This is a genomic window from Bdellovibrio sp. BCCA, assembly GCF_037996825.1.
GTDB lineage: Bacteria > Bdellovibrionota > Bdellovibrionia > Bdellovibrionales > Bdellovibrionaceae > Bdellovibrio.
The window spans coordinates 971,708-1,028,468 of the sequence record NZ_JBBNAC010000001.1 but is presented as its reverse complement, the minus strand read 5'-3'; the positions used below and the strand labels follow the sequence as shown (position 1 = coordinate 1,028,468).

Here is a 56,761-nt window from a genome sequence, read left to right as displayed (position 1 = left end):
GGCAGGACGCTGGTCTCTTTCCGAGTGGCTTGAAATGAAAAACAGAAACCGCATGATGGATATGTGGCTTTCTATGAACTCGCCCTCACCTTTTGAGTTCTCACTCGGCGGAACTTACAACTCCTATAAAACCGAAGTGAAAAATCCCGACAGCAGCAGCTCGCACACTTCTTTTGCCGGAGAACTTTCTGCCTACGCACAGTTTGTAGGCGTGACAGCGGAGTATGAAAACAACACGGATGAGCATTTCAACGACCTTGCAGGAATGCTGAACATTCGTCTTTTAGGAAATTCGATTCAGAATACGTCGTTCACCATTCACTATGGCCAACGCACACGGGATGCTGCGACTGGAAAGCTGACACAGCAGTTCGGTCAGGCGTCCCTGCAAGTGTATTTAACAAAGTATTTCGGTCTTGAAGGTAAATACCGTTATTTCCTTCCCACCTCCACGGATGAATTAGGAGATGTGTCGGGAAATATCACCGAGGCGGGGCTTTTTATAGACTTTAAAGCCATTCGCATTTTCGGTAACTGGTACAAGGAGAGCCAGAAAAATAAGATCCCTGCTGCGACGGATGACACAGTCACCGATCGCGCAGGGATTAGGTCAGGAATCAAAATATTCTTCTAAGATTCCTAAAGCGCAGACTAATCCAACTGGATTAGCTTGTTTTCGCCGCTTACGAAGTAAGACTCAGTAGATTGCTCATGAGACATTGGAGAAGTGACTTTCCACTCCATGTTCATTTGCATTCCCGCTACAGGATCACGTTTTGAACCTGTGTTGAATACAGAAGGGATCACAGCAGTTGCATCCAATTGGAAGCCCCAGCCTACAGATACGTTCGCAGGTTGGAAAGTTGCGTTTGTGATGTATTTACCAACGCCGTCAGCAGAACCACCGGCAGTGTAAGTTACACGGTAAGAGTAATCTACAACTGTCATACCGAAACCGTTTTCGTATTGAACGTTGTAAACTTTAGATTGAGGCATGCTCCAACCAGAAAGATCAGACCAGCAAGTCAAACCTTTTGGAAGTGCGTTTGCAGTGTCAATTTTGATGTTAACAACAGGGCGACCTGCGTTGATTACGTTGAAGATCTTTTTACCGATGTTGATGATTTGATCTACGATCAACTCAACAGCATCAAGTGGATTTACAGAACCCAAAGTTTTGTCGCCAGTGAATTTTGGCGCCAAAGGCATTTGAGAAGAGTTGCAATCCGCGTTCAAACCGTTGATTGGTTTCGCGAAAAGTTCAGATTGAGCGTATTGCTCAGTCACGTCAGTTACTTTTACTTTTTTGATTTCGAAGTATGCTTTATCGATTGCGAATGCAGAAGAAGCCATTCCCAAAGTCAAAGCCATAGCTACTAGAGAACGAATCATGAGGACCCCCTTGTTTATTGCCCGTGGGTTCTATCAAGGGGTCTAAGGGGTTTCAAACAAAAAACAGAGGATTTTTAGTCTTTTTTGCGGCGCTTTGTGTCACCACTCTTTAGATACCGATAACATCGGGAATATCCAAGACTTGGAATTAGAGGCGTTCGACTCGACATTAGAAACAGTCTTCTTTGTATAACTTGCAAGAAAGTAGTTCAGAGAAGCCCCAATACGCAGGCCTGGCCTTACTTCTGGAGAGACGCCGAACTGAAACCACATACTGGTTCCCTGCCAAGTTTCTGTGGATGTTCCGTCAGAAAACGTGGCCCGGCTTAAAATATTGTACGCGGCACTCAAGTTATATAATTCGTTTTTTCCAAACTGCCACTTCACATAAGGACCAGTGTCCGTTGAAGAAAATGTTTCTGTTGTCGTATCTTTATCTGTGTGTGAAATGCCAGAGTAATTCCATCCACCCCAAAAATTTTTATTGAGACTGAAGGCCACGCCGACATTATAAAAATATTTCGAAGAGGTTTTTGTCGCCGACGTTGAAAGAGTGTCAGAGAGATAAGTTCCGCCGACCTCCAAAAGAAGACCGGCACGAGCATGTGATGTCATAAGAATAATAATAAGTACGGCAAATAAATTCTTCACAGGATCTTTATCGGCGCACTCACGAAAATGTCTCAGTCCGGGAAGGTCTAGTTTCGCTTTAAAAGAGCGGCATAAAAACCGTCGAAGCCTTCTTTGTCTGGACGAAGGTGAATCTGTTTTACCAGAGTCCAACGCTCCCCGTGTTCCGCCAAGAATCTTTCGATCTGTTTTTCATTTTCACTCGGAAGAAGGCTGCAAGTGGCGTAAACCAACTGCCCGCCTTTTTTCGTGATATCGCAATAGCTCGTTAAAATTTCGTACTGCAAGTCATGAAGACGCGCAATTTCGTCATTAGAAAGTTTCCACTTTGAATCCGGATTGCGACGAAGAACACCCATTCCTGAACAAGGAACATCAAGCAATACACGATCTGCGGTATCGTACAAACGCTTGATCACTTTGCTGGAATCAATCACACGCGTTTCAATCACGTCCACACCGTCGCGGCGTGCGCGAACTTTCAATTCTTGCAATTTCCACTCGTGAATATCCAAGGAAATAATCTTTCCCTTGTTCTTCATGAGTGAAGCCATGTGCAAACTCTTGCCACCTGCGCCGGCACACGCATCGACTACGCGATGGCCTGGCTGCACATCCAACAATGGAACCACCATTTGCGAAGCCGCATCTTGAACTTCAAAAAGACCTTTCTTGAAAGGCTCTGTGATGAATACGTTTTTGCGTTCAGTGAGTTTCAAAGCATGAGGCAAATCCGGAGACACTTTCACAGCAGAAATTCCTGCTTCAGCGAGAGTCTTTAACAATTCATCCGGAGTTGTTTTTAAAATATTCGTACGAAGAAAAACTTCCGCAGGCTGATTCAAAGCGCGAACCACGTCTTTGTAATCAGGACCCAACTCTTGCGCTAAACGCTGCTCCATCCAATCAGGAATAGACTGCGCAATCGCGAAGGACGGAATGTCTTTCATGCGAGTTTGCACGTCTTTCGCGGAAAGGCCGTCAAGCTCTTCCCAGTCAGGAAGCTCGTGACCTTGGCGAACCCAATAAGCTCCCCAGATTTTCCAGAAGTCGTTGTCATCAGCAAGATAACTGAGAAGACGTTCCCAACGGACGATCTCGTAGACGGACTCTGCAAAAAATCTTCTGTCGCGAGAGCCCCATTGTTTTTGCGCTTTGAGATTGCGCTGAATAACTTTGTCTGCGTACTGCCCCTGTTCAAAAACTTCGTCAAGGGCGCCAATAATAGTTTCTACGAGATGCTTATGAATCTTCAAAATGTAAATACCAATCCACCTGATAAGAAGGTGCCGTTAAATTGCCCGGAAGAGAGCAGATGAATGTGGTTTTTTAAACCAGCTTCAATGAAGAATCCAGTGTTTTCAAAAATATCAAAGAACCGTGCACCTAATACCAACTGGTAGTCGAGCGACAGAGCGGATTTGCTGTTGGTTTGTTTGAAAAAAACTCCCAGTCCGACACCTGCGCCAAAATATAACGGAAAGCGCGAGCCCGCATCGGGAAATGTGAGGAGAGGCATGAAAGAAAGTTTCGAAGGATTTTCTCCCGGCAAATCAAATTCCGCATAGTCGATGCGCAAATTGAGATCCATCGAGTTTTGCCATTCACCCACACGGTAAGTGACTCCAAAAGTGTTTCCACCGACATCGTCTTGCTGACCGTTTTTACCCCAGTCGTAAGATTGTGAGGACATGTAACGACCAAAATGCAGAGCTAAAAAGTGATCCGTGGGCCCGGGATTTCCCGCCTGGTAACTTTGCGCGGGATCGCGTTTTTGAAAGTAACGAGCGGCAGCGTCACGGCCGACCACAGGTTGTGACTCTTGTGCTAAAGCAGCGGAGCCCATCAGCAAGGGCAAAATCAATGATAGAAAAGTCTTCACACGCACCTCATTTTCTGCTCCCTATTCTATCCAGTTTTTAGCCCGCTATGTAAGTCTAATGACGCGTATGGTTATTAGACCTGGACACGTTGACTCCCAAGGGCCGCATCCCTAATCTCCAGGCAGCTTTTAGGACGGGACCAAAGACTATGAAATGCCCCTTTTGTGGACATGCAGACGACAGAGTTTTAGATACTCGAGTGCAGAAAGATGGCAGCATCCGCCGCCGTCGTGAATGTCTTGAGTGCAAAGCTCGTTTTTCGACAGTCGAGACGATCATGCTCGCCTTCCCGTTCATCATTAAAAAAGACGGACGCCGCGAACCTTTTAGCAAAGAGAAAATCTTAAAGGGTCTTCAAGCTGCCTGCCAAAAACGTCCTGTGAGCTTGGCACAGATTGATGCCGTGGTTGAAAGAATCTCTTCCTGGGTTGTGAACCGTGGTGAGAGTGAAATTTCATCTCGTCTTATCGGCAAAAAAGTGATGGCGGAATTAAAACAACTCGACGACGTGGCTTACATCCGCTTTGCGAGCGTGTACCGCACCTTCAAAGACGTCCAAGAGTTTGTGGAGACACTGGAAGACGCTGAACTGCTTGATTTTGTCGATGCAAATAATCCACAATTAAGTCTCACAGCGATGAACTTTGTAGAAAACGAAAAGAAACCAAATGAAACTGACAGCAAGACGACAAGCCCGCGAACTCGCACTCCAAATCCTCTTTCAAACTGAGTTCGCACCTCAGATCAGCTACCAAACATTCCTCGATGTTTTTGAGCAAAGTGTTGATCCAGAAGTGATCGACTACGCCGATCTTTTGGTCACAGGCGTGCAATCCAATAAAGCCGCTGTAGATTCTAAAATCCAAGCGTCGAGTGCTCACTGGAAAGTGGAGCGTATGGCGACGATCGATCGCAATATCTTGCGCATCGCTGTTTACGAAATGAAATTCGCCAAAGATCCTATTAAAGAAAACATCGCGATCAACGAAGCCGTTGAGATCGCGAAAAAATACGGAACGACAGAGTCTGCAAGTTTCGTAAATGGTCTTCTTGATCAAGTGAGCAAGGTGCACTAATGGCCATAAGCGTGCTTTCCCAAGCCAGCGCTCTGAATCCCGGTTCTGACCTATGGATCGTGCCTGACTTGGAAAAGTCGCAGTGGACTGCCAAGCTTGATTGGTATTTGAATTTCCAAATCTGCAAATCGTCCCGTCATCGCACGCACGCTCTCCCCTCTTATCTCAAAGAAGTTTTGGCAGAGACCGAGCTTGAAAAAAAATCTTTAAGAACCAAAGACACAGCTCCTTTGATGATCGCTTCTTCGGAGTTGCTTCCCAATAAGTGGGTTGTGATTTTGCCATGGCAAGGTGACTTGTCTGCGTGGACATCTCAGGCTTTCGAGATTTGGCAAAAGTTGAAAGAGCCAACAATGCGTGTTTTTCTTCCGCCTGGACAAAGTACAGGAAACTTACAACTGGCGTGGAAAACCCATCACGAAGTGCAAGACTTCACCGTAGTTCTTGATTAGTAGCATTTAAATCCTCCGCTGTATTTTATCATCCAGTCCCAATGGTCGCGTTTACTTGCTCTTCCCGGGTTTTTAAAATCTTGTTAAGAGCATAACGCTCGACACGTGAAAAAATCGGGAGGGACTATGAAAACTCTATCTCTACTTTTTGCTTCCTTTGTCTTTTGTCTGATCACAAACAGCGCCCAGGCCCAGGGTGAACAGTCGACCGAAGGAGGACAGGGCTCACTGCCGAACGTTTTCTCTGACGAAACGATGACGTTGCCGGATTTTGCAGAAAGACTTTTGACTCCGAATCCTGACTCACAACCAGGCACTCAAACTTACACGTGCCGAGCTTGGACAACATGTCCCGGTGGTTATCGCATCTCTTGTTGGTCACGTGGTTATCGCTGTTATTCAGAAGTCACTCCGGGATATCGCGTTTACTGTAGTGCGACTTCCAAATCCGGATACACCAAATACTGGGTTTACTATTGCTACTAAAATTTTCTAATCACGGCGGCCTGGAATTTCGTCTAGGTCGTCAATAGCTCACTGTCTTGCTTGATTAAACCGCCACTTCTCCTCAGAATAAAACTTAAGGGGAACGTGCATGGAAAAATTATCTCAATCTTTAGTTTCAAAATTCACAAAATTGCAAAGACGTTTTGAGTCTTTCTTGGACAACGATTTTGAAAATAAAGTGGAAGAGACAGAACGCAATCAAGCCAGCTTTGAAGCCTCTCGTGATGTCTCTTTGGTTCGTGGTTTGTCTCAAGGTTTACCAGAAGATCATATCGATCGCGCGATTGTTGTGTTTTCTCGCTTGGCGATGATGTTTGATGCGGGAGTTTTATTGGAAAATCACGACAGCCAATGGAGAGCACAAGCTTATTTCCATAAAGGTGTGAGCCAGCTTTTAAAGAACAACGGTAAAACTGTTGTGAAACTTCCCGACATGACTTTGATGTCAGTACTAAAAACGGATTCACGCTCGATGCTTGAAAAACTGCAGTTGCAACACCTTGATCCGGATCACAAAACGACATGCCTTGTGATTAAAGCAAGCCCCGACTTTGCGTTTATTTTATTTTCCGGCATGGCAGACTTGTGGCTCAAGGAACATATCGAAAACGTGCGCCGTTCCCTTATCAATGGATTTGCTGACTAATGAGCGAGAACGAAAACAAAACCTACACGATTTATATTCTTTCTGACAGTACAGGCGAAACAGCTGCGACGATGATTCGTGCCGCCTTGGTTCAGTATTCTACTAAAGACATCAATATGATTCGCTGTAAGAACGTGCGCACAGAGACTCAAGCCGAAGCTGTGATTGAAGAATGTTTTGAGCGCCGTGGAATGCTTGCTTATACGGTAGCCAGCCAGCAGCTTCGCAATAAGATTCGCGAAATGGCATCTGGAAAAGGCATTCCTTATTTTGATTTGCTGGGTCCTCTTTTGAGTACATTGGATGTGTTCTTTGGCGAGCACTCTGAATCTCATGTCGGTGCTCTTCGTGCAGTTGATGAAAGATATTTCAAACGCATTGAAGCGATTGAATACACCGTGAAACACGATGACGGAAAAACTTTCGCCGAACTGGATAAAGCTGACATCGTGTTAGTGGGCATTTCCCGCACAAGTAAAACTCCTTTGTCGATTTTCTTAAGCCACAAAGGCTGGAAGGTCGCCAACGTTCCTTTGGTTTTGGATACACCCCTGCCAGAAGAATTATTTAAGATCGATCAGCGTCGCATTGTCGGTTTGATTATCGATATGGATTCCTTGCAAAGAATTCGCAAAAGCCGTCTTGAAAAATTTGGTCAAGACCCTGGAGGCGAATACGCTTCCATGGCTCATATCGCCAAAGAAATTGAATATGCGGAAAAAATCTTCAAGCAGAATCGCCGCTGGCCCGTATTCAACGTCACCGAGCGTGCGCTAGAAGAAAATGCGAGCGAGATTGTTCGTATTATCGCCGCTCGCCTGGGATTGCCTGACAGCGTGATCTTTTAGTTCTTTTCCCCGCCCCGTTTATTGGCGAAGAAATAAACTTTCCCGTCAGAAACTTGCATCACAAAACGATCTGCCATAGAGCTTTCAAAAACCATTTCAAAATTGGGAGCTTGTGGCAGTTTTAAGTCTTCCGCCGTCACGACGACTTCAACATTTTTATGACCAATCGTCACGTGAGCTGAAGGTAGAAATCTAAATGTACAACCTGAACCTTCTTCGCCGACGCCACAATCCATTTTGATACTTCCGTCCGGAGATATCAAAGTCGCTTTGCCGCCGAGGCCCAAAACTTCCATCATCTCTACCAAGCGCATCGAGCGATTGTGATTTTCATTGATAAGAACATTTACTTTTTCCGGACGATAGAAAACGCCGACAGAGTCCGAAGCTGCGAAAGCCGAAGAAGTCGCCAGCATTGAAACAAGAATCATCAAACACGTTTTCATAAGTCCTCTCTTTGAAAGTTCATGACATGGTTTTAAAACTGATTACCACTGCCTTTCGGATACTTGCAATGACCTTCTTGTTTTGTCGCAGGGATTCCCAAAAGAAATGGAAAACCCTCCTTGCCCTTTCTAATCTCCAAAAAAAAAGGAGACCTTATGAAGAAATTAGCTTTGATGATTCTCATGACACTTTCAATTAGCTCGGCATTTGCCATGGACACGGTGTCTTCCGTGGATCAGCTTCCAGCCAATGCTGTGATTGAGCCTCTTATCACAACGACAAGCTTTGAACGCCCGCAGTGCCCGCGCGGTTATGTGGTCGCAAAAAAATATTGCTGGAGCAAAGAGGATTTTTGTTTTCATCACTGCGGTTACATTTGCAGTAAAATTCCACCTTCAAACGACCGCGATAGCCGTCACTAGATTTCCAAGGTAAAGCGGTAATAAAAAAGGCTTGTGCAAAATCAAATCTGCACAAGCCTTTAAGAAAAGATTTATTTAATAACTTAAGCCGCTTTGCGATCCGCGTGTTCTACCTCACGAGTCGGAAACGGAACCGTTTCACCGTGTGGGTCTTGAGCAGAGTCGCCGTACACCACAAGGTTCAACTCATCCACAACTGTTTTCATGATTTGCGCCTGAGTATTGATCTCATCCGCTGTGCCTGCGATTTCTTCCGAAGATGCCGCATTAGATTGAACGGATTGATCCAATTGGTTCATCGCTTTACCGATTTGTGCAATACCTGTGGATTGCTCTTCACTGGCCACGGCAATTTCATTGTTCAAGTCAGAAACTTTTTTCACCGACTGAACGATATTTTTTAGCATGTCGCCGGATTTCGCTGACTTCATAGTGCCGCGTTCGATTTTTTCTACGGATTCTTTGATAAGGCCCGTGATATCTTTTGCTGCCGATGCGGATCTCTGCGCCAAAGAACGAACGGCTTCCGCAACAACGGCGAAACCTTTACCGTGCTCGCCGGCACGAGCGGCTTCAACGGAAGCGTTCAATGCCAGAAGATTTGTTTGGAAAGCGATATCGTCAATCACGTTGATAATCTCTTCGATCTTTTTAGAAGAATCCGAGATTTCATTCATTGAAGACAAAAGCTCCTGCATTTCTTTTTCACCTTGAACGGCAACGTCAGAAGACGCTGACGACAAAGAGGCTGCTTGTTTCGCGTTATCAGAATTCATTTTCACCATGGATGTCATCTCTTCAAGAGCCGCCACAGTTTCCTCTAAAGACGCCGCAGACTCACTGGAAGATTGAGACAACGATTGACCAGCAATCGACAGCTGTTGAATTGCCGAAGACACTTGATCACCGGAACTTTGTAATTTCTTAGACAAGGCACTGACCGATTTCGAAATATAACGAGCAATCAGGATCACGGCCGCAAGAAGGAAAAGGATTCCCGTCAATGCGATCACCACTTGCGTCCACACCATTGAATTTGCTTCCGCCAAAACGGTTTTTGTTGGTGTGCGCACAATCAAGGCCCACGGCTCCTCAGTGTTTCCAACAGCCAACGGAGTTACAACATAAAGATATTCATTGTTGTCTTTTGGATCAATACCTGTGATTTGGATCTCTTCACCTTTTTTAACGGCTTCTTTAAATTTATCCGCCTCAAATGGATACTGAGCTTCTTTTGTGATCAGTTTTTCATCTGGATGAGAAACGTAGTTTCCCTTTGCTGTAACAAGGAAAGCTTCAGATGTCTCAAATGGTTTAATCGAAGCCGCCTTCTTTTGGATTTCTTTCAAAGGAAGATCGACGCCGGCCACACCATAGAATTTTCCTTCAATCACAATAGGAACTACAGCAGATGTCATCAACACTTGCACGCCATCAATGGGATAAAGATAGGGCTCAACCATGGTTTCTTTTTGACGGCTTTTGGGAACTAAATAGTAATCGCCTTCACCGGGATTCGTATAACCAATCAACGGAGTCAAAGAGGCTTTGCCACCTTCCCAGTTCATGTAAGGAACAAAACGCCCTGAAGCATCGTTGCCTTTGGTGTTTGCGTATTGCGCGTCTTTGCCATCCCACGCATTCGGCTCCCACCCCGTCCATGTGCCAATAAGAAATTTATTTTTAACTAAAATCTCGTGAAGAGCTTCGTTGATGTTTTCACGACCCGTGTAGCCCACTTTTTTGTAAGCTTCCAGAATGTGCGCCATGTTGCGGGCGATGTCCAAGCCGTGCTCCACTTCCAAACGCATTTCAGTCGCATAAGCACGCGCCGTTGCCACTGTTTTGTCTGTCGCCCCTTTTTTGGCCGTCTCGTGACCGTTACGAGCCATCAAGAACGTCATTGTTCCCAACACCAATAAAGCGATGAGAATAATGGGAACAGCGAGCTTCACTTGAATTGAATAGTACTTTTTCATTAACATTCCTTCTTCACATTAAGACAAGATCTACTCGTGTCTTTTCGGAAGAAGGAGTGATTAAGTTAGGTCCAGACAGATGAAAACTAACCTTTCTCCTGTTGAGCCATGGTTTGATAAAAAATCTCGACCAAAGCTTTATTGTCGGAGTTCTTTTTATAATAGAACATCAGATCGATTTCATAGTGAAGGTCCTTCACGTAGACGCGGTTCAAACGTCCGGAGCGCACTTGTTTTTTGATTGAGTGCGCTGGCAAAAATCCCCAACCTAAGCCCGCTTCGATCACGCGCTTTAATGTTCCTACATTGGCTGATTCAAAAATCGAGGCGACTTGTAAACCCAGAGCCTGCAATTTGCTGTTCACAAGACCACTGAATCCTGGAAACTCATCCGTGAAATTCACCAATGGGAAGGCACTGATATCTTTCATCGTGATCTGCTGAGGCATTTTTTCATCTTTGCTTGAACCCACCAGCCACATCTCTTCCTTTACCAGGAATTTCTGTTCGCAGTTTTCCAGCTCTGCAGAAAACTCCACCTTCGCGTCCGGAAGAATCAAGATGTCATACTGACCTTTTTTAAAACCTTTGATCAATTCGTCACCGCGTTCGTAATCGATCTTCAACATCAGATCCGGATTGTGGCGCATAAGTCGACCCACAATCGGACTCATTAAGTGAAGACCGAGTGAGTTCAATGTCCCAATTCGAAGCTGCCCCTTCATTTGATTGCCGATGGATTTGATCGCGATTTCCGCTTGTTGTGTCAGATTGATAATTTTTTTGGCGTACTCGTAGAGGACTTCGCCTTGAGGAGTCGCTTTAATTTGGCGTACACCGCGCACCAAGAGCTCCACACCTAGATCTTCCTCCAGATTGCGAATTTGCTGGGAAACTGCGGGCTGAGTCAGATAAAGCTTATCAGCTGCAGCCGTCATGCTGCCCTCACTGATGACTGTTACAAAGGTGGTCAGCTGATAGAGGTTCTTCACCGGAAATTTCTCCTTTTGCTCTTTGATCCGAAGGAACTTTGTTATTATACTTAATAAACAAACCCAGCAAGAGGTCCGCATGAAGTATAGTTTGTTCGCGTTACTCGCCGTTATTCTACTCAGTTTTAGCGCCCATGCAAAAGTCTTTCGTAATGCTTACATCGCATTCGAGATGCCAGAGACTTGGAAGTGCAACTTGGAGCAAACCGAATGGGTCTGCCGAAGTGAACAAACGAAGGAATCCAAAGAAGCCATCATCATTCTTACAGCGAAAGAAGTGGGTCCGACAGACACCTTCGCTCTTTATGAATCTCACTTAAACTCTCCGATCTCCGTAAACCTTCGCGGTGGCGGCACGACAGAGTCTAAAATCGTTTATAAAGCGAAAAGTGTGCAAATCAATGACCAGACATGGGTGGATTCTTTGCACTTAGGATCGGAAGTTCCTAACTACTTCACTCGTTATCTTGCAACGATCAAAGATAAAATCGCGATCCTTGTGACATTCAGTGCGCACAAGCAGTACTACACGAAATACAGCCAAGATTTCTTTAAAGCCGTGATGAGTTTGCGTGTGATCGCTTCAAAAAATCTTTTGGCGAAACCAGACCTTGGTCCAATCCGTCCTGGTTCTGAAACCTTGGGCGCTCCGATCAGCTCGGCAATGCCTGCCGATATGATTCAAGGAGACGGCACGGAAAGCAAAGGGAGCAATAAGGCTATGCTTCTAGGCGGAGCCCTTCTGCTTGCAGCCTTGGGTGCGATCATCTTCCTCCGCGCACGTAAGAAAAGAAAATAAGAACCGTTTCAAACTGAGACACTGTTCTTAAGAAAACGAGGGGCTTCTCCGAAAAGTCTGTATGACTTCCCTCAGGAGAACCACCCTCGTTTTGTTTTTTATGGGCTGTTGCTTGCTCTTTCAAAACTGCAGCAACTCGAGTTCTGATTCCGCTACAAGTTTTCCTTTTTCCAGTCCGAATCTTTATTTTAAATCTACGCAAAAAGTCGTCGTTGAAGTCTACTATGAACCGGGAGCGGAGCCCTATGAGGGAACGACTTTGTCGGGCATGAACTACTGGCAGATTTTAGAAGATAATTTAAATTCGATTTTTCAATACCGCAGCAGTCCTCCGGTTCTTGTGGTGCCCAGAGCTTTGAATCAAATGACCGCCATCCCCTCTCAAAACCGTACAAGCTGGTTTGGCACTGATATTTTGAATTTAAGCAAACAGTATCGACAAACTGAATCCACCTCCAACGAAGCCCACTTCTACCTTTATTTCTTAAAAGGTAATTACAATCCCGGCTCTGGAGCGACAGCCAGCGTGATCGGTGTGAGCCTTGGCGGCACACCTATTATTGCGATCTTTAAGGATGTGATTCAAAACTCAGGTAACAATCCCAATGGTCCCGTTCCCAAATATGTCGAGCAAAGTACGATGGTGCATGAGATCGGTCATGCGTTGGGATTTGTTAATAACGGTGTACCGATGGTGACTCCTCACCAAGACACGGCTCATGGTGCACACACCACAAATACAAACTGTGTGATGTACTGGCAAAACGAAGGCGCCAGCGATCTTTCTTCATTCGTTCAGCATTATATTACGACGGGGTCCACGGTGATGTGGGGACCTGAAGTTCTGCAAGACGCGCAGAACTTCAGTCAGTGATTCTTTATTTCGCTTTTACGATTTCTGGTTTGTATTTTTCAAATTGCGGAATGATGTTTTCATTTCCGTAAACCAGCACTTTGAATTTATTAGGATCAACGGCCTTTTTGAAAGCCGCGTTGGAATCTTTCAGTCGAAGATTTGCGACGTTCTTATTAAAGTCCGTCAAATAGTCCACCGGAATTCCGTAAAAATCCAAAGCCAAAAGATTGTAAGCCAAGCGGTCCGCAGTCTCAATCGCACGCGGGAACTGACCAATCAGCTGATTGCGTGAGGCCGTGATTTCAGACTCTTGCGCTCCGTTGTTCAAATAATCTGTCACAACTTTCAAAGCCTCATCCAAGGTCTTTCCAGCCGTTTCATTCTTCGTAAATGTCGAAATGTCAAAACTTCCACGCTCTTTTCTTACGTCAAAGAAAGAATAAATCGAGTACGTCAAACCCAGATCGTCGCGAACTTTTTGATTCAAGCGGCTGGCAAAGCTTCCGCCCAACACTTCATTACCTAAACGCAGTGCCAAGTAATCAGGATCGTTGCGTGAAATTCCCAATTCAGAGATACGGATTTGCGTTTGCTGCAAACCTTTTTTCACGATCAATTTCACCTTTAAAGAATCCGACGCCGGAGGAGTTGCCACATTCACAACCGGAATTGTTCTTTTCGTCCACTTAGCAAAAACATCCTGGATTCTTTTTTCATAAGCTTCATCAAAGCTTCCGACAACAGCCAAAGACGCATTGTTGGGACGGTAGAATGTCAGGTAGTGTTTGATGATATCTTGCTTGCTGGTGCCGCGAAGAGATTCAATCGTTCCATTCACGTCACGTCCATAAGGATGATCACCAAATACAAACTTATCCGACTCATCATCCGCGTACGATGAAGGATTGTCGATTTTCTTTTGTAAGCCCGCGATCATTTGCGCGCGAATACGGGAAATTTCAGTGCCTTTAAATGCCGGATTCATCGCGACGTCTGCAAATAACTCCAAAAGTGTCTCTGAACCCGTCGTGAGAGAATCGGCGTACACAGTCGTTACATCCGCACCAGGAGAGATATCTAAAGAAGAGCCCAATTGGCCGAAGTCGTCAGCAATTTTCATCGCATCTTTAGATTGTGTTCCCTGCTCCAGAAGATACGCTGTCAACGCATTCAAACCCGGATGTTGAGCCGGCTCTTGCATGGAGCCTGTTTTCATCATCAGTGTCAGACTCACACGCGGCAATGAAGCATCGTGAACGTAGAATACTTTGAGGCCATTTTCTAAAGTGATTTCTTTATAAGGCTGCAATTTAAAAGAGCCATTGCCTTTTGTCACATATCCCGAAGAAGGAGTTTTATCCCCTTTTTTTGAAGAACTTGAGCACGCGACAAACGAAGCACAAATCAAAGGAAGGGTTAGGGCTACTGTTATCTTCTTCATAACTATTCCTTTTTCGCCTTAGGCTCTAGGGTGATGATCGAACGCTGAGTTTGCTGCGTATATTTATCCGCCGCTTTTTTGATCTCATCTGCCGTGACAGCTTGGTATTTCTCAAGATCCGTGAAAAGGCTTTCATAAGTTCCTGTCACGATTTCATTCACCGCCAAAGCGCGGGCTTTTCCGTCCATTGTTTTAAGACTGTCCACGAGGTCTTTCATGACTTGTGTTTTAGCTTTTTCCAATTCCTTGTCAGTGACTTTTTGATTACGCAACTTCCAGATTTCGTTATAAACAATGTCCAAAGCTTCTTGAGTGCCCACTCCTGGTTTCATATTCACGCCCACACCTAAAACGCCAGCGTCTTTCATTGCGTAGTTATAAGCGTAAGCTGATGTAGCAATTTGTTTTTGGTAAACCAGGCGCTTATGCAGACGGCTGGATGTACCATAGCCCAGGATATTGGCAGCTAAATCTAGAGCGTACATATCCGGTTCCCCTTGACGAGGACTTTGGAAAGCCACAACAAAGGAATTGTTTTGCACGTCTTTTTTAAGAGTCGCGTTCTGCTGAACTTTTTGTGGCGGCTCGGCAGGGTGTTTTACTTCCGGCAATGGTTTGGAAGGCAATTTGCCGTAGTATTTTTCAATCAGACTTTTTACTGTTGAAGTTTTAAAGTCACCGACGATAACCAACACGGCATTGTTCGGCACATAGAACGTGTTATAGAAAAAACGCAATTTTTCAGAGTCATAGTTTTCAATATCTTTCATGTAACCGATCACAGGCCATCTGTAAGAGTTCACTTTGAACATCGTGCCCATCATCAATTCGCGCAAAAGACCCATTGGGTTGTTATCCACGCGCCAACGACGTTCTTCTTTCACGACTTCTTTTTCACTCTTAAGATCTTCAGGACTGATCAACAAAGAACTCATGCGGTCGACTTCCATGTCCATCACTAATTCAAGTTTTGAACTTGGAAGATTCTCATAGAAACCAGTGTAGTCATTTGTCGTGAAAGCATTATTTGTGATTCCGTTTTCGTGGAAGATGCGATCAAACGCTTTGCCGTCATATTTTTTTGCGCCCTTAAACATCATATGTTCAAGCATATGTGCCGCACCTGTGACACCAGGGTATTCATCACGGGAACCTACGCGATACCACGTGTGATAACTCACCATCGGAACGGCATGGTCTTCAAGCAGAAGAACCGTGAGTCCGTTATCCAAAACAAACTTTGTGACCGGCAAAGAGATTTTAAGATCACTTTGTTGAGCCCATCCCTTGATGGCTCCGATCACTTCACTTTTTTCGGGTTTATTAGGGAGTGTCGGTGTGGGTTCGACGGCTAGGACGGTCGCGGAAAAGCAAAGTCCTAAAAGCAAAAGCGAAAAACGTTTCTTCATAGCTGCTTCTTTCGTTGAATATGCGATAAACCTTAGTTTGAAACCCCAAGGCTATGAATTCAACGAATAGAGGACATTTAAGACTTTTGTTCGGCGAAGACTGCTTTACTGCACAACGAAGTCAGAGAAAAAGACATCCTTCACAACGCCGCGATGAAGAATGCCATTCACTTCGCCAGCGATTTTGTCTTTTAAAAAGAGTTTGCCTTGAATGCTGTCTAGGTCCGCGAAGGACTTATCATTTAACAAGCGTACAATGCGGTCACGAGCTTTTGCGCGGTTTTCAGGTTCCATCACTTCTTCGAAACCCTCTTTACCAAGCATTTGCAGATTCACTTCCAAACGGATTGTGCGCTTGGGTTCGCCACCCAAATTCACAGTGAACTTATCCATTGTGTACACAAGCGGAGAAAGGTCGGCTTCATCGGAAGTAGACGCCAATTCGCGCTCAGCATCTTCTTCTGTGATTTTGGGATTTTCCCAACCCATCGTCGAGGCGTAAACCATGTAACCCCCTGCTCCCATCACGGCGATATTCAGAACCGCAAAAGCGATTTGCAGAATCATTCCTAGGTTGCGCTTGGGAGCTGGAGCTTTTTCTTGTGTTTCAGCCATGTCTAACTACCTCTTCATTGAAAGATATCGGTGAAACAGGCCTAGGTCTTAAGATCTAAGACCCTATTTCTTCACATTTATTAAGGAAAAATCTTAGACAAAACGTCCAAGCTTTAGACATACGAGGACAGGTACTTGACAAGAATAAGACACTTCCGACCATAATAGAGATATGAGACGTTTCCTCACGGGCTGTGCTTTATCTTTGCTAAGTCTGCCAACACTGGCGGGCCCTGCTGTCACGTCTAATTCTCAGCTTGAAACGGAACTTCTTCCAGCTCCCCTTTTACAAATCTCAGAGACTGAAGCGTTTTCTCGCTACGTTTTTCTTGTCGATAAAGAACAACGTAAGCTCACCGTCTTTGAGCGCAATGGCGAGAAAATCAAAAAAGTGGAAGAGTACCCTGCTGACATCGGTAAAGCCGGTGGCAATAAAACAAAACGCGACGATCACAAAACTCCGGAAGGTATTTACTTCTTAGAGCAGCGTTTATCTCAACCAAAAATCCCTTTCAATCTTTATGGAGCTTTGGCCTTCACGACAAACTATCCAAATCTATTTGACCAAAGAGAAAAGAAAACAGGTTCCGGCATCTGGCTGCACGCCATTCCCGACACTGTGCCTTTGACTCGCGGTTCAAGAGGCTGTGTCGTGGTTCGCAATGAGGTGATTAAAAAGCTTGCCGACTATATCAAGCTTCGCGAAACACCGATCTTGATCTTTGATCACGTGAATTATCTTTCGAAAGAAGATCACGAAAAACGCCGCCTGGAACTGAACACTTTTGTTGAAGGCTGGCGCCAAGCCTGGGAAAACCAAGATATCGAAAAGTACATGAGCTTTTACGATAGAGACTTTAAAGCCCCGGGTTTTAACTTCGATTCTTGGAAAAACCATAAAGCCAACTTGAAATCCAAATACGAATTCATCAAGGTTCATCTTTCTCAACCCTACATTGTTCAACACAACGACCAGTTGTTAGTGAAGACACTGCAAAGATACGAGTCGGATAAACATGTCGACTACGGTGTTAAAACGATCTACGCATTAAAGTCCGGCAACACTTATAAAATCATCCGCGAAGAGTGGACGCCATTTAATCAAAAAGAAGTCACAGCTGCTATTGCTCGTGACAACTCACTCACAGCTCAAGCCAACCAAAGCCAACAGTAATTTAAGGCAACATTCGTCAAAGTATTTTCATTTGGGTGCCCTGCTTTGTCTTAAAACGGGAGACGTCTCATCCTGAGACACTGAATTCAAATATATCTCGTTTTAAAAGGCATATCCCTTGCTCTCTTTTTTAAAAAATCAAAAGGAGAGACCTATGTCGTCTAAAATTCTATCGCTCACTCTTGCTGGCGTGATGGGCCTGCAAAGTGTCGCTTTTGCGCAAACGGATCGCACGGCCGGCATCGGTGCTGAACAAATCCGTACAGCTAAAGAAAACATTCGCTCCGTCAAAGTAGAGCTGTTGGCTTTAGATCAAGCGTTGATCGCGGCTAAAGAAAACATCGAAAAACGTGATCGCACAACATCGCCATTTAATTCAACGACGATTGCTGGTGCCGCTATCGGTTTAGGACTCTCTGTCTACGCCACATTTTCCCTACGTTCTCGTGGCGGAGAAATGGGTGCCATTCTAGGAAGCTTGGCTGCTATGACGGGCCTTGTGATGTCTGGCGTGTCTGCTGGTTCAAGTGCTTTGGATCAAGCGACAAGACAAAAGGTGGACGTCAAAGACATTAACGACAAACTGACTAAAGCCGAAAATGAAGTGCAAGCAGCTCTTGCTTCAACAACCGATAAATCTTCAACTGCCCTCTTAAAACAGCTCGAAGGAAATCTTCAATCCATCCGCACAACACTTGCGGGCTATGAAGAAAAAGATTCCTCTATTGGTAAAAACAAATTGATTTCACAAATCGCTCAAGCCACCGGAGCGGCTATCACAGTATATGGAATGGCTCGCAGTGAATCCCGTGCTCTCGTGATCGGCCCTTTGGTCATGAGCGCCGGAAATCTCGGACAGATCGTAGGAAACTTTTCTGATTCCGAAGCCGAGCAAGTTATCAAAGAAATCGAAAGCACTCGCCGTGCTCTGATTTCTGCAGCCGTCACTCTTGAATAATTAATAAAAAACAAATGATTTAAAAGGAGAAAAACCCATGTCATCGAAAATTTTATGTCTGACTCTTGCTGGTATGATCAGCATGCAAAGTGGAGCCTTCGCTCAAGACCGCACAGCCGGTATTGGTGAAGAGCAAATCAAAACTGCTAAAGAAAATGTTCAGTCTTTGAAGGCAGAACTTCTTTCTTTGGATCAAGCTCTTGTGGCGACAAAGACAGCTATTGAAAAACGTGATTCTAAAGGAAGCATCTTAAGTGGTTCCGCTGTCGCAGGTGCGGCTGTGGGCTTGGGACTTTCTGTCTATGCCACATTCAAATTCCGCGCACGTGGCGGCAGTGGTGATGGAATTTTAGGACTTCTTGCTGGTGCGGCAAGTGTTCTTATGTCTGCAGGCTCTGTAGGTTTAAGTGTTGCCGGACAAGCTGTGAAACCGGAAGCTGATGTGACTAAATTAAACGAACAGTTGACGAAGGCCGAGCAAGAAGTGAAAGAGGCTTTAAGCCAGACGACAGACAAATCTTCTGCCGCTCTTCTTAAAAATCTTGAAGTATCTTTGCAAGGCGCTCGCAAAACTTTGAATGAGTACTCTGAAAACGAAAGTTCTACTTCAAAAAATAAATTGATTGCACAAATCGCTCAAGCAGCGGGCGCCGCGATCACAGTTTACGGCGTGACTCAAAAAGAATCGAGAGCAACATTGATCGGTCCTTTGGTGATGAGCGCTGGTAACATCGGACAAATCATCAGCGGTCTTTCTGACTCTGAAGCAGAGTTGGTTGTGAAAGAAATCGAAAACACTCGTCAAGCTCTGCGCTCTTCGGCGATGGCTCTTGAGTAAGAATTCATGAAACTGATGATTCGTTTACTTGGCATTTTAATTCTTTTTTCCCTGAGCGGTCCTCTGGCCGCTCAGGCTCGTGCGCCACGTTGCGAATCTGTATTCCTTCCCACCGTTCTTGAAGTCATCCAACAACTGGATGCTAAAAACAATGACTTCATCCTTCAAGGACACTCTATTGAAGACATCGGCAAAGACTTTTCATGGTTGCGCCGACGTAAACTTCGTAAATTAATCAACGACACGGACTTACAAACTTTCGTTTCAGACAAAGCCGTTGAGCGCTACGCCATTGAATTGGGTACTGTTTTATTCGGTAAAAAAGAAGCCGTGGATCGCTGGATTCGCCAAGACAAAGAGACGCGTCTTGAAGATTCCACTGTGATGTTAATTAAAGAAAAACTTTTGCAAGACGGTCTTATTAGAACCTGGGGTGAAATTAATGATCCTAGGGATGCTGGGATTTTCCGCAGAAGCCTGGATAAAATTTGGGCTATTCAACATAGTCGCATTTTAGAATGGATGCGCATCCCAATGGTTTTACCTGGAGTTAAAAACCAAGAAGTGCCGCCGGACTTGATGTTCAAAATTATCCGTGACGGATTCAAAGAACACGCAGAAGAAGCGCGAATTGCATTGAAATCTCAATCTAAAATTGAAGCCTACAACACATTTAGAAGAGTCTATAGCGCGACCTTCTTGGGAATCGTTTTGGTTTTTAACGCGCACACGGGCTATCACAAACTTCAGGATTATCACAAACAACAAGTCACTGAGGTCGTCACACAACTTCAAGAGACCCGCAAAAACGTAGAGTCCGCCATTCCAAAAATCAAACAAGAACAATTCGAAGAAGCCTATCGTGGAGCCGAAGCGGACTTCATTAAAAAATGGGGCGAGCCTCCTACTGAGGCGGAAAGCCAAATCATCAAAGCCAGAATCGCTGAAGCTTTAAATATAAAATAAAAAGCCCCTTCGTTTTGCGAAGAGGCTTTCGAAATTCTAAATTTCAAAAAAATACTAATGAGATTCTTCAGTCGAAGAAGAATTCTTACCGTCGATAGTGAATTTCTCTACGTTGTGAGAAAGATCTGGAAGAGACTCAAGGTGCTTTTGCAATTCTTCTTTAGACATTTCACCTACGTTGACGTTTCTTTCAGTCATACGCTTATCGAACTTCAAATTTTTATTAGCTTGTGCCAAAGACATTATAAACTCCCTGTTTCTATCGAGACCCTTTTATAGCGTAGATTGAAGGCAGAGTCCAGCCCCCTAAAAAAAGGTACCAGGTACCTTTTTCCACTAGTTCCAGTATTTTGGTGGTTTGTCGCTCTTTTCGTTATCAACGACGAGGCGCAGGTTGCGGCCCTTGTTTTTGGACTTTTTCTTCCATTCGTTACGGTCAAACCAGCCCTTGAATTTAAGGCAGATATAGCCGGAAACAAGGCCCCCAAGATGGGCTAAGTAAGCAACCTCTCCTCCACTGACACTTGAAGTCATCATAGAGGCCAATTGCACCAAACCCATCAAAGCCACGAAATAGCGAGTCTTCATCGGGAAGAGCATAAAAAAGTAAACAATACGTTCACCAAAAAGAATCCCTTGAGCCAGCAAAAGCCCAAAGATAGCGCCTGACGCCCCGATGACCGGAACAATCAAACCTGTTTGCGAACTCGTCGCCAAAGCATAAGCCCACACGCCCAGGCAGTACAAAATCGCTGCACCAATGCCAGAAACAAAATAGTAAATGAGGAAGAATTTCGTGCCCCAACGCTGCTCAAGCTCTGCTCCAAAGAACCACAGCATCAGCATATTGAAAAGAATATGCGTCACCTGCAACGAGTGCAGGAACATGTACGTGAAGAGCTGCCAAATCTGGAAATCAAAAAGAACTTTGCCAGGATAAAGGCCAAAGATCGAAGAAAAAGGAACACGTAAAAAACCTTCCATGATTACTTGGAAGATAAACCAGATCGCCACATTGATAATCAGCAACCACTTCACTGCGGGAGTCAGCGGTGCTGTTTGAAAGGTCATGCCTCTGTTCATTTTTTTAAAATACTCCAAAGCTTCTCATAGGTCTGCTCCAGACTTTCAACCAAGACTTTGGTCTCAGCAATGAGAGGGAAGAAATTAAGATCCCCGGCCCAACGTGGAATCAAATGATAGTGCAAGTGTTCTGGGATCCCCGCACCTGCAACCGCACCGTGGTTCAAACCCACATTGATTCCGCCGGGCTCATAAACTTCGTTCAAAGATTTCATCGTCAAGCGGATGGTGTCCTGCAAGTCGCGGAATTCTTCCTCAGAAAGTTTTAGAAGATCTCCGCAATGACGTTGTGGCAAAACCAAAACGTGCCCGCTGTTGTACGGAAACTTATTAAGCACCACCATTGAGTGCTTCGACTTATACACGCAAAGAGTTTCAAAAGAGACTTCTGCCTGCGCTGCCCGACAAAAAACACAGCCTTCAGGTTTGATCAGCTTACGCACGTACTTCATGCGGTCCGGGCGGAAAAGCACGTCGCGCTCTAACGGCCAAATGTCTTTTCCGATTTGCAGTTTTCCCGACGCAAAAGGCGCCTTTTTAGACGCCTTTCGTTTCGCAGCAGATTTTTTTGTTTTCTTTGCGACTTTTTTTGCCATGAATCAGGTTACTCCCAAGTTCCTGGCAAAATCATCATCGGTTGGTTCAAGAATTTGGATCTCAAAACAAACTTCATCGCACCCTCCACATCCGGTCCGAAAGCTTTGCCTTTTAGAACATCAGCGTATTCAGCCATGCTGTTCACGTCGTCTTCACGGTCACTGTCACCCAGATCAAAAATGCTCACACGTTTTTTAGGAATTTCAAACACGTCATAGTTGTCGCCCAGTTTCGCCGTTTCCGCTGCCAACTTCACAGCGTCTTCATAGAAACCTTCTTTATCCGCAAAACCCAGCTTCACCGCTGTTGCACCCGTGAACACACGACCGTCAGCATATTCAGAAACTAATTCCTCTTTCAAATTACGTTCTTTTGCTACCGTGCCTTTGAACTGCGCATACACTTCGTCGATCATGTTTTGGAAAAGAGCTCTTTCATCTTCGCGCATCGCTCTGTACTCAGCGCCGGAATCTTTAAACTTTCCAGAGGTGATCGAGTACCGAGAGATCTTCGCCCAATCATAAAGCTTTTCGATATTCGCAAACTCCATGATCACACCAATAGAGCCCACAAGCGAGCCTGGTGCAACGACGATTTTGTCACAGGCAACTGCTGAGTAATAAGCGCCACTCGCCATCACTCCAGTAGAAACACAGATCACCGGTTTTTTAAGTTCTTCACGAACGCGTTTGATTTCTGTGTAAATTTCTTGAGAAGGACCCACCGCTCCGCCTGGAGAGTTGATCGTGATAAGGATCGCTTTCACCTTATCTTCATCTTTGTATTTTTTGAGATTTTTAAGGAACTTCTTCCCGTTGAGGATCACACCGTTCATATCCAAATGAAGGATGGTGTTTTTCGCTGTGACTTTCTTTTCTGATTCACCGAAGAAATCTCCGCTCATTTTGAGCAAAGCCCCGATACCGACAAAAACGAGAAAAATGATAACAAGTTTTTTAAAGAAACTGCCTTGCATACGCGTGCTCCTGCAAATAAAAAAGGGACCCCACTAGGGTCCCTCTTTAAGACTTTACAGTCAACGGCACGAAGTCCAGTTCAGGTGCTTTGCGGCGACCTGAATCTGACTTAATTACTGCTTACCGTCTGTCTTTACGTTCTTCAATTGATCTGCGAACAAGTCACCGAAAGTGGACTTAGAAGTTGCAGTCGCTTTTTTAACGTAATCGTCAACATCAGCTTTTGCTTCACGAAGTTTAACAAGTTTAGAAGACAAGCCGATCTTACGAGCGTCTTTGTCGATAGAGATCACTTCAGCTTTGATCGTTTGACCTGGCTTAATGAAATCTTCTACAGAGTTGATTTTCTCAGTTGTTAGCTCAGAAATATGGATCAAACCTTCGATATCAGACTCAAGCTCAACGAAAGCACCAAAATCAGCTGTTTTAGTTACTTTAACGTCGTGTTGTGTACCGATAGCGTATTTAGATTCGATGTTTGCCCAAGGATCAGATTCAAGTTGTTTGATACCCAAAGAGAATCTTTCGTTCTCGATATCAACACCTAGAACAACCGCGCGTACTTTTTGACCTTTAGTGAACATTTCACTTGGGTGATTTACGCGTTTAGTCCAAGAGAAGTCAGAAATGTGAACTAGACCGTCAATACCTTCTTCGATGCCGATGAAGATACCGAAGTCAGTAACAGACTTCACTTCGCCTTCAATGATTGTTCCTGGAGGATAAGATTCTTTCATCTCAACCCAAGGATTTGCTTGAAGCTGTTTCATACCCAAGCTGATGCGGCGGTTTTCAGTGTCTACTTCAAGAACTACCACTTCAACTTCATCGCCTACGTTAACGATTTGAGAAGGGTGCTTCACACGTTTTGTCCAAGACATTTCAGAAACGTGGATCAAACCTTCGATACCTTCGCCAAGTTCAACGAATGCACCGTATTCAGCCAAAGATACAACCTTACCTTTAAGCTTAGTGCCTGGAGGGTAAGAAGCCTTCACAGATTCCCAAGGATCTGCATGAAGCTGTTTCATACCCAAAGATACGCGTTCTTTTTCTTTATCATACTTAAGAACTTTAACTTGGATTTCGTCGCCAACATTCAACATTTCTGAAGGATGTTTTACGCGGCCCCAAGACATATCTGTGATGTGCAACAATCCGTCCATGCCACCAAGATCGATGAACGCACCGTAGTCAGTGATGTTTTTAACAACACCAGTAACAACTGAACCTTCAGCCATAGTGTCAAGAGTTTGTGAACGGAGACTGTCACGTTCTTCTTCAAGAAGAGCGCGGCGAGAAAGAACGATGTTGCCACGTTTCTTATTGAACTTAATAACTTTGAATTTAAATTTCTTACCAAGGTAAACGTCCATGTTGCGAACAGGGCGTAGATCGATTTGAGATCCAGGCAAGAATGCTTTAACGCCGATATCAACGCTCAAGCCGCCTTTAACTTTAGCAACAACAGTACCTTCGATAACTTCTTCGTTCTCAGCTGCTTTAGAGATATCAGTCCATGCACGAAGCATGTCAGCTTTGTCTTTAGAAAGAACGATCATACCGTTTTCGTTTTCGATACGGTCGATAAGAACTTCTACTTTGTCTCCAGCTTTCACTTCACGAACGCCGTCAACAATACGGAATTCATTGATCGCGATCAAACCTTCAGACTTGTAGTTGATGTCTACTAGAACATAGTCAGATTGAACTTCTACTACAGTACCAGTAACAACGTCGCCGACTTTGAAGTCTTGCTCTTTCATTGACGCTTCAAAAAGGTTTTCGAAATCACCTTTTTCAGATTTTGATGTCAATAGACCTGGATTTGCTGGAACCTTTGCGTCTTCCGCATCCAAGAAAGCTAGAACTTTCTGTTTCTCCAACTCGGCTTTGTTTAATTGTTTCGTCATATAGTTTTTTTAAAACCTCCCACGTAGTAAGTCCTCACTGGAACCTACCCGTTACCTTTCTTCACCTCTTTGGGCGAAACACTGGTTTAGCGACCTAAGGGGGCGGAAGTCAAAGGTTTTACGCGCTCCACCAAGGTTTTCGTGGTCCTGCATTATGTACTCTTGCAGAGCAGGAATGTTGGGCCTGACAAGCGTCTGTCATCTCGAACATATTTGAGCTGAGCACAAGGAGGACGTATGCGGGGGGCGTGGAGTTTTCTTGGGATCCTTTTCGGAGGACTGCTTTGGTTTACTCCAAAGACAGCATCGGCGCTGCCGACACCCCGGTATGATCGGGAAATTCGTTCGGCCCTCTCATTTATCGAACATTATCAAGTCGGTTTAGACGAAGGTTACGAACCGGGGCAATGGCGTGCGCGCGTGACTTCGTATGTGCCAAGCGCGATCGGAGTTGGAAAATTTGGCGTGCCCTTCGAAGAACCTTCAGCCTTTGTCGCTAGCTCCATCGCAAATATCTTAGCAGAAATTTATTCGCACGATTCCCGCTATTCACAAATTCCCGTGATGCTCGAAGAAACACAAAGAGGTCTTGAGAAATATCGTTGGGGAAATTTATTTAACTTTTATCCTCCTTACACATTTCGTGGAATGAAAGTGCGCGGACCTCGTTACATGTATCTCGCAAGACAATGGAAAGGTTTTGCGAATATTCCACCGGATGCCGACACGACTTCGGTCACTTACACTTTCCTGCACTACATGCAAAGTTTTCGGCGGGGTCTTTTGCCGACAGAATGGAAGAGTGTTTTACCTTCACAAGTGATCGATGCGATTTCTACCTATCGTGATTTTGATCGAAAGCCGCATGTCTATAACGCGGCTCAAGGACATATTCGTACGGGAGCCTTTATGACGTGGCTTTTTGATGAACACGATCCGGATATGCCACGAAATTATTTTGCAGCTCCTGATAAAGGAACGCGCATCCCGTTTAATGTGAATGACGTCGACTGTGTCGTGAACGCAAATATTTTAAGGATGTTGACCTACGCTGGAAAAACATCGGGTCCCGGTTATCAAGCGAGCTGCGCGCACATCAATCGCGTTGTGCGCAATAAGCAGTTTTATTTTTGCGGGATGTACTATCCCAGTTATTACGCTCTTCCCTACACCATTGCTTCGAATGTTGAAGCCGGAACCACGTGCCTAGATCCTGCGCGCGAGCGGACTTTGAATTTTATTATCGCCAAACAACATCGTGATGGTTCGTGGCGAAATAGTTTTTTAGCACGTCCCGACTATGTTCAATCCACCGCTTGGGCGCTTAATGCTTTGTTGATTTTAGGTGATCCTAAAAATGAACTTCACCGCGAGCGCGTACGCCGAGGTTTGGATTTTCTTTTATCCCAAGCGCAAAGAGATTCCGACGGTCGCCTTTTCTGGTCAGGACAAGTTTTCTATGCTGCGACTTTTATTGCACGCTTCCCCGTGGTTTGGAGATCCACTGCCTACACGACAGCTCTTGCGATCAAAGCACTGCTGCTTGCGGATCGGTGGTACGCCGTACCTTATTGAATTGCACCGTACAAAGGAAAGGATTGTTATGGAACTCGAAAAACTACGTGAACTGCAACGCCCTCTGAAAACTCGCTATCAAGCCGACAAGGAGGCAAGCCTCGTGAGTTTTCATACGTCAGGAACCCTGGGCGAAGATATCTCTTGTCGCATCGACACCGGCATTGCGCAGGTCACTGCAGGTTTACATCCTGCTGCGGGAGGAGACGGGACTCTGGCCTGTTCTGGAGACATGCTGATGGAAGCCTTAGTCGCTTGCGCAGGAGTGACACTAAATGCGGTGGCTACGAATATGGGAATTCAGCTTCAATACACGAAAATTTTTGCAGAAGGTGATATGGATTTTCGCGGTACTTTGGGAGTTGATAAGAATGTGCCCGTCGGAATTACGAAAATCCGACTGCGCTTTGATATCCAAGACGATATTCCGGAAGAGAAAAAGTTGAGATTGATTGAGCTAACGGAGCGGTATTGTGTGATCTATCAGACTCTGGTTCATCCACCGCAAATCGAGACATCCGGTATCTCTTAGAGCTGTCTTTGTAGAATAAAACACTTCTTTGTTAACATTTATTGCATTTTGGTTTGTTTCCAAAAAGCCGTTTGCAAAACGCAGTAGCTCCTTATTTAATAATTGTTCAATGGCAGTTGTTTTATTTTTATTTTTGCTGATTCCCCTCTTTGCAACGGCGCAAACTCTGCAGGTGGGACTTTCCGATGTCGGGCCCTTTGCTTATGAAGAAAAGGGACAGCTTAAAGGTATCAACTACGATATTTTGTCTCAGCTCGCGAAAGAGGCCGGGTTGATCTTCGAATACAATCTTTATCCGCATGCCCGCCTGGTAAACGCCATGGAGACTTCAAATCCGGATCTGGCGATCTTTTTCTCAGTCTCATGCATGAAGTATGAAAAGCACTACGAGATCCAAGACAAACTCTATGAAGCCTCACCTCGTATTTACCTTAAGGCCTCTGTGGATTTGAAACAAAAGAATGTGCGAATTGGTCGACTGCGCGGAACATGCACGGAGCTGATCGATCAATATGTGAAGCCAGATAGACTCACGGAAGTCACCAGCATGGATCAAGCCATTGAGATGTTAAAATCAAATCGTCTTCAGGGAGTTTGTGCCTTGCCGTCAGTTTTTAATTTTGCCAAAGACAAAGCCCACTACGAAGAAAAGCTCGTGACCTCTTTAAAAAATGAAAAACCACTCGAAGCGGTCCTCTGTCGCAAAAAAAGTTTGCCAGAAGAGACAAAAAGAAAATTAGAAGCCGCCGCGAAGAAGCTTAAAAAAATACACCTGGAAGATTAAAAAACTATTTCTTCTTCTTACGTTTTTTAGCTTGAATCAGCTTCTCTTCACTTTCAATCAACTCTTGAAGACTCATGCCTTCTTCTGGTTGTGATGAGATGATTTCGTAGTCGACTTTGCTGACTTTGATCACTTCGATTTTTTTAGTCAAAAGTTCTTCAATGCCCTGCAAAAGAGGTTTTTCTTCTTGGCTGCAGAAAGAAACCGCAATGCCCTTGTTAAAACCACGGCCTGTGCGACCAATACGGTGGACATAGTTTTCTGGCTTTTCAGGAAGATCGTAATTAATCACGTGAGTCACGTCGGGAATATCAATACCGCGAGCACTTAAGTCAGTGGCGATCAAAACTTTGCATTCGCCTGTGCGGAAAGCTTTCATCACTTCGGCGCGATTGGTTTGATCTTTTTCACCATGAATCGTGAGCGTTGGAATTTCTGCACGCTCCATCGCTTTTGCCACACGCTCAGCACGCACACGAGTGCGCACAAACACGATAAACTTTCCGTCAGGATTTTGACGTAAGTATTCAGCTAAGAAGAAACGTTTGTCGTCCATTTCAATAAACATCACAAAATGCGATACGTTTTTTGAAACCGGATCTTCCGGAGAAATTTGAATACGGATGGCATTGCTACGAACTTGCGAGAACGCGAGTTTTTTGATTTGCGGATTGATCGTGGCCGAAAAGAACAACGTCTGATGACGACGAGTCAGTTTGCGTTTGATGGATTCAATATCTTCAATAAAGCCCAAGTCCAACATGTGATCGGCTTCATCAAGAACCAGCGTCTCGATGTGATTGATGTTGATGTGCCCCTGGCTGATCAAATCAAACATACGTCCCGGAGTCGCAATCAAAATATCAATACCGTCTTGAAGCTTTTTAATTTGCGCGTCTTGCTCTACCCCACCATACAGAGCAAAAGGTTTTGCCTTCGTGTGCTTAGAGAGTTTGTTAAAGACTTCGCCAATCTGTTGCGCGAGCTCACGTGTTGGCACCATCACAAGACATTTAATACCGACAGCGCGCTTGCTGCTTTTATTGCTGTGAATTAGATTGATGATAGGAATCGCGAAAGCCGCCGTTTTACCTGTGCCCGTTTGAGCAATGGCTAAAACATCCTCGCCTTTGAGAATTGAAGGGATCGCTTTGTACTGAATGTCTGTCGTGCGAAAGAAACCATTGTCATTGAGATTGCGCAATAGGTCTTCCGACAAGTGAAACTTCTCAAACTTCAAGGAAAACCTCTTACGTTAGATGAAACTAAATTTTGCCTTTAACGTAGTCGACAACTTTATCAACCACTTGGTCTAAATTCAGCTCCGTTGTATCGACGATCAAAGCGTCGTCAGGCACTGCCATCGGAGCCACTTTGCGAGTAGAATCTTGCAAATCGCGCTGTTGTTGCGCTTTCACCATATCACCTTGATCAAGGCCCAACTCCGCAGCACGACGAGCGGCGCGGTGTTCAGAGTTTGCCGTGAGATAAACTTTCGCTTCCGCTTTCGGAAAAACAACAGTTCCGCAGTCGCGGCCTTCAGCAACCAAGCCTTGCGGACCGTTGCTGCAGTTTCTTTGCGCATCCAAAAGAGCTTTACGAACTTCAGGATAATGGCTCACTTTGCTGGCGAAATTTCCCACGTCTTCGTGAGCGATCAAATCTGTGACATCTTGGTTTTGAAAATAAACCGTTGTGCGAGCATCTTGCATGCTCACCTTCCAAACTGGATTGTGAGTCAATTCAGACAATGCTTTCACGTCATCAAGGTCAATACCCAATTGAATAGCAGCGAATGCCAAACCACGATAGAAGGCACCTGTAGAAACCCAGTTCCAGCCCAAACGACGAGCTAGCTCTCTACTCACAGAAGATTTCCCAGAGGCCGCAGGGCCATCAATCGTAATAACCATTCCCATAATTCTCCAATAACTCAGTCCAGTCTCCGCGCCTCTGGCGCTCCGACATCCTCGGCATCCGCCGATTAAGATACCACAGGTATCTCTTTGAGCACGTCAGCCAAGGCTTTCATCGCGGCTTGATTTTCATGCTCGAGCCCTACACTCAAACGCAAATGCGTTTTGAAACCGTAGTTTAACAAAGGTCTCATAATAATCCCGCGGCGTAACAAGGCTTCATTCACCTTGGCGGCGTCACGGAGGGTGTCAAACATGACAAAATTCCCTTGAGATGGAATGTAAGGCAGGCCTAATTCTTCTAACTTCTTATAGAAGTAATCAAGCCCTTTCCAACAGGTCTGCTGCGAACGCTCAATAAATTCTTTATCTTGCAGAGCCGCATTTGCAGCGACTTGCGCTAAATCGTTGACATTAAAAGGTTTGCGCACCCGGTTAAACACTTCAACAACCTCAGGAGGCGCAATCATAGCGCCCAAGCGGAAACCCGCAAGGCCATAGATTTTAGAGAAAGTGCGAAGAACGATCAGATTTTTATATTTCGTGATGTATTTTTGTGCAGAAGCGTAAGCCGGATCGCGCACGAATTCATTGTAAGCTTCATCAAAAATCACCATCACATCGTCGCGATTTCCCAATTTTTCAAGGAAGGCTTCGACCTCCGCTTTAGGAGCAAAAGTTCCCGTGGGATTGTTCGGATTAGATACGAAGACCAGACGAATTTTCTTTTCCGGATGAGCCAAGAAATAATCCGCAATCGCAGGCAAATCAAAACGATAGCCTTCTTTCATCGGAATTTTATGGATCACGGCGCGGTTCGCAGGAGCACTCACTTCATAGGCGTTGAAAGCCGCCACAGACGTCAAAACGCCGTCGCCAGGCTCGCAATAAATGCGTGTCAACAAATCAATCAACTCATCACTGCCGTTACCAATAGCAAGTTGTTTTGTCGGGAAGCCCCATTCCTTCGACAGAGTTTGTAAGAGTTCATAGTGCGAAGGATCTGGATATAGATGCTGATGATCCAAAGCTTGCTTCACCGCCGCCATCGCTTTCGGGCTAGGACCTAAAGGATTTTCATTACTTGCGAGTTTGTAGACGGTCGTTAATCCGTACTCGCGCTGAGTTTCAGAAATCGGTTTGCCAGGTTTGTAGGGAACCAGGTTCAGAATTTCGGGAGAAATCTTCACTTTAGAATCCTTTTCTTAGAGAGATTATTTTGTTATACCTGTTCGTCTAGCTTTAACATATTCCAGAGCAATTTCAATATAGAGAGCGTTTAAAAATGCAAAAGAGCTTCTTGTTGGGTGTGAGTGTCGGAGAATCTTTCGCCGAATACGCACTCGTGTCGGACTCCAAACCTGTTGCCCAAAAGAGAGTTTATCTCTCTCGCGAAAACCTTAAGCAGTCGCTTCAACAATTCGTGACAGAGAATGCGGATAACAAACCACAATCTGTCTTTGTCAGCCTGCGCTTGCCAAAAAAGCTCTTAGACTACAACCTCAGTGGAGCTGTGGCCCATATCACAACAGACGGTTTCGAACACTGGCTTGATGTCTGCGAAAAATCTGAAACGCTGACTAACAAAGACCTTCTTTTTTCAGTTCACGAGCGCGTGCTTGCCGACGGCAAAGTGGATGTGCCGTTGAAACTTGAAGATTTGGAAGCCATCGCTGCGAAATTACAGATGATGGATTGTAAAAAAGTTTGTTTGCATTTTTTGCACTCTTCCACAAATCCGGTTCATTTAAAACAAGCGCAAGAGTTTTTGAGCAACAAAGGCCTTGAAGTTTTTGTTCCTGAAAAAACCGACAATCCTCATGAGGTCACTCGTTGGAATAAGAACGCTTTAAACGCCACGATCTCCGGTGTTTTTTCTGAACGCAAAGAAGAGATTCTAAAAGCTCTTGAAGGTGTTGTTGCAGAAAAAGACATCCACTTCCTGACTTCTTCTGGAAAACTTTTTTCAGAAGATAAAAATCAACATATCGGAAGCTTGTTTTCCGCTTCGACAGCTTTAGGCCTTGAACTTGGCGCTAAAGACGGTGCTGATATTCTTTATTTGGGCCTTGAGAGTTTTCATTTAATTTCTGCGAACACTTGGAGTTCTTCATGGCAAAGTGCTTGGGGAACCGTGGAAGTTCCGCATTTGCAAAGTAAAGAGTTGGGAATCCAACCGACGTTGGGAATTGCACTAAACAGTTTCGGTCGTTTTGATTTTGCCTCTCACCAAGAAGGTTGGGAGCCGGGTCCTATGTTCTTAGGCCGAGGTCAAAAACCCAGTCTTTTGGATTTATGGGCTGAAAACGCGAAACTCGCGAAATTGCAAGGCCTTGAAGATCGTTTTTCAGCGCAAGGAATTCAGCGTTTTAAAAATTCTCTTTTTGCACTTTCTAAAATCAGCCAAACTCGTGACAGCGATTTAGGTCATTTGACGAAAGAGATGCAAAGCCTTTCTTTGCAAAGACTCGCAATGGAAGCTTATCTGCAACGCCAGACAAAAAAACTGATTGTCGCAGGTCCTTTGGCTTCGGTTTTTGCCAATGCTTTCAAAAAAGATCCTCACACCACAGTGCACGCTGAAGACTTTAGTGAGTCTCAAGCTGTTGCCTTGTGCGGCTTTAAAGCTTTGCAGGAGACTTTATGAGCTATCAAATTGAACTCTTTCATTCGCTTTTAAATGACTTCCTTCAAGGCGAATCTGCTTTGATGACGATTGAAGGTGACGTGCTTGCCGTACGTGGCGTACAAGCTGTGAGCTACGGCACACTGACCATGGCGGCAACAACAGCGACGAAGTACCTAAAACTTCAAGAGGGTGACATTGCTCTTTTGAATGATCCTTATAGTGGTGGCAGCCTTCTTAGTGACATGACTTTTGTGATGGCCGTTTCTGAAGATTTGATTTGGGTGAGTCGTCGCTCTTTGGATAAATCCGTCAAACTTGCAAAATCTGTCGAGGAAGAAGGTCTTCGTATTCCTCCGACACCTCTTCGTCAGAAAAATCAGCTCAATGAAATGATTTTATCAGCAATGCAAGCTCACCCCGCTTGCCCTGCTAATTTTGTGACCTGGTTGAAACACCAATGTGAAGATATGACTGTGAAAGCGAAAACGCTTCACGAGGCCATTGAATACACCGGCTTCACAATCACCGGCGAACTCATTGAGGAATACATTGATCTTTGCCGCAAATCTTCCGTGCAAAAAATCAGCGAGCGCGCTTCCGGTGAAACACGTGTCGACGTTGTTTTAGATAGCGGAGAACTTCTGCGTCTGAATATGGAAATCCACGATGGTAAAGTCTCTTTAGACTTTAGTGGAACAAGTGCCGCAAAAACTGTGTCTCTGACAGAGTCTGCAACTTATGGCGTGTGTTTTTATACTTTGAGCCGTTACTACGGGTTTGAACAATTGGCGAATTCAGGATCTTTTTCTGTTTTGCAAATCACGAAACCTGCAGGCTGCTGGCTGATTGGAAAATATCCAGCTCCTACTTACAAAGGCATGACTTGCGGAGCCGCAGCTTTGCAAACGGCGATGGAGTTGGCTCTTTCGCAAATTCATCAAAAAAGCGAAAAGGCCCTTTCGAGCAACTGTCCTTTGAATTTTGATTTGCTTCATCAAGATAAGCACATGCTTTTAACTTTGCCGGGAGGCGTGGGGGCTTCCGCTTCTCACGATGGCGAGTGCGCGCACTTGCAGTCTTTCTCAATCGAACAATTGGAAAGAGATTTCCCCGTAAAAGTTCAACGCGTGGATCTTCGTCACTCAACGGGCGGCAAAGGCAAACACAACGGCGGACGTGGTGTGATTTTGAAAATCGAAGCCCGTGAAGATATTCAGGCGGCTTGGGTGACGGATCTTACATTGCATCGTCCCCGTATTTCGAAAAACTGCTCTCACGGAGACCCTTGCGAAGTTTCTATTGAACACGAAGGAACTCACAAAGTTCTTCCCGTTTTAGGACAACAGAAGTTTTCTAAAGGGGACGTTGTAACTTTGTGCTCTGGCAGTGGCGGCGGGTACGGAAAAGAAGTCTAGAAAACTTTTCCGTCTCTTCTAAATAGTGCTATCATTGTTTTATGAAATACTTTTCGTTTCTAGTGACGATTTTAGTGGGCTTAGGATTCTTTGCTGACGCAAAAACGGCAAAGAAAGGAGACTCTGTGGAATCAACAGAAATAGCTTATTTAGCTGGTGGTTGTTTTTGGGGAATGGAAGATCTTTTGCGCAAGATCCCTGGAGTCGTTGCTGTGGAAGTGGGCTACATGGGCGGCACCACTAAAAACGCCACGTACAATATCGTTAAAACCGGAACTACGAATCACGCTGAAACTGTGAAAGTGGTTTTTGATCCGAAGAAATTAAAATACGAAGACCTGCTTCTTCACTTTTTTAAGATTCACGATCCCACAACGGCGAACCGCCAAGGCAATGACGTTGGCACTCAATATCGCAGTGCTATCTTCTACACTTCTCAAACTCAAAAAGAGGACGCAGAACGCGTTAAGACGCGCGTTGATAAATCTGGAGCGTGGAAAGCTCCTGTGGTCACACAGATCGTCCCCGCTGGAGAATTCTGGAAAGCTGAAGAGTTTCATCAGGATTACCTCCAAAAAAATCCTGGCGGTTACACCTGCCATTTTGAACGCAACATTCAGTTTTAGTAATATAGGTTACATCTCCGAAACGCCGCCCTTTTCCGCGTGCAACTTGTCGTAGAGCAAAGTATTGCATAAAGGTAAGTAAGGAGAGGGGCCCTTATGAAACGCATCTTGTTCGCATGGATTTTGACGTCCACAGTTCTGGGATTTTCAACTCAAACATGGGCTAACACGATTTCTTTTCGCTCGGATTATTCATGTCCTTACGTCTGCAATCCAGACTCTGCCCGTCCCGGCTATATGGTCGAAATCGTTCGCCAGGTTTTTGAAAAACAAGGTTACAAAGTAGAGGTAAAAATCAGCACTTGGGTTCGTGCTCTTAAAGACACTCGCAACAATAAAGCCCAAGCACTGTTGGGTAGTAACCAGAATGATGCCCCCGACTTTATTTTCTCGAACAAGTCATTGGGCCTCTTGAAAAATGCCCGTCCAAATCTGAAAGACTCAGAACCGTTTTTATATGTGGGATTTTCACCGAACAATCCGAAATCCAAGATCTACGCGAAAATTTTAAATCAGGGCATTGACGATCTTCGCCGCAGCGGAGAGCTGCGACGGATTTTAGAAAAATACAATCTGGAAGACTGGGAAAAACCGTCTTCGATCTCTTTAAGTGCTTTGAATGATTTTCGCCCCAGTTTCTTCAAGGGCACGTTTGATCTTTTCAACATGTTCAATGCTGGAAGTCTCTAAAACAAAATCGATACGCGTTTCACGCAACGACAATCCTTTAGAAACACGGTCGTGATGAACTTCTAAAATATTGGCCTTCTGACCCGCGATTGCCTGCGTGAGCTTGCTTAGGTTTCCTGGCAAGTCGTCCACGATCACGGAAAGTTCACAAAGACGTCCGCGCAAGATCTGACCACGGTCGATGATTTTAGAAACGATATTTAAATCGATATTGCCGCCGCTGATAATCACGCAGCATTTATTGCCCAGACTGAGCGAACCTGACATCGCCGCGGCCATTGCCGCAGCTCCCGAACCTTCGACAACCGCTTTCGCTCTTTCCATCAAGAACACAATCGCTTCTGCGATTTCGTCATCACTCACCGTCACGACTTCGTCGACGTATTTGGAAATGAAATTATCGTACATCACTTGCGAAGGATTTTTGATCGCAATACCATCCGCAATCGTCGCGGCTCTTTTGATATGACTTAGTGGTTCTTTTTTAAAGAGATGCGCCATTCCCGGAGAACGATCGCTTTGCACTCCGATCACGCGCACTTTCGGATTGATGGATTTCACAGCCAGAGCGATTCCGCTGATCAAACCTCCGCCACCAATTGGTACGATCACGGTATCAAGATCCGGAACTTTCTCCAGAATTTCAATACCGATGGTTCCTTGTCCTGCGATCACGTAAGGATCTTGGTAAGGATGCACGAAAGTGTAGCCATTTTCTTTTTCTAATTTTTGTGCGTATTCGTAAGCTTCATCGTAGATCTCGCCTTTTAACACCACATTCGCACCGTAAGCGCGAGTGGCTGAAGCTTTGCTGATTGAAGCGTTCTCTGGCATCACGATCGTGGCTTTAACGCCTGCCAGACTCGCAGAGAGGGCCACGCCCTGGGCGTGATTTCCGGCAGAGCTTGCCACCACACCGCGAGCTTTTTCTTCCGGAGTCAGATTGGAAATCTTATTGTAAGCGCCACGGAATTTAAAACTTCCCGTGCGCTGTGTATTTTCAAATTTGAAATAGATTTCACTGTTAACCAGTTTACTTGCGCTGAGCGAGTGGCTCATCTCCGTAGGACAAATAACATCTTTAATAAGCTCCCGAGCCTTTTGAATATCTGCGAAAGTAACTTTCATGGTGAACTACGACTCCCAATACGCCGTTAACCCCCAAACAGGGGGATACTCCTTGTGCGGAAGCAGCGTTTCGGTTGCCTCCTTCACACTGGAGTAAAGATTCGAGTGGTTTATACCCATGGCCCTACTCTCGTCGAAAAAATAAAACGGCGCAAGATGCTTTCCACAACATTCACAAGTCGTCACCAGCTCATCCTCAGCTGAATTGACACTTCCGCAGCGATGGCAGAGGCGAAAATGGGTTTTGGACGACATACGTACTCCTTTACGAGATTCCTCAATTTTAGGCTCGTGAAGTCTTCACAGCAAGACGCCGTCTCAATTTAACCTGTTGATTTTACGTAAAAATCTGACTAATGACTTTTCGCGTTATCCGCAAATTGTGAGAGTCTATTTTCGAAGCAGATTAGACAAGTGCGCGAAAGAACGCTATTTTATTTGCCAGCGAAAGGGCATTCAATTCATGGAAACGACATTGGTTAAATCTCTGTTTAGAGATACTGAAAAATATCTGGATAAAGAAGTGAAACTCTCGGGTTGGGTTCGTAAGATCCGCGATCAAAAAAATTTCGGTTTCATTGAACTTAATGACGGAACTTTCTTTAAAGGTGTGCAGGTCGTTTTTGATACAAATTTGCCGAACTTCGAAGACGTGGCAAAACTTTCCATCACAAGCTCAATCTATGTCACAGGTAAAGTGATCAAGTCGCAAGGGGCTGGACAAAACTTTGAAGTGATGGCTTCAAAAATTGAAATCTATCAAAAAGCGGATGCGGAGTATCCTCTGCAAAACAAAAGACACAGCTTTGAGTTTTTGCGTGAGATCGCGCATCTTCGTCCGCGCACAAATACGTTCTCTGCAGTTTTCCGCGTGCGTTCCGTTTTGGCTTACGCGATTCACAAGTTCTTCCAAGATCAAGGTTTTGTATACGTGCAAACTCCGATCATCACGGGCTCGGATGCGGAAGGTGCTGGAGAAATGTTCCGTGTAACGACTTTGAAACTGGATAAACCGCCACGCAAAGAAGACGGCACGATCGACAACTCTCAAGACTTCTTCGGCAAAGAGACAAATTTGACAGTGAGTGGTCAGTTGAACGGTGAAACTTTCTGTGCGGCTTTCCGTAACATCTACACGTTTGGTCCTACATTCCGTGCGGAAAATTCAAACACCTCTCGCCACGCGGCTGAGTTCTGGATGATTGAGCCTGAGATCGCTTTCGCCGACTTGTCTGCGAATATGGAATTGGGCGAAGCGATGATCAAGTACATCATCCGCTACGTGATGGAACAATGCCCAGAGGAAATGGAATTCTTCAACCAATTCGTTGAAAAAGGCTTGTTTGATAAATTGAACAACGTCCTTAACAGCGAATTCGGTCGTGTCACTTACACAGAGGCAATTGAGATCCTAGAAAAATCCGGTAAAAAATTCGAGTACCCAGTGAAGTGGGGCATCGACATGCAATCGGAACACGAACGCTTCTTAGCCGAAGAACATTTCAAACGCCCGGTGTACGTGACGGACTATCCGAAAGAGATCAAAGCTTTCTATATGAAGTTGAACGAAGACCAAAAAACTGTGCGTGCGATGGATTTGCTGGCTCCTGGAATTGGCGAAATCATCGGTGGTTCTCAACGTGAAGACAACCTCGAGCTTCTTGAAAAACGCATGAGTGAAGTCGGTCTTCATCCAGCGGATTATTCGTTCTATATGGATTTGCGTCGTTACGGCAGCTTCCCTCACTCCGGTTTCGGTTTGGGCTTTGAGCGCATGATGATGTACATCACCGGAATGACAAATATTCGAGATGTGATCCCGTTCCCAAGAACGCCTAAGAACGCTTTGTTCTAGACCTTTGTCCAAATATTCCCTCCTAGCCTCTTACTTTGGATGAGAACTCCGAAGAGAGGCTCAGGAGTATCAATTTGAATTTGTTGAATCGTTTTTCTCGCATACTAGTTGCTCTTCTGATCACCGCGACTTCGGCTGTTGCCCAAGGTCCCGATGATTTGCAAGAACTCATTTTGACGGGAGATCTCAACGGTCGCTCTTCACTTGATTTCCGTAAAAACGCCCGCAACATCAAGTATCTGATTCCTGAAGGTTCCGAAGGGACGGTGCTTGAGACGCGCAAACTTAGCCGCACAGGTTCTTATGGAATCAAAGTTCGCATCACGAAAGTGGCTGAAGGTCACAATAACAAAGGAACTCTTCCTAAAGTGGGCGACGAAACCTGGGTTTACTTTTCTCAAAAAGACCCATGGCTGACATTTAAGGATAAAGAGGGATCCGAAGTTCAAGATCCCGAAATCGCTCTCACCTCTCGTGCAAAGCGCGAAGGTGGGGGTATTCCATCTGAAGGCACCGAGGACGCTCACCTTCCTACAAAAGAAGAAGTTCTTCGTGAACAAAAACCCGTCAAATCTACGGACCCGAATCTCGCAAAAGTCGACGATCCTAAAAAGACAGAAGGCGATTTCTGTGCGACGTGCTCCACATCTCAACCTGGTGTCGCCGATAAAAATCGTTCCGATATTCGCGATGTTAAAACCGAAGTTGAAAAAGCGGCCAATCCTAAAATTCCAGATCCAAAATGGGCGAAATTCCCAGGTGTTGCTCGTTACTCTTTAAGTGAAGAGGCCGAGGCATCTATCAAATACGGAATGCGCAATAAAGAGCGTCGTTCAAAAAAACTTTGTTATCGTTACGTGAAGCGCGCCCTTCTGGGTGGTGACTTGGTGGATGATTATCTTCCAGGATCAAAAGCGCGTTATGGCGTCGGTGATCTAAAACGTCGCGGTTTCATCAACATGCTTGAAGATCCACGCTACAAAGGTTTGATCAAAAGTCCAAAGGATGCTCCGAAAGGTGCCGTTCTTATCTATCGCAACACGCGTGACAGAAATCACGCGGGCCATGCAGAGATTAAAACGGATTGGGGTACAAAAGGCGGCTACGTCAGTGACTTCTTCCGTACGGACAAACAACCGATTCCAAATCGCGAGTTGATCGGCGTGATGATTAAGGAGAGACCATGAGAAAACTTTTTTTCTCCGCCTTAGCCCTCACCGTGTTTTTAGCTTTTTCTGCGCATGCAACGACAGCTCAGCAGTCTCTGGAAAAACTGCAAGCCTATTCTGCTAAAGACGTTGAAGTTTCAGCGACAAAAACAGAAGACGCTGTGAGCGCGAAGAACCAAGAGATGATTAAAACGATTGAAGATACTGTGGACTTGATTGTTTCTGGCAAAGAAAAATCAAATCCAAAGTTATTAAAAGAACTTGTTCGTGTCGCTGTTTTAACTTTTGAAAATGATCCTTCAGAGTCTGCTTCTGAAATGCTTTTACCTCTTTATAAAAAAGAGAAAAAGGCTGTCGATGAGGCGATTAAATCTTTACCAAAGAAAGATGCTAAGGAACTTCGCGAGTCGCTTAAAAATACCGCTCGCGAAGAAACTGAAGGCAACGGTTAATTAAACCGCTGCGATTTCGCTAAAGGACTTCACTTCCAGTGAAGCTCCGCCAACTAAGAATCCATTTACGTGAGGTTGTTTGATAAGGCCGGCAGCATTGTCTGGCTTCACACTGCCTCCGTATAAAATCGGACTTTGTGCAAAACCCAATTTAGATAGGATATTGAAAACATCTGTGTGTGTTTCAGCCACTTGCTCTGGAGTCGCCACTTTTCCCGTTCCAATCGCCCAAACAGGTTCATAGGCGATCACCACAGGTTTTGTTTTATCGGCTTTCGCTAATCCCAAATGAAGTTGAGTTTCAAGAACACGGAAAGTGTGAGAGGCTTCACGCTCTTCCAAAGTTTCCCCAATACAAAGCATAGGTGTTAATCCCAAACCTTGCGTGAAGGCTACTTTTTCAGCGATCAACGCGTCTGTCTCACCAAAGATTTTACGGCGTTCACTGTGGCCGATAAGAATATAGCTACCACCAAGTTCTTTTACGACTTGAGCTGAGTTTTCGCCCGTGAAAGCACCAGAAGCTTGGAAGTAACAATTCTGTGCGCCCCATTTGATTGTGGTCCCCGTGAGAGATGTGCTTGCTGCTTCTAAAGAGATTGCCGAAGGAAAAAAGACCAATTCGCCTGTAGCTTTGTTTGCGACTTCCTTGAATTGCGCAAAAAACTCGCGGGTTTCTTTTGGAGTTTTGAAGAGTTTCCAGTTGGCAGCGAAGATCTTTTTCATTTGTTCGTTTCCTTGAGTTTGATTTGGGGAACGTCTCTTGTTCAGCTGTTCTCGGTAGATTGAAAATCTGTCCGTCCTAAGAGGCCTTCCTGACGAGCATCGTGCTCGTCAGGGGATGAAGTTTTGGTTTATCGCTTTGAACGTAGGATTTCTAGGCCTGGGAGTTTGTCGCCTTGGAGGTATTCTAGGGATGCTCCGCCACCTGTCGAGATGTGGGTCATCTTTGAAGCAAAGCCTGAGGCTTCTGCTGCCGCAGCTGAGTCACCACCACCGACGATCTTCACAGCGTTGCTTTCAGCAATCGCTTGCGCCACACCGAAAGTTCCTTTTGCGAAAGCCGGATTTTCAAAAATACCCATCGGGCCATTCCAGAAAATGGTTCCTGCTTCACGAAGTGCTGTAGAGAAATTTTGAATGGATTTAGGACCGATATCCACGCCCAATTCGTCTTCAGCAATCACCACGTCTTTTGTGACGTGAGCATTTGCTGTGTCCGTGATGCCTTTAGTCGCCACGTGATCCACAGGAAGAAGAATTGTTTTATTGCGGGCTTCGATACGCTCGATCATTTCTTTCGCGTATTTCAACTTATCATTTTCCACCAAAGATTTTCCAACTGGAAGACCTTGAGCTTTTTGGAAAGTGTAAGCCATTGCGCCACCCACGATAAATCCGTCAACAACGTCCATCAATCTTTCGATGACGGCGATCTTGTCAGAAACTTTTGCTCCACCCATCACCGCCAAGTAAGGACGTTTGGGATTTTGCAAAAGAGAATCTAACATCGTGATTTCTTTTTCGATCAAGAAACCAATGCCTTTGTCTTTCATCACAGAAGGCAAAGCGTGGATTGTCGCGTGCGCACGGTGAGAAGCACCGAAGGCATCGTTGATGTAGATATCGCAGTAGTTTGCGATTTTTTGCGCGAACTCGACGGAGTCTTTCGTTTCCCCTTCTTCAAAACGCACGTTCTCAAGAAGGATCAACTGATTCTTTTTCAAAGACTGAAGCAAGTGTTTTGGCGCATCTGAATCCGGGTCTTCGACTAAGATCACTTCGGCGTTCAAAAGTTCTTGCAGACGTTTTGCCACAGGCTCCAAAGAAAATTCTTTGTCGTCTTTCGATTTAGGACGCCCCAAGTGAGACGCCATTACAATCTTCGCACCTTTTTCGATGCAGTACTGGATCGTTGGCAAAGATGCCGTGATGCGGTTTTCATCTGTGATCTTTCCGTTCTCCATCGGAACGTTCAAATCAAGACGCAAGAAAACCACTTTGCCTTCAAGTTCAAAATCACGAACTGTCTTAATGCCCTTTAGACCGTTAGCCATGGATTAAAGACCCTTCTTCGCCATGTGAAGTGCGACGTCAACCATGCGGTTAGAGAAACCAGTCTCATTGTCGTACCAAGAAAGAACTTTCACCATGCGAGGACCCACAACCATTGTTGAAGCCAAATCCACGATTGAAGAGTAAGGGCTGCCGTTGAAGTCCACACTCACTAGTTCATTTTTCTCTACAGCCAAAATACCTTTCAAAGCGCCTTGAGAAGCCGCGATCAAAGCTTCGTTCACAGCTTCCTTCGTCACGTCTTTTTTTGCTTGGAAAGTGAAATCCACCAAAGACACGTTTGGAGTTGGAACGCGAACCGAGATACCGTCGATCTTGCCTTTCAACTCAGGCAACACCAAACCCACGTTTTTCGCGGCACCTGTTGTTGTTGGGATCATGCTCACAGCCGCTGCACGTGCGCGGCGCAAATCTTTGTGAGGAGCATCCAAGATTTTTTGATCGTTCGTGTAAGAGTGAACAGTCATCATTGTTCCGCTCTCAACACCGAATGTCTCGTTCAATACTTTTGCTAGAGGAGCCAAGCAGTTCGTTGTGCAAGACGCATTGGAAACAACTTGGTGCTTTGCTGGATCGTATGATTCGTGGTTGATACCGTACACCATTGTGATGTCAGCACCTTTTTCAGCAGGGCCAGAAACCAAAACACGTTTTGCGCCAGCGTTGATGTGTTGCATGAACTCCGCTTTGTCTTTGAATGCGCCTGTGCACTCAAGAACAAGATCCACGCCCAAGTCCTTCCAAGGAACTTCAGCAGGATTGCGAGTTTTAGAAACCGCAATTTTTTTGCCGTTAACAATCAGATTGTGACCTTCAGTAGAAACATCAGCGTTGAACACGCCGTGAGCCGAGTCGTACTTGAGCAAGTGTGCATCACCTTCGATGCTATCCAAAGAATTGATTCCGACGATATCGAGTTTTTCAAAACCCGCACGGAAAAGAACACGACCAATACGACCAAAACCGTTGATACCAACGCGCAATTTAGACATGAGAGAGCTCCTTTTTAAACCCCCTCAATATCGACTTTTGCAGACGAAAAAGCCAGTCTAGACACTATAAGTCATTAGACTGGCTTTATATGAAATTATCTTAAAATTTCAGAGAGAACGGCGCTCTTAGTAGCGAGAAACACCCAAAGAAGGGTAACCGCTATTAGAAACCGCTTTCACAAGCACGTCAGCGTATCCACCCATAGACTCAGCGCGGATATCAATCGCCACAACACGATCACGACCCAAGTTGAGGTTTTCAGAAACCGCTGTGTCACCTGCATAGAACGTTGGAGTTGGGCTCAACTCACGAACGCGGATCTGGCTGCCCGACTCTGTGTGCACGATCGCCTCATGAACGCGAACACCGGCAGACAAGGCGCGAAGTTCGATACGCTCCAAAGACACCGCGTTGTTCACGTTAACACGGATCCACTCACCACCCGTACGACGAGTGATTTGGCTGATATTCGCAGTTCCTTCATAACGAGATTGAGCTGGAGGAGGAGGTGGAAGATTTGGACGTTGTGGAACATCTGGGTAACGAGGAGGTCTTGAAGGTTCTTGACGACCGCCACCGTAGCCACCGCCATTGAAACGAACTTCCGTTTCACGAACTTCATACCAAGAGCCATCACGACGAGAGCACGCGATACCGCGAGTCTCTTCTGTGCTTCTGCGAGTGTAAATCACGCTGGAGTATTCACGGCAGTATTCACCTGTGCGGTTGTTGTAACCTTCACGAGTTGTTGTGAAGCTTCCGCGAGAACCTGTGCGAGAACCGTAGTTACGGCCATCCCAGTCACAACGGTCTCCCAAACGATTGCGAAGAGCGCGGTCTTGCGCTTCCTGGAAAGCGCGACGGTCTGCTTCGTCCATGTCGGCTCCGACTTTACCGCCGATCATAGTTCCTGCGATTGTACCGATGATGATCGCAGCTGTGTTTCCATTTCCTTTACCGATGTTTGATCCGATCACACCGCCGATAACACCACCAATGATGTTGCCGATTGTTTCTTTGTTCGCAAATGCAGGGCTTGTATATTGTACAAGTGAAGCGACAATTACTGATCCTAAAACGAGGTTCTTTTTCATGGAGACTCCTTAATCTAAAGTCTTTGTAAATCCGATGACCCTTAATCCAAGTTCTGTGCCAGGCTTTTTAGTGTCAAAAGGGGACCGAAATCCCCTTCTAGAGCTACTTATCTACGCAACAAGTGACCACAACGTGTCAGTGGAGCAATCTTGTTAGCTGCATAATTTACAGCCCCTGCCGAAGTCATGTTCAGTCCGTTTGAAGAATACGCGAAGTTGTATTCGCTTCTAAAACGGTTCGCGAGCATGTTGATGTGATCAACACCTTCGCAACGGCTTTCAACCCAGCTACGCGCAAAGCTAGTTGCTCCCGCAGAAGTCATGTTCAAACCATCGCTGGCATAAGCAAAACGTTGAGCGGCTCTCAACACAGAAGCCATTTCACGAGCTTCATTTGCCGTCATGTTTTCAACGTATTGAAGCGCGTAATCTCTGGCACCCGCGGAAGTCAGATTCAAACCGTCGCTTGCGTAAGCCACATTGTAAATAGCTTGGTAACGGGCTTTATATTCTCCAACTGTATTGCAACGATGAGATTGGTTGTATTGAAGCGCCCATTGAGTCGCACCTGAATCCGTCAAATTCAAACCATCACTTGCATAGGCGAAATTTTTCGCCGCATAGAACTGCTGATGATCGTCGTCAGAGCAGTAACCTTTCAAACTTCTGTTGTCATAAACAGGAGGTTGCGGTCTTACCGGCTCGTTGTTTTCAAGAGCCAAACGAGGACGACCTTCGTTCGACAAAGCTTTCACTTCAACAGCGGCATAACCACCGTAAGATTCCATGCGAAGATCAATCGCCACAATTCTTTCACGCACATTCAAGTTTTCAGAAACGGCTCTTGAACCTGCATCAAAAACAGGAGTGTTTTGAAATTCACGAATCGCAATACGTTGACCACGTTGAGTGACAACACTGCCTTCGTGAATTTTCACGCGTACCGCCGTCGCCGCTACTTCCACGCGATCCAAAGTCAACGGCTCTGTCACAAGAACGCGATACCACTGCCCGCCTGATTGACGAGTGACCGTGTTGATCGCCACAGATCCTTCACGCAAAGACTGCACAGGAGCTGGCGGAGGAGGAAGATTAGGTTGTTGAGGACGAGGTGCTGGAGTCACGTAACCACCACCGTTACCCGCGTTGCCATTGTTAAAACGAACTTCTGTCGTTTGCACTTCATACCAAGAACCATCAGCACGAGAGCACGCCACACCGCGAGTTTCCTCTGTGCGGTTGTTCACGTAAATCACGCTTGTGTACTCACGGCAGTATTCATTGGTGCGGTAATTATAACCCTCACGCACGGATGTAAAACTTCCGCGCGCACCTGTTCTTGAACCGTAAGAACGGCCATCCCAATCATTACGACGTCCTAATTGATCACGCAAAGCTCTTTGTTGCGCTTCTGCCAATGCACGACGATCTGCCTCGTCCATATCACGGCCCACTTGGCCGCCGATCATTGTTCCTGCGATCGTACCGATGATGATCGCAGCCGTGTTTCCATTACCTTTACCGATTTGTGAACCGATGACTCCACCGATCACACCACCGATAACATTGCCGATCGTTTCTTTGTCTGCATGCGCGGGAATGGACGCTTGCAAAATTGTCGTTGCGACAAGAGCTCCCAAGACCAATTGTTTTTTCATATTCATCTCCGAGTGTTTTATTAAAAAATTTTATCTAGTTTTAGATATTTCCTGAGCTTTGCGAGGATATACTTTTCCGTCGTCATCATCTTGAACAAGAATGATTCCGGAAGAGTACACTCCCAACACGCGACCCGCGTAGTAAGCGCCGTTTCGGTAAGGACCCGATACAACACGGTCACCGACGCAGATTCCTTTGTTGCCTTCGCAACGAACAGATTTCATCACAACATTGGCAAGACGAAGATAAGATTTTCCATCATCATCATCACGAACGTTCAAAAGTCCGTTAGAGTAAACGCCTTCAATTCTTCCTGAATAGTATTTATTATTTGTAAATGGACCCGACAAAACTTTGTCGCCCACACAGTTTCCAGAAGAATCGCAGCGCACAGACACATGAATGTCTTTCGCAATGCGAACATAAACTTTGCCGTCATCGTTATCGCGAACACGGATTTTTCCATTTGAATAAACGTCAACCACGGAACCATAGTAGTATTTATTGTCCGTGAAAGGTCCTGAAAGAACGCTCGCTCTTTCACAAATATTTTTTGAAGACTCACAGGTGATGCGTTTTCCCAAAAGAGTTAAATCGCGAACATATGTTTTCCCGTCGTCGTCATCGCGCACCAGAGCTTGGTTGTTGCGGTACACTTCCACCACTCTGCCCGTGTAGTATTTGTTTTCTCTCAGTGGGCCAGAAAGAACCACATCACCCGCAGAGATTCTTGTATCCACATAAACCGGTGGTCTGTCTGGAGTTTGAGGTCTGTTCGGAACATCAGGACGCTGAGGAACAACCGGAGATCTTTCAATTCTTAAAGCGAGCTTAGGAACACCACGGTCAGCAATCGCCGTTAACATCACATCAGCTTCTGCGGAATAAGACTCTGCCAAAATTTCGATAGAAATTACGCGATCACTTAAGTTCAAATTTTCTGACGCCGTGACGGAGCCTGTTGGTAATACCGCTGTATTGCGGTACTCACGCACGTCAATTCTTTGACCATTCTCTGTCACTAAAGTGGCTTGATGAATCTTAAGCTGACTGTTTGTCACACGCAGATCCAAACGCAACAACGAAAGAGGCTGTTGCAAATCGATTTTGTAAAGCGTGCCACCGGATTTGCGAGAGATCTCAGAGATCGCCACGGAACCTGCATACTGAGACTGAACCGGCTCTGTCACCACAGGTGTTGCGGGAATCGCCGGAAGTTCTTGATTGGCACCGTCAAAATCCGGAAGGTCCGAAAGAACTTGCGCGTGCGCTGTTTGCATCAAAGTTAAAGCCGCTAAGAATGTTGAAATAGCTGAGCGTTTCATCTGGTATCTCCTAGCGAATCTTTTTTGCAAGTAGTTTAGCGTCAACAAACGTGTCGTAATAACCGCTTCTAACGAACAACGCTTGGCCATTTTCAAAAATTTCCGCAACAAGGCCCATCGTATTAGAGAAAATTACCGTATCTCCGGCGCAAATCCCTGTTACACGTTCACACTGCACGGATCTTGATAACGAAACTGAGTCAGCAAACGTGTCGTAATAACCAGCACGTTGGAGCAAGACTTTACCGTTAGCAAAAATGGCAGCCACAGTGCCCACCGACGATGAGAAGTACACACGGGCTCCGAGACAAAGGGCTCCAAGACAACGAACTGATTTCGCCAAGGCGCTTGTATCAACATAAGTCGGATAGTATCCATTACGGTCTAATAAAGCTTGATTATTCGCATAAATTGTTCTGATTTTTCCTACAGATCCTTGATAATAAACGGTGTCGCCGACACAAACAGTTCCTGTTGACGAACAACTCGTGGCTTTAGCAACAGAGCGATAATCCACAAACGTGTCATAGTAACCAATACGCTCTAAAAGCACCTTGCCATTATCATATAAAGCCGTCACTTTTCCTGATGTTCCCGAGAAGATAACAGCATCTCCCTCACAGAGTGATCCCAGGCATTTCACATATTTCGCTAAAGACGACGCTTCAACAAAGGTATCATAGTAGCCATTGCGAATCAGACGGACTTTTCCATTTGAGAAAACTTCTTTCGCATAGCCCATGGTATTTTCAAAAAGAACGTCATCTTTTACACAGATTTTACCGACGCAAGAAATAGATTTCGCCAAATCGCGAAGATCCACAGTTACGTCATAATATCCATCACGCGCGACAACGGCCTTTCCATTTGAAAAAATACTGCGAACCTCGCCGACAGAATTTGAATAATAAACTCGATCGCCTGTGCGGATCACCGTATCTCGAGGTCTCGCAGGAACTGGCGGTGGAGGAGGTGTTGGTCTTACAGATACACTTTGGTTATCGCCGTCTGAGTTTGCTGACGGAATCGTTGTTGCAGGACGATCCACAGTCACCGTCATTTTAGGAACTTCGCGATCACCGACAGCCGTCAACATAATGTCGGCTTCACCGCCGAAAGATTCTGCAAGAAGTTCGATAGAAGCAATGCGATCACTTTGATTTAAATTTTCAAAAGAAGTAAGAGAGTCCGTCGCAAGAACACTGGTGTTTTTCAGTTGGCGCACGTCAATTCTTTGACCTGCATCTGTCACCAATGTCGTTTGCAAAATTTTAAGCTGATTGACGGTAACACGAACATCTAAACGGATTAAAGAAAGAGCCTGTTTAAGTTCAACTTTATATAAAGTGCCGCCTGATTTTCTCGACATGCCACTAAGAGCGACGGAGCCGGCGAACTGTGTTTGCACAGTTCCTGTATTTTGAGAGGTCGCTGTAGGTTGTGATGGGATCGGAGGCAATTGCTCCGTAACCCCATCGAAACTGGGGAGATCCGTAAGATCCGCATACGCAGAGTTCTGCGCAAAACTCAAAGCCGCGAGCACACTCGCAATCAAACGACGTTTCATAAAGGCTCCTTAAATTTTGATTCCGTGAGCCTTATTCCAAACTTCGTGCCTGTTCCGTGATGTTCCTAAAGCAAATTAAAACACTATAAGAAGTATTCACCTGTCTCAAGTTTAGACAGGGGCCCTTTTTCGGGGGCTTTTTCTTGAGGAAAAACATAGACCTATGTGGTCCCTTTTGTTATCTCGCAGCTTTCAAATTCGTCACCTGCTTCGCGAACTTTCCCTGCGGTATTTCTTTTGTCATTTAAAGGAGAAGTTCTATGAGATCTTACGGTGTTTTACTTCCAAGTTTGCTGCTTGCACTCTCTGCATGCTCGCCCGATGTGCACACACATCACCTTCCCGACACATCCCATTCGGAATCCGTGATTGGCGGAGAAGAAATTCACGAGCGCTACACCGAAGCCGCCAAGAGTGTTGTTGTCGTAGAGATCGTCAACAGTCATGGCCAGGCTGTTTCGTTTTGCACAGGAACTTTGATTGGTACAAACTCGGTGCTCACCGCAGGCCATTGCTTTGATAAAGCACACATTCCTCAGCTTGCGGGTTTCAATGTGGTCTTCACCGATAAATATTCTTTCTGGTGGAATAAAACAGAGCGCAAGGGACTCAAGTGGTTCGTGCCGGATTCTTACAACAGCACTAAAAAAGAATACGATCACGATATTGCCGTGGCGTTTTTTTCGGGTTCTCTCCCACAGAACTATCAACCCGTTGCTTACGATACGGATGATCGCACCGACCACTCCAATGCCACCGTCTACGTTTATGGTTACGGAAGATCACAAGACTATACAGGAGGCCGAGGTCAAAGCCCGATGGACTATGTCGGTCAGCTTCATCGCGGCATTATGAAAACGGACGCTCACTATGATCGTATGCCTGACCGCTATTGGACAGACAGAACCGTGCCGGTTTTCATTTGCCAAGGGGATTCCGGCGGTCCGCAGTTCTATCATGAAAATGGCGAGTTAAAAGTTTTAGGCGTGAACTCGGCTGTGTATGGCCCACGACTTCCTAACGGCACAACAAGTTGCAAAGGAATTGCCCAAGCAACGAAGGTCGCCCCGTTTGCGGATTGGATTAAGAAAACTCGCGCTGGATTTTTCAATCAATAGCGCGATGAAGATTTACCACTGAATTTTAGGAAACATTTTAAGAGCGTTTTTACGAGTTTGTTCGCAGAGTTCTTCTTCAGTAATTCCTTTGAGCTCTGCAACGAACTTCGCCGTATGCACCACATAGGCCGGCGTATTCTTTTTTCCACGCATGGGGATGGGTGCTAAAAACGGAGAATCCGTTTCTACGTGAATGCGATCCAGTGGCAGCATTTTAACTGTGCTGCGAAGACTGTCGGCATTTTTAAATGTCACAACACCGCTGATAGAAATATTGTAACCCAGATCCAACGATTGACGAGCGAGCCACTCTGTTCCGGTGAAACAGTGAATGACGCCGGTCACATCGCCTTTAAACTCTTTAAGAATTTCAATCGTGTCTTCTTCGGCATCTCGCGTGTGAATCTCAATCGGCATCTTCGTGCGTTTGGCGATTTCAAGCTGTGCGCGGAAAGCGTCTTGCTGTTCTTGGCGCGGTGACTGATCGTAATAATAATCAAGACCGATTTCACCAATCGCGACAACACAAGGTTCACTGACGTGCTCTTCAATAAATTTTCCAGCGGCTTCCGTATAGACTTTGCCGTCGTGAGGATGGACACCCAACGTGCAATACACATCGGGATAATATTTGCGCGCAATTTCTAAAACAATCGGATGATCGCCAGGCTCTGTGCCAATCGTGATGATTTTCTTTACGCCCGCGGCTTTAGCGTTTGCGATAGAGGCTTCTACACCCTCTTCGAGCATATTTAAATGTGCGTGAATATCTATCCATTCCATAGAAACCATTTTACCTCAGGAAAAAGGTACCTGGTACCTTTTTTAGGGACGAGACGTGATATAGAGTTCTTCAACAACAAGCTGAGGGTCTCTGTTGGCACCCAGGGCTTGTTCTGCGCGCAAAGCCTTCTGAATTAAATCCAAAAGAAACTCACGACTGTATTCTGCCAAGGCCTTTATTAACGGCGCTTGGTCGACGTTGGCGATTTGATTTTTTACGCCTTCTTGCAGATAGATTGCGTCTTTTATAAATCCAACCCAATAAGAGAGCATGCGTTGACCTTGAGCGCGGTCTTTGAATTCAGATCTCCAAAGTTCATTTAAAAGAAAGTCACGGTCTTGCAAAAAGAGATTGAGGATCTCAATTGATTTCTCACGCAACTCTTGTTCAGGACCTTCTTGCAGTTGTGCGAGCTTTTCAAAACTTCCACCTGCCGCACGAACCGCCCACGTAGGCGCTTTCGTTTTGCGTGCCAGATCTTCCGCAGACAAAGGCTTAAACTGCACAATGCGAGAACGTGAACGAATCGTCGCCATGATGCCCGCCACACTGGGAGCAATCAAAAAGAAGAACGTTCCTGGAGGTGGCTCTTCTAAAGTTTTAAGAAGTGAATTGGCCGCTTGAGGATTGAGGCTTTGCGCTTGATCAATGATGACAACGCGATTGCCTGAGAGACTCTTAAGACTTAAGAACTCAATCACCTCGCGCGCTTGTTCCATTTTAATTTGCGCGCCCGAAGGCTCAATCACTTTCAGACCTTCATGCGAGCCTTGAGAAATACGAAAACAAGAAGGACACTTGCCGCAACCACGGGAACTTTGTGGGCAGAGCAACGCTTGCGCAAGTCCCATGGCTGTCAGTTTCTTACCAATACCTGCTGGGCCGACAAACAAATAAGTCTGTCCGGGTTTTCCTTGTTCAAAGGACTCCACCATCTTTTTGATGATGTCTTGGTGTCCTAATACAAAATCCAGCATGCGAGCCATGAGTTAAAACCTATTTTAAAATATTTTTTTCAGCCAAGGCTTTAAGAAGCTGCTGAAATAAAACTTCCGGAGTTTCCTGCGCATTGAGCACAAGCCATGAGCCTGCCTCTTCACGCGCTTGCTTTAAGAAAGATTGACGAACTTTTTCGTGAAACGAATCCGCTTCTGATTCAATGCGATCTTCGCTTTCGCCATTTTGAGCACCACGTCCCTGACGACGACGACGGGACTCTTCCACCGAAAGATCCAGCAGGATCGTCAAATCCGCTTTCAATCCGCCGGTCGCAAAGTCATTCAACATCACAACGTCTTTTTCAGAAATATCCCGGCCCCCGCCTTGGAACGCGACAGAGCTTGCGGCGAAACGATCACACAAAACCCAAACGCCTTGGTTCAGCTTAGGGCGAATCACTTGCTCCACATGTTGTGCACGGCTTGCTTCATACAAAAGAAGTTCTGCACGAGCCAAAGGAGAAGGTCCTTCTGTGCGAAGAATCATGTTGCGGATTTCATCTCCCAAAGGAGTTCCGCCAGGCTCACGGGTGCGATGAAAAGAAATCTGACGTTTTTGCAGCTCACGCTCCAAAGCCATCATCAAAGAACTTTTTCCAGAGCCATCCAGACCCTCAAAAACCAAAAATTTCATTATTCCCGCTTTATTGAATGCAAAGTGCTAATTAAAGACGGGACCGCAAGAGCGTCTTCCCGTTTTAAGAACTTTGTCAGATATTGCGCGGTAGACGTCAACAAATCGCATCGCAACAAGGCGCATTGAGCCCCTAACGTCGCCGATTTGCACCCTCACAAAACCCTTGACCACCGGGGAAACGGTGATTCGGATCAGAGCATTGCGCTCAAAACGATTCGTGAACGTCAATAGATCCGCCAAGGGAGGCGGAGGAAGACCTAAACTGGAGCTTAAACCTGCAGAAAAATAATCCGGTGAAGCCGTGCTAAATCCAGGAACTGCCGGAGGATAAAACGAACTTCCTTTTAAAGTCTCAGCGCCATTGCGACGGCCCAGCGTAATGCCCGCTTTACCGACCACACCTAAAACCGTGACAGCGGCTTTGGTGTTATCGAAATTTTCGGAGTTGTGGAAAATTTCAAAAACAAAAGCACGAGATTGTTTATTAAAAGCAAAACTCAGTCCCACTTCTTCAGCACCACCGCCGCCTTTGCGTAAAATTCCTGTCTCTGCCAAGAGGCCCGCCGAAACACTGACGCCAAACTCGTTGGAGTCAATCACAAGAGGCGCTTGGGACCACAGTTTATAGTCGATACCTTTCAGCACCGCTTGTACGGCTTGGTGACTGCGCTCGTTGAAAGTTCTTTGCACAGAAGGCGTCGCTTCCGTTTCTTTGCCAAAAGCTTTTTTCACTTTGATTTTCACGAAACTGAGACCATCACCGACAAGGCTTCCTGCTCCGAAAGCGAACTTCGTTGTATTCAAAATACGGGCAGCGCTGGAAAGAAATAACAAGCGCATTTCTTGGAATTTTTGTTTGCGGTCTTCTGGCAAACTTTCATAAGGTGCCAGAGGATCGGCTTCTTCAATCGAACCACCGCGCGCAAGAATTTGTTCTTTTACTTTTTCCGGAAGTTTTAAACCTAACGCGGCCTTCATCGCTTCACGATCGGGAATTTTGTCAAAGTCGAAAACGCGTCCATCAGAAAGACGGATCTGCGTGTGTTCTTTTTCTGCGATTTGCGCTTTATCTAAAACGCTTTCAAGAACCTCCGTCTCAATAGGAGATTCTTCCGCCCATGACCAGGTCAGGGGGCTTAACAACACCACAGTGAGCACTAAAAAAGACCACGCATTTTTCATATAAGGACTGCAAAGTGCAAGTGGAGGGCCGCTCTTATATACGCATAACCACCTGATATCACGACTAAAATCTGTATAAGCATTTGACACTAAGACGAGATCCAGTCCGGGCTCTGAGTTTCGCCATGAAAAAGATTATATTCGCGTAGTCTTCAAAATGTTGGGCTGGAACCGAGTTGGAAAAATATTTTCAGGCGCTCACTATCAGGGCCATGGAAACACATAAATTTATCACCAAAATTTTTGCCCTTTTTGTAGCAACACAAATCCTCGGATGTGCGCCGGAAGATTCTGCGGAGACAACGCCTCCTGAAGAGCCGGATCTGCAAGAGCACGAGTTAGACGACTCTTCTCTTTCTGCCATGAGTTCTCCGGAAGACGACTCCAAAGACGTCGGCGAAACACCACCGGAATTCAGTCTTGCTGATGAAGTTAAAAAATATAAAGAGCGCTTTAAAGTGACCGACACTCACACCAAGTTGGTCGACAATCGAGGACACGGAATGCAGGAGCTTTATGGCACTCGGAACTTCCGCGTTGTTCTTCATGGGGTCATGTACCGCGGTGGCGCCAACAATAAATATTTTTACAAACGTCGCGCGAACATCAATCCTCTGCCCACGACAGGCTTAAGAAATCTATGCAAGAATGATTTTTCAACGGCGGTTTATTTGTATTCAGAAAACTATTGGAAAGCGCCGAAGATCGTGAGCTGCCAGGACACCGTGAAGTCCACGGACAACACACTTCGCTACAAACAATACGCAGCGGCCGGAGAAAATAAAAAAATTCTGCGCTTGGTTTACGAACGCATCAAAGGACGACTCAATGGTCCGGTCTACACGCACTGCTGGAATGGGTGGCACTCGTCAGGATTGATTTCTGCCATGGCGCTCAAACAATTCTGTGGCTGGAGCAGTTCACGCGCGGAAGCTTATTGGCGCTTGAACACGGACGGAAACTCTCACGGTTATTCACGCCTGCGCCAAAAACTGCGCCACTTTAAACCATATCCTGAGTTCCGCATCACTGATGAAGAGAAGGCCTTGATCTGTCCTCAGAACTGATTGTATGTTTCTGGAATGAAATTAACTCGAATTGTTTTTGTTGTTGTTTGCGCTCTTGGTTTTCACTCTTCTTTGTTCGCTCAGCAGAACGAGACTTCGACTGCCCCGACTGTCACTGAAGAGAATGCTACTAAACCTTCGGGATTCTCTCTTGAAGCTCTTAAAGAGTCCCGCCAGCGTCGTTCTGAGAATAAGTATTACGTGCTTGGCAATTACGCGCCTTTGGATTTAATTCTTCCCAGCAAGATAGGTGTGACGGCGGGCTTGAATGACGGCGCTGAAAAATCCTGGGAACTGGAATATCTGCGCGGCAGTTTTGGTGTTCCTATTTTTATTGCAGACCTTGGCAGTATCACCGAGCAAAGAATCACTCTGACGAAAAGATCTTTTTTCGGCAATGAAACTTTCAATATCAGTTACGGCATTAGTTACTTTTCTTTGGACGTTCACCTGGGAGATAAATTCGTTAACAACATGAGCAGTCACTACCCTTCTGCTGAAGTTGTGGGCTTGGAATCATGGGGCGTGCATTTCGCTTTGGGAAATCGTTGGACGATTAAAAAGAACATCACCTTTGGAGTGGATTGGTTTTCATGGGCGCAGCCTGTGATTTTGTCGAAGAAAGACGATGACTATGTGAAATACGCGACCAATGATGATTACAAAGATGACGTGGACACAGCTTTGAATATCGCTGCTTATCTTCCGCGCATTTCACTTTTAAAACTGCAGTTGGGAATTATGTTTTAAGGGTTGTCAGCAACCCATTTCTCTCCCGATTTCGTGAATTTTAAAACCGTCAAAGGCTGATAATCGGTCTCTGTATTTTGACCTGTCTGCCTGCGAATCAAAACCAAAGCCTCTCCGAAATTAAAACGGCGGGCTTTGTCGGGATCCACTTTCGCCGCAATCGAGATCAGGGTCTGGCGCATCTTCGGTGAATAAGTTTTTACAACCAAGGTGGCTGTCGCCGCGGTCTCGCCGATAAAGTTCACGTTCTCGGCCTCAACCTCGGAACGATTGCCGACATACTCCACATACGCCTGACGAAGCCAATCGGATTGTCCCAAACCGTCGTCGGCCTCTTTCTTAAGCACTTCCATAAATTTAGCTTTGCCAATTTCCTCTGCCTGTTTTTTAAGCTTCCCCTCTTTGGAGGTGCAGGCCGAAAGAGTTAGAATCATGGTGCCGATCAATGCGAGTAGGAGTTTTTTCATAAGGATTAGTTTATAGAGGCGGCGCCATTTGAAAAGACCAGTATTTAGCATTGCGCGTCATTCGTTGGGATTTCAGGCACTTTGGGGTGGACGAAGCCCCCCGTTTATCCCTATATTCAGGGATCTTTGGGAGATATTAGAAAATGGCTACTTTCATCGGAATTCTGCATATCGTTGTTGCTCTTGTTTTGATCGTTCTTGTGTTGATTCAAGACTCAAAAAGCGACGGCGCATTGGGTATGGGCGGATCTAGCGGTTCCAACTCTTTGTTGGGTGCAACAGGCGCGCAAACTTTGGCTGGTAAAATGACAGTATGGGCGGCGATCGTTTTTGCTGTGACTTGCTTAACTTTGTCAGTTTTGACTTCTTCAAAAACAAAATCTGTTGTTGATACTTTGCCTTTGCCAACAGCTCCGGCGACAGCACCTGCAACAACGACTCCGACTGCTGACGCAAATGCAGCGGCGGCAACTGCGGCTCCGGCTGCGACTGCAACTCCAGCGACTTCTCCTGCAGCCACTGCGACTCCTGCTACTAAGTAATTAGTGATATTCGCTTCGTTCTTCGCTATAGTTTCTCTATGGCGAAGAACAACTGGTTGATCTCTACATTGATAGTCCTGGGCATTTTTAGCGTCGCCCTTTCTCTCTTTATCGCAACACAAACTGAAAAACAAAAACCAGGTGCAAGACCTCTGGCCCGTATTGAATTGAACTTAGGCAAGGTCTTCATTCTTCGTAACAACCTCACACAGAAAGAAACTCTGACGAAACGAGCGACTTTGTTTGCTTTGGATTCTGTTGAAACCAGTGTTGATGGTGACGCCACAATGGAGTTCGACTCCGCCTATCGCATTCGTGTTCAAGAAAATTCTTTAATCACTTTGGATGAAGAAAATGATCGCATCGTTTTGATTATTAAGCGCGGTGATCTGCAAGTAGAAAACTTCGGTCGCGAAGGCACGGTTTATATTTCTAAAGACGGCATTCGCTGGAGTGCGACGGATTATGAAATGAATTACAAAAAACAAGCCCCTGCTGAAACTTTGCCAGACCTGGCTCCTTCAGAAGGTGTAACTCCGCCACCAGCAACAACGATGTCAGAGGGACTGACTTCCGAATTTATTCAAGACACTTTGAAAACTCAGCGCGGTTCTTTCTTTAAATGCTACACGCAGTTGTTACAAAAAACTCCCGGCGTGGTTGGACAAGCGTCCATCAGCTTCACCATTGAGCGCACAGGCAAAGTCACTCAAGCGGAGATCGCTTCCTCAAGTATCAACGATGCCGGCTTCAAAAAATGCCTGCTCGACGCCATCAAACGCGTCGAATTCAAAGCCTTCAGCGGAGATCCAATCTCAACGGTTTTCCCTC

Annotated in this window: 60 protein-coding genes (2 of these 60 cut by a window edge); 29 read left to right on the top strand and 31 right to left on the bottom strand. The window is 45.5% G+C overall.

Annotation, left to right across the window (positions count from 1 at the left end):
- A protein-coding gene (locus AAAA78_RS05095; protein ID WP_340590697.1) for a hypothetical protein crosses the window boundary here: on the top strand, window positions 1-634 show its 3' portion. Its footprint begins 125 nt before the window's first position; only the last 634 of its 759 coding nucleotides appear in the window; its start codon lies beyond the left edge, outside the window; it ends in the stop codon at window positions 632-634.
- 17 nt (window positions 635-651) lie between these two features.
- Here the strand turns inward: AAAA78_RS05095 and AAAA78_RS05090 are convergent, their stop codons facing one another.
- The 4 genes from AAAA78_RS05090 to AAAA78_RS05075 all read right to left on the bottom strand — a co-directional run bounded on the left by AAAA78_RS05090 (window position 652) and on the right by AAAA78_RS05075 (window position 3,904).
- Window positions 652-1,392: a hypothetical protein gene (locus AAAA78_RS05090; protein WP_295903111.1), complete on the bottom strand. Its 741-nt coding sequence runs from the start codon at window positions 1,390-1,392 to the stop codon at window positions 652-654.
- Between the two features lie 99 nt (window positions 1,393-1,491).
- Complete coding sequence (locus tag AAAA78_RS05085) at window positions 1,492-2,043, bottom strand: hypothetical protein (protein WP_340590696.1); 552 nt, start codon at window positions 2,041-2,043, stop codon at window positions 1,492-1,494.
- Window positions 2,044-2,090: 47 nt separating this feature from the next.
- A complete protein-coding gene (locus AAAA78_RS05080) occupies window positions 2,091-3,278 on the bottom strand; it encodes an RsmB/NOP family class I SAM-dependent RNA methyltransferase (RefSeq protein WP_340590694.1) in 1,188 nt (395 codons plus the stop codon).
- The gene (locus tag AAAA78_RS05075) at window positions 3,275-3,904 is read right to left on the bottom strand and encodes a hypothetical protein (RefSeq protein ID WP_295903121.1); all 630 of its coding nucleotides are present in this window, start codon (window positions 3,902-3,904) and stop codon (window positions 3,275-3,277) included. Before AAAA78_RS05075 ends, AAAA78_RS05080 begins: the two co-directional genes overlap by 4 nt.
- A gap of 149 nt (window positions 3,905-4,053) precedes the next feature.
- Here AAAA78_RS05075 and nrdR point away from each other — a divergent pair, with 149 nt between their 5' ends.
- From nrdR to AAAA78_RS05045, 6 genes are all read left to right on the top strand, one after another.
- Complete coding sequence (nrdR, locus tag AAAA78_RS05070) at window positions 4,054-4,635, top strand: transcriptional regulator NrdR (RefSeq protein ID WP_295903123.1); 582 nt, start codon at window positions 4,054-4,056, stop codon at window positions 4,633-4,635.
- Window positions 4,574-4,981: a transcription antitermination factor NusB gene (gene nusB / locus AAAA78_RS05065; protein WP_340590692.1), complete on the top strand. Its 408-nt coding sequence runs from the start codon at window positions 4,574-4,576 to the stop codon at window positions 4,979-4,981. The genes nrdR and nusB overlap by 62 nt, the downstream gene beginning before the upstream one ends.
- Window positions 4,981-5,433 carry a hypothetical protein gene (locus AAAA78_RS05060; RefSeq protein WP_340590691.1) on the top strand — a complete coding sequence of 151 codons (453 nt, stop codon included), beginning with the start codon at window positions 4,981-4,983 and terminating at the stop codon, window positions 5,431-5,433. Before nusB ends, AAAA78_RS05060 begins: the two co-directional genes overlap by 1 nt.
- Window positions 5,434-5,559: 126 nt before the next feature.
- On the top strand, window positions 5,560-5,919 hold the full coding sequence (locus AAAA78_RS05055) for a hypothetical protein (RefSeq protein WP_340590690.1): 360 nt from the start codon (window positions 5,560-5,562) through the stop codon (window positions 5,917-5,919).
- 109 nt (window positions 5,920-6,028) lie between these two features.
- A complete protein-coding gene (locus tag AAAA78_RS05050) occupies window positions 6,029-6,586 on the top strand; it encodes a GTP cyclohydrolase (protein ID WP_340590689.1) in 558 nt (185 codons plus the stop codon).
- Window positions 6,586-7,434, top strand: a complete 849-nt coding sequence (locus tag AAAA78_RS05045; protein WP_340590687.1) for a pyruvate, water dikinase regulatory protein — start codon at window positions 6,586-6,588, stop codon at window positions 7,432-7,434. The genes AAAA78_RS05050 and AAAA78_RS05045 overlap by 1 nt, the downstream gene beginning before the upstream one ends.
- Here AAAA78_RS05045 and AAAA78_RS05040 read toward each other — a convergent pair.
- Window positions 7,431-7,880, bottom strand: a complete 450-nt coding sequence (locus AAAA78_RS05040) for a hypothetical protein (RefSeq protein WP_340590685.1) — start codon at window positions 7,878-7,880, stop codon at window positions 7,431-7,433. The two genes, AAAA78_RS05045 and AAAA78_RS05040, sit on opposite strands and share 4 nt — an antisense overlap.
- 156 nt (window positions 7,881-8,036) lie before the next feature.
- Here AAAA78_RS05040 and AAAA78_RS05035 point away from each other — a divergent pair, with 156 nt between their 5' ends.
- Complete coding sequence (locus tag AAAA78_RS05035; RefSeq protein WP_340590683.1) at window positions 8,037-8,303, top strand: hypothetical protein; 267 nt, start codon at window positions 8,037-8,039, stop codon at window positions 8,301-8,303.
- An 83-nt stretch (window positions 8,304-8,386) separates the two neighbouring features.
- Here the strand turns inward: AAAA78_RS05035 and AAAA78_RS05030 are convergent, their stop codons facing one another.
- Together AAAA78_RS05030 and AAAA78_RS05025 are read right to left on the bottom strand one after the other, a co-directional pair.
- Window positions 8,387-10,282 (bottom strand): methyl-accepting chemotaxis protein, encoded by a 1,896-nt coding sequence (locus AAAA78_RS05030; RefSeq protein WP_340590681.1) that lies wholly within the window; start codon window positions 10,280-10,282, stop codon window positions 8,387-8,389.
- 86 nt (window positions 10,283-10,368) lie between these two features.
- A complete protein-coding gene (locus AAAA78_RS05025; protein WP_340590680.1) occupies window positions 10,369-11,274 on the bottom strand; it encodes a LysR family transcriptional regulator in 906 nt (301 codons plus the stop codon).
- Between the two features lie 79 nt (window positions 11,275-11,353).
- Here AAAA78_RS05025 and AAAA78_RS05020 point away from each other — a divergent pair, with 79 nt between their 5' ends.
- Window positions 11,354-12,073, top strand: coding sequence for a hypothetical protein (locus AAAA78_RS05020; RefSeq protein ID WP_340590678.1), 720 nt, complete (start codon window positions 11,354-11,356; stop codon window positions 12,071-12,073).
- A 112-nt stretch (window positions 12,074-12,185) separates the two neighbouring features.
- Window positions 12,186-12,947 (top strand): hypothetical protein, encoded by a 762-nt coding sequence (locus AAAA78_RS05015; protein WP_340590677.1) that lies wholly within the window; start codon window positions 12,186-12,188, stop codon window positions 12,945-12,947.
- 4 nt (window positions 12,948-12,951) lie between these two features.
- Here AAAA78_RS05015 and AAAA78_RS05010 read toward each other — a convergent pair whose 3' ends face one another.
- The 3 genes from AAAA78_RS05010 to AAAA78_RS05000 all read right to left on the bottom strand — a co-directional run bounded on the left by AAAA78_RS05010 (window position 12,952) and on the right by AAAA78_RS05000 (window position 16,394).
- Window positions 12,952-14,370, bottom strand: coding sequence for a M16 family metallopeptidase (locus tag AAAA78_RS05010; RefSeq protein ID WP_340590675.1), 1,419 nt, complete (start codon window positions 14,368-14,370; stop codon window positions 12,952-12,954).
- A gap of 2 nt (window positions 14,371-14,372) precedes the next feature.
- A complete protein-coding gene (locus AAAA78_RS05005) occupies window positions 14,373-15,779 on the bottom strand; it encodes a M16 family metallopeptidase (protein WP_340590674.1) in 1,407 nt (468 codons plus the stop codon).
- A 105-nt stretch (window positions 15,780-15,884) separates the two neighbouring features.
- Window positions 15,885-16,394, bottom strand: coding sequence for a flagellar basal body-associated FliL family protein (locus tag AAAA78_RS05000; RefSeq protein ID WP_340590673.1), 510 nt, complete (start codon window positions 16,392-16,394; stop codon window positions 15,885-15,887).
- A gap of 172 nt (window positions 16,395-16,566) precedes the next feature.
- On the opposite strand from AAAA78_RS05000, the gene AAAA78_RS04995 reads away from it, so the two are divergent.
- The 4 genes from AAAA78_RS04995 (at window position 16,567) to AAAA78_RS04980 (ending at window position 20,330) form a co-directional block, all read left to right on the top strand.
- Window positions 16,567-17,568: a L,D-transpeptidase family protein gene (locus AAAA78_RS04995; protein WP_340590671.1), complete on the top strand. Its 1,002-nt coding sequence runs from the start codon at window positions 16,567-16,569 to the stop codon at window positions 17,566-17,568.
- A gap of 154 nt (window positions 17,569-17,722) precedes the next feature.
- Window positions 17,723-18,526, top strand: a complete 804-nt coding sequence (locus tag AAAA78_RS04990; protein ID WP_340590669.1) for a hypothetical protein — start codon at window positions 17,723-17,725, stop codon at window positions 18,524-18,526.
- Window positions 18,527-18,563: 37 nt separating this feature from the next.
- A complete protein-coding gene (locus AAAA78_RS04985; protein WP_340590668.1) occupies window positions 18,564-19,364 on the top strand; it encodes a hypothetical protein in 801 nt (266 codons plus the stop codon).
- 6 nt (window positions 19,365-19,370) lie between these two features.
- Window positions 19,371-20,330, top strand: a complete 960-nt coding sequence (locus AAAA78_RS04980; protein WP_340590666.1) for a hypothetical protein — start codon at window positions 19,371-19,373, stop codon at window positions 20,328-20,330.
- Between the two features lie 54 nt (window positions 20,331-20,384).
- Here AAAA78_RS04980 and AAAA78_RS04975 read toward each other — a convergent pair whose 3' ends face one another.
- The 5 genes from AAAA78_RS04975 to AAAA78_RS04955 all read right to left on the bottom strand — a co-directional run bounded on the left by AAAA78_RS04975 (window position 20,385) and on the right by AAAA78_RS04955 (window position 24,900).
- Window positions 20,385-20,573 carry a hypothetical protein gene (locus tag AAAA78_RS04975; RefSeq protein ID WP_295903004.1) on the bottom strand — a complete coding sequence of 63 codons (189 nt, stop codon included), beginning with the start codon at window positions 20,571-20,573 and terminating at the stop codon, window positions 20,385-20,387.
- A gap of 93 nt (window positions 20,574-20,666) precedes the next feature.
- The gene (locus AAAA78_RS04970) at window positions 20,667-21,401 is read right to left on the bottom strand and encodes a rhomboid family intramembrane serine protease (protein ID WP_340590665.1); all 735 of its coding nucleotides are present in this window, start codon (window positions 21,399-21,401) and stop codon (window positions 20,667-20,669) included.
- 8 nt (window positions 21,402-21,409) lie between these two features.
- Window positions 21,410-22,009, bottom strand: coding sequence for an HIT family protein (locus tag AAAA78_RS04965; RefSeq protein ID WP_340590664.1), 600 nt, complete (start codon window positions 22,007-22,009; stop codon window positions 21,410-21,412).
- Window positions 22,010-22,017: 8 nt separating this feature from the next.
- Entirely contained in the window at window positions 22,018-22,986 is a 969-nt protein-coding gene (gene sppA, locus AAAA78_RS04960; protein WP_340590663.1) for a signal peptide peptidase SppA, read from the bottom strand.
- A 114-nt stretch (window positions 22,987-23,100) separates the two neighbouring features.
- Window positions 23,101-24,900, bottom strand: a complete 1,800-nt coding sequence (locus AAAA78_RS04955) for a 30S ribosomal protein S1 (protein ID WP_295903012.1) — start codon at window positions 24,898-24,900, stop codon at window positions 23,101-23,103.
- A gap of 237 nt (window positions 24,901-25,137) precedes the next feature.
- Between AAAA78_RS04955 and AAAA78_RS04950 the strand changes: the two genes are divergently transcribed.
- The 3 genes from AAAA78_RS04950 to AAAA78_RS04940 all read left to right on the top strand — a co-directional run bounded on the left by AAAA78_RS04950 (window position 25,138) and on the right by AAAA78_RS04940 (window position 27,791).
- On the top strand, window positions 25,138-26,475 hold the full coding sequence (locus tag AAAA78_RS04950) for a hypothetical protein (protein WP_340590662.1): 1,338 nt from the start codon (window positions 25,138-25,140) through the stop codon (window positions 26,473-26,475).
- 28 nt (window positions 26,476-26,503) lie between these two features.
- Entirely contained in the window at window positions 26,504-27,007 is a 504-nt protein-coding gene (locus AAAA78_RS04945) for an OsmC family protein (RefSeq protein ID WP_340590661.1), read from the top strand.
- A 109-nt stretch (window positions 27,008-27,116) separates the two neighbouring features.
- Window positions 27,117-27,791: a substrate-binding periplasmic protein gene (locus AAAA78_RS04940; RefSeq protein ID WP_340590660.1), complete on the top strand. Its 675-nt coding sequence runs from the start codon at window positions 27,117-27,119 to the stop codon at window positions 27,789-27,791.
- Window positions 27,792-27,795: 4 nt separating this feature from the next.
- On the opposite strand, the gene AAAA78_RS04935 is transcribed toward AAAA78_RS04940, so the two are convergent.
- From AAAA78_RS04935 to hisC, 3 genes are all read right to left on the bottom strand, one after another.
- A complete protein-coding gene (locus tag AAAA78_RS04935) occupies window positions 27,796-29,031 on the bottom strand; it encodes a DEAD/DEAH box helicase (protein WP_340590659.1) in 1,236 nt (411 codons plus the stop codon).
- A 25-nt stretch (window positions 29,032-29,056) separates the two neighbouring features.
- Window positions 29,057-29,710, bottom strand: a complete 654-nt coding sequence (gene cmk, locus AAAA78_RS04930) for a (d)CMP kinase (protein WP_340590658.1) — start codon at window positions 29,708-29,710, stop codon at window positions 29,057-29,059.
- Window positions 29,711-29,775: 65 nt separating this feature from the next.
- Complete coding sequence (hisC, locus tag AAAA78_RS04925; protein WP_340590657.1) at window positions 29,776-30,897, bottom strand: histidinol-phosphate transaminase; 1,122 nt, start codon at window positions 30,895-30,897, stop codon at window positions 29,776-29,778.
- A gap of 95 nt (window positions 30,898-30,992) precedes the next feature.
- Here hisC and AAAA78_RS04920 point away from each other — a divergent pair, with 95 nt between their 5' ends.
- From AAAA78_RS04920 to AAAA78_RS04905, 4 genes are all read left to right on the top strand, one after another.
- Window positions 30,993-32,354, top strand: coding sequence for a hydantoinase/oxoprolinase N-terminal domain-containing protein (locus AAAA78_RS04920; protein WP_340590656.1), 1,362 nt, complete (start codon window positions 30,993-30,995; stop codon window positions 32,352-32,354).
- Window positions 32,351-33,751 (top strand): hydantoinase B/oxoprolinase family protein, encoded by a 1,401-nt coding sequence (locus AAAA78_RS04915; RefSeq protein ID WP_340590655.1) that lies wholly within the window; start codon window positions 32,351-32,353, stop codon window positions 33,749-33,751. Before AAAA78_RS04920 ends, AAAA78_RS04915 begins: the two co-directional genes overlap by 4 nt.
- 41 nt (window positions 33,752-33,792) lie before the next feature.
- Window positions 33,793-34,377 carry a peptide-methionine (S)-S-oxide reductase MsrA gene (msrA, locus tag AAAA78_RS04910; protein ID WP_340590654.1) on the top strand — a complete coding sequence of 195 codons (585 nt, stop codon included), beginning with the start codon at window positions 33,793-33,795 and terminating at the stop codon, window positions 34,375-34,377.
- 96 nt (window positions 34,378-34,473) lie between these two features.
- Entirely contained in the window at window positions 34,474-35,067 is a 594-nt protein-coding gene (locus AAAA78_RS04905) for a transporter substrate-binding domain-containing protein (protein WP_340590653.1), read from the top strand.
- On the opposite strand, the gene ilvA is transcribed toward AAAA78_RS04905, so the two are convergent.
- Entirely contained in the window at window positions 34,984-36,195 is a 1,212-nt protein-coding gene (gene ilvA, locus AAAA78_RS04900; protein ID WP_340590651.1) for a threonine ammonia-lyase, read from the bottom strand. The genes AAAA78_RS04905 and ilvA overlap by 84 nt on opposite strands.
- A 463-nt stretch (window positions 36,196-36,658) precedes the next feature.
- Here ilvA and asnS point away from each other — a divergent pair, with 463 nt between their 5' ends.
- The 3 genes from asnS to AAAA78_RS04885 all read left to right on the top strand — a co-directional run bounded on the left by asnS (window position 36,659) and on the right by AAAA78_RS04885 (window position 39,671).
- A complete protein-coding gene (gene asnS, locus AAAA78_RS04895) occupies window positions 36,659-38,050 on the top strand; it encodes an asparagine--tRNA ligase (protein ID WP_340590650.1) in 1,392 nt (463 codons plus the stop codon).
- Window positions 38,051-38,124: 74 nt separating this feature from the next.
- Entirely contained in the window at window positions 38,125-39,237 is a 1,113-nt protein-coding gene (locus AAAA78_RS04890; RefSeq protein WP_340590649.1) for a hypothetical protein, read from the top strand.
- Entirely contained in the window at window positions 39,234-39,671 is a 438-nt protein-coding gene (locus AAAA78_RS04885) for a hypothetical protein (RefSeq protein ID WP_340590648.1), read from the top strand. Before AAAA78_RS04890 ends, AAAA78_RS04885 begins: the two co-directional genes overlap by 4 nt.
- Here the strand turns inward: AAAA78_RS04885 and tpiA are convergent, their stop codons facing one another.
- From tpiA to AAAA78_RS04850, 7 genes are all read right to left on the bottom strand, one after another.
- Window positions 39,672-40,397 carry a triose-phosphate isomerase gene (gene tpiA, locus AAAA78_RS04880; RefSeq protein WP_340590647.1) on the bottom strand — a complete coding sequence of 242 codons (726 nt, stop codon included), beginning with the start codon at window positions 40,395-40,397 and terminating at the stop codon, window positions 39,672-39,674.
- Between the two features lie 128 nt (window positions 40,398-40,525).
- Entirely contained in the window at window positions 40,526-41,728 is a 1,203-nt protein-coding gene (locus AAAA78_RS04875; protein ID WP_340590646.1) for a phosphoglycerate kinase, read from the bottom strand.
- A 3-nt stretch (window positions 41,729-41,731) separates the two neighbouring features.
- Entirely contained in the window at window positions 41,732-42,739 is a 1,008-nt protein-coding gene (gene gap / locus AAAA78_RS04870; RefSeq protein ID WP_340590645.1) for a type I glyceraldehyde-3-phosphate dehydrogenase, read from the bottom strand.
- 126 nt (window positions 42,740-42,865) lie between these two features.
- Window positions 42,866-43,834, bottom strand: a complete 969-nt coding sequence (locus AAAA78_RS04865; protein ID WP_340590644.1) for a beta-sandwich domain-containing protein — start codon at window positions 43,832-43,834, stop codon at window positions 42,866-42,868.
- Between the two features lie 107 nt (window positions 43,835-43,941).
- Entirely contained in the window at window positions 43,942-45,492 is a 1,551-nt protein-coding gene (locus AAAA78_RS04860) for a beta-sandwich domain-containing protein (protein ID WP_340590643.1), read from the bottom strand.
- 30 nt (window positions 45,493-45,522) lie between these two features.
- Complete coding sequence (locus AAAA78_RS04855; RefSeq protein WP_340590642.1) at window positions 45,523-46,818, bottom strand: beta-sandwich domain-containing protein; 1,296 nt, start codon at window positions 46,816-46,818, stop codon at window positions 45,523-45,525.
- A 10-nt stretch (window positions 46,819-46,828) separates the two neighbouring features.
- Window positions 46,829-48,385, bottom strand: a complete 1,557-nt coding sequence (locus AAAA78_RS04850; RefSeq protein WP_340590641.1) for a beta-sandwich domain-containing protein — start codon at window positions 48,383-48,385, stop codon at window positions 46,829-46,831.
- 260 nt (window positions 48,386-48,645) lie between these two features.
- Here AAAA78_RS04850 and AAAA78_RS04845 point away from each other — a divergent pair, with 260 nt between their 5' ends.
- On the top strand, window positions 48,646-49,503 hold the full coding sequence (locus AAAA78_RS04845) for a S1 family peptidase (protein WP_340590640.1): 858 nt from the start codon (window positions 48,646-48,648) through the stop codon (window positions 49,501-49,503).
- A gap of 12 nt (window positions 49,504-49,515) precedes the next feature.
- Here the strand turns inward: AAAA78_RS04845 and AAAA78_RS04840 are convergent, their stop codons facing one another.
- Genes AAAA78_RS04840 through AAAA78_RS04825 form a run of 4 tightly spaced genes read right to left on the bottom strand, consistent with a single transcriptional unit; the run spans window position 49,516 to window position 53,104 of the window.
- Window positions 49,516-50,286 carry a TatD family hydrolase gene (locus tag AAAA78_RS04840; RefSeq protein WP_340590638.1) on the bottom strand — a complete coding sequence of 257 codons (771 nt, stop codon included), beginning with the start codon at window positions 50,284-50,286 and terminating at the stop codon, window positions 49,516-49,518.
- Window positions 50,287-50,328: 42 nt separating this feature from the next.
- Complete coding sequence (gene holB / locus AAAA78_RS04835; RefSeq protein WP_340590637.1) at window positions 50,329-51,273, bottom strand: DNA polymerase III subunit delta'; 945 nt, start codon at window positions 51,271-51,273, stop codon at window positions 50,329-50,331.
- A 10-nt stretch (window positions 51,274-51,283) separates the two neighbouring features.
- Window positions 51,284-51,919, bottom strand: coding sequence for a dTMP kinase (gene tmk / locus AAAA78_RS04830; protein WP_340590636.1), 636 nt, complete (start codon window positions 51,917-51,919; stop codon window positions 51,284-51,286).
- 27 nt (window positions 51,920-51,946) lie between these two features.
- Window positions 51,947-53,104 (bottom strand): hypothetical protein, encoded by a 1,158-nt coding sequence (locus tag AAAA78_RS04825; protein WP_340590635.1) that lies wholly within the window; start codon window positions 53,102-53,104, stop codon window positions 51,947-51,949.
- A gap of 212 nt (window positions 53,105-53,316) precedes the next feature.
- On the opposite strand from AAAA78_RS04825, the gene AAAA78_RS04820 reads away from it, so the two are divergent.
- The gene (locus tag AAAA78_RS04820; protein ID WP_340590633.1) at window positions 53,317-54,171 is read left to right on the top strand and encodes a hypothetical protein; all 855 of its coding nucleotides are present in this window, start codon (window positions 53,317-53,319) and stop codon (window positions 54,169-54,171) included.
- 15 nt (window positions 54,172-54,186) lie between these two features.
- Window positions 54,187-54,921, top strand: a complete 735-nt coding sequence (locus AAAA78_RS04815) for a hypothetical protein (RefSeq protein ID WP_340590632.1) — start codon at window positions 54,187-54,189, stop codon at window positions 54,919-54,921.
- Here the strand turns inward: AAAA78_RS04815 and AAAA78_RS04810 are convergent.
- On the bottom strand, window positions 54,918-55,388 hold the full coding sequence (locus AAAA78_RS04810; protein ID WP_340590630.1) for a hypothetical protein: 471 nt from the start codon (window positions 55,386-55,388) through the stop codon (window positions 54,918-54,920). The two genes, AAAA78_RS04815 and AAAA78_RS04810, sit on opposite strands and share 4 nt — an antisense overlap.
- Window positions 55,389-55,531: 143 nt before the next feature.
- On the opposite strand from AAAA78_RS04810, the gene secG reads away from it, so the two are divergent.
- Both secG and AAAA78_RS04800 read left to right on the top strand, forming a co-directional pair.
- Complete coding sequence (secG, locus tag AAAA78_RS04805; RefSeq protein ID WP_340590629.1) at window positions 55,532-55,930, top strand: preprotein translocase subunit SecG; 399 nt, start codon at window positions 55,532-55,534, stop codon at window positions 55,928-55,930.
- 38 nt (window positions 55,931-55,968) lie between these two features.
- Window positions 55,969-56,761: the 5' portion of a TonB family protein gene (locus AAAA78_RS04800; RefSeq protein ID WP_340590628.1), read on the top strand. 14 nt of this gene lie beyond the right edge of the window; only the first 793 of its 807 coding nucleotides appear in the window; it begins with the start codon at window positions 55,969-55,971; the stop codon falls past the right edge of the window.

Coding starts and splice junctions, on each gene's coding strand:
- AAAA78_RS05090 (WP_295903111.1), bottom strand. CDS start 1,392: ATGATTCGTTCTCTAGTAGCTATGGCTTTGACTTTGGGAATGGCTTCT.
- nrdR (WP_295903123.1), top strand. CDS start 4,054: ATGAAATGCCCCTTTTGTGGACATGCAGACGACAGAGTTTTAGATACT.
- nusB (WP_340590692.1), top strand. CDS start 4,574: ATGAAACTGACAGCAAGACGACAAGCCCGCGAACTCGCACTCCAAATC.
- AAAA78_RS05060 (WP_340590691.1), top strand. CDS start 4,981: ATGGCCATAAGCGTGCTTTCCCAAGCCAGCGCTCTGAATCCCGGTTCT.
- AAAA78_RS05055 (WP_340590690.1), top strand. CDS start 5,560: ATGAAAACTCTATCTCTACTTTTTGCTTCCTTTGTCTTTTGTCTGATC.
- AAAA78_RS05050 (WP_340590689.1), top strand. CDS start 6,029: ATGGAAAAATTATCTCAATCTTTAGTTTCAAAATTCACAAAATTGCAA.
- AAAA78_RS05045 (WP_340590687.1), top strand. CDS start 6,586: ATGAGCGAGAACGAAAACAAAACCTACACGATTTATATTCTTTCTGAC.
- AAAA78_RS05040 (WP_340590685.1), bottom strand. CDS start 7,880: ATGAAAACGTGTTTGATGATTCTTGTTTCAATGCTGGCGACTTCTTCG.
- AAAA78_RS05035 (WP_340590683.1), top strand. CDS start 8,037: ATGAAGAAATTAGCTTTGATGATTCTCATGACACTTTCAATTAGCTCG.
- AAAA78_RS05030 (WP_340590681.1), bottom strand. CDS start 10,282: ATGAAAAAGTACTATTCAATTCAAGTGAAGCTCGCTGTTCCCATTATT.
- AAAA78_RS05020 (WP_340590678.1), top strand. CDS start 11,354: ATGAAGTATAGTTTGTTCGCGTTACTCGCCGTTATTCTACTCAGTTTT.
- AAAA78_RS05010 (WP_340590675.1), bottom strand. CDS start 14,370: ATGAAGAAGATAACAGTAGCCCTAACCCTTCCTTTGATTTGTGCTTCG.
- AAAA78_RS05005 (WP_340590674.1), bottom strand. CDS start 15,779: ATGAAGAAACGTTTTTCGCTTTTGCTTTTAGGACTTTGCTTTTCCGCG.
- AAAA78_RS05000 (WP_340590673.1), bottom strand. CDS start 16,394: ATGGCTGAAACACAAGAAAAAGCTCCAGCTCCCAAGCGCAACCTAGGA.
- AAAA78_RS04995 (WP_340590671.1), top strand. CDS start 16,567: ATGAGACGTTTCCTCACGGGCTGTGCTTTATCTTTGCTAAGTCTGCCA.
- AAAA78_RS04990 (WP_340590669.1), top strand. CDS start 17,723: ATGTCGTCTAAAATTCTATCGCTCACTCTTGCTGGCGTGATGGGCCTG.
- AAAA78_RS04985 (WP_340590668.1), top strand. CDS start 18,564: ATGTCATCGAAAATTTTATGTCTGACTCTTGCTGGTATGATCAGCATG.
- AAAA78_RS04980 (WP_340590666.1), top strand. CDS start 19,371: ATGAAACTGATGATTCGTTTACTTGGCATTTTAATTCTTTTTTCCCTG.
- AAAA78_RS04975 (WP_295903004.1), bottom strand. CDS start 20,573: ATGTCTTTGGCACAAGCTAATAAAAATTTGAAGTTCGATAAGCGTATG.
- AAAA78_RS04970 (WP_340590665.1), bottom strand. CDS start 21,401: ATGACCTTTCAAACAGCACCGCTGACTCCCGCAGTGAAGTGGTTGCTG.
- AAAA78_RS04965 (WP_340590664.1), bottom strand. CDS start 22,009: ATGGCAAAAAAAGTCGCAAAGAAAACAAAAAAATCTGCTGCGAAACGA.
- sppA (WP_340590663.1), bottom strand. CDS start 22,986: ATGCAAGGCAGTTTCTTTAAAAAACTTGTTATCATTTTTCTCGTTTTT.
- AAAA78_RS04955 (WP_295903012.1), bottom strand. CDS start 24,900: ATGACGAAACAATTAAACAAAGCCGAGTTGGAGAAACAGAAAGTTCTA.
- AAAA78_RS04950 (WP_340590662.1), top strand. CDS start 25,138: ATGCGGGGGGCGTGGAGTTTTCTTGGGATCCTTTTCGGAGGACTGCTT.
- AAAA78_RS04945 (WP_340590661.1), top strand. CDS start 26,504: ATGGAACTCGAAAAACTACGTGAACTGCAACGCCCTCTGAAAACTCGC.
- AAAA78_RS04940 (WP_340590660.1), top strand. CDS start 27,117: ATGGCAGTTGTTTTATTTTTATTTTTGCTGATTCCCCTCTTTGCAACG.
- cmk (WP_340590658.1), bottom strand. CDS start 29,710: ATGGGAATGGTTATTACGATTGATGGCCCTGCGGCCTCTGGGAAATCT.
- AAAA78_RS04920 (WP_340590656.1), top strand. CDS start 30,993: ATGCAAAAGAGCTTCTTGTTGGGTGTGAGTGTCGGAGAATCTTTCGCC.
- AAAA78_RS04915 (WP_340590655.1), top strand. CDS start 32,351: ATGAGCTATCAAATTGAACTCTTTCATTCGCTTTTAAATGACTTCCTT.
- msrA (WP_340590654.1), top strand. CDS start 33,793: ATGAAATACTTTTCGTTTCTAGTGACGATTTTAGTGGGCTTAGGATTC.
- AAAA78_RS04905 (WP_340590653.1), top strand. CDS start 34,474: ATGAAACGCATCTTGTTCGCATGGATTTTGACGTCCACAGTTCTGGGA.
- ilvA (WP_340590651.1), bottom strand. CDS start 36,195: ATGAAAGTTACTTTCGCAGATATTCAAAAGGCTCGGGAGCTTATTAAA.
- asnS (WP_340590650.1), top strand. CDS start 36,659: ATGGAAACGACATTGGTTAAATCTCTGTTTAGAGATACTGAAAAATAT.
- AAAA78_RS04885 (WP_340590648.1), top strand. CDS start 39,234: ATGAGAAAACTTTTTTTCTCCGCCTTAGCCCTCACCGTGTTTTTAGCT.
- tpiA (WP_340590647.1), bottom strand. CDS start 40,397: ATGAAAAAGATCTTCGCTGCCAACTGGAAACTCTTCAAAACTCCAAAA.
- AAAA78_RS04875 (WP_340590646.1), bottom strand. CDS start 41,728: ATGGCTAACGGTCTAAAGGGCATTAAGACAGTTCGTGATTTTGAACTT.
- gap (WP_340590645.1), bottom strand. CDS start 42,739: ATGTCTAAATTGCGCGTTGGTATCAACGGTTTTGGTCGTATTGGTCGT.
- AAAA78_RS04865 (WP_340590644.1), bottom strand. CDS start 43,834: ATGAAAAAGAACCTCGTTTTAGGATCAGTAATTGTCGCTTCACTTGTA.
- AAAA78_RS04860 (WP_340590643.1), bottom strand. CDS start 45,492: ATGAAAAAACAATTGGTCTTGGGAGCTCTTGTCGCAACGACAATTTTG.
- AAAA78_RS04855 (WP_340590642.1), bottom strand. CDS start 46,818: ATGAAACGCTCAGCTATTTCAACATTCTTAGCGGCTTTAACTTTGATG.
- AAAA78_RS04850 (WP_340590641.1), bottom strand. CDS start 48,385: ATGAAACGTCGTTTGATTGCGAGTGTGCTCGCGGCTTTGAGTTTTGCG.
- AAAA78_RS04845 (WP_340590640.1), top strand. CDS start 48,646: ATGAGATCTTACGGTGTTTTACTTCCAAGTTTGCTGCTTGCACTCTCT.
- AAAA78_RS04840 (WP_340590638.1), bottom strand. CDS start 50,286: ATGGAATGGATAGATATTCACGCACATTTAAATATGCTCGAAGAGGGT.
- holB (WP_340590637.1), bottom strand. CDS start 51,273: ATGGCTCGCATGCTGGATTTTGTATTAGGACACCAAGACATCATCAAA.
- tmk (WP_340590636.1), bottom strand. CDS start 51,919: ATGAAATTTTTGGTTTTTGAGGGTCTGGATGGCTCTGGAAAAAGTTCT.
- AAAA78_RS04825 (WP_340590635.1), bottom strand. CDS start 53,104: ATGAAAAATGCGTGGTCTTTTTTAGTGCTCACTGTGGTGTTGTTAAGC.
- AAAA78_RS04820 (WP_340590633.1), top strand. CDS start 53,317: ATGGAAACACATAAATTTATCACCAAAATTTTTGCCCTTTTTGTAGCA.
- AAAA78_RS04815 (WP_340590632.1), top strand. CDS start 54,187: ATGAAATTAACTCGAATTGTTTTTGTTGTTGTTTGCGCTCTTGGTTTT.
- AAAA78_RS04810 (WP_340590630.1), bottom strand. CDS start 55,388: ATGAAAAAACTCCTACTCGCATTGATCGGCACCATGATTCTAACTCTT.
- secG (WP_340590629.1), top strand. CDS start 55,532: ATGGCTACTTTCATCGGAATTCTGCATATCGTTGTTGCTCTTGTTTTG.